Source organism: Sphingomonas liriopis, assembly GCF_024211255.1.
GTDB classification, from domain to species: domain Bacteria; phylum Pseudomonadota; class Alphaproteobacteria; order Sphingomonadales; family Sphingomonadaceae; genus Sphingomonas; species Sphingomonas liriopis.
On the sequence record NZ_JAMLDY010000021.1, the window covers coordinates 1 to 57,671 of the forward strand.

The 57,671-nt window shown below is 64.6% G+C and carries 48 protein-coding genes, 8 pseudogenes and 1 riboswitch (1 of these 57 running past the window's edge); of the genes and pseudogenes, 33 read left to right on the top strand and 23 right to left on the bottom strand.

Annotated elements, in window-relative coordinates:
- Both M9979_RS14805 and M9979_RS14810 read left to right on the top strand, forming a co-directional pair.
- Window positions 1-110 (top strand): annotated as a pseudogene (locus tag M9979_RS14805) (IS5/IS1182 family transposase); the annotation flags it as partial.
- Window positions 111-280: 170 nt separating this feature from the next.
- Window positions 281-1,261, top strand: a complete 981-nt coding sequence (locus tag M9979_RS14810) for a site-specific integrase (protein WP_254290183.1) — start codon at window positions 281-283, stop codon at window positions 1,259-1,261.
- A 30-nt stretch (window positions 1,262-1,291) separates the two neighbouring features.
- Here M9979_RS14810 and M9979_RS14815 read toward each other — a convergent pair whose 3' ends face one another.
- Window positions 1,292-1,780 (bottom strand): hypothetical protein, encoded by a 489-nt coding sequence (locus tag M9979_RS14815; RefSeq protein WP_254290137.1) that lies wholly within the window; start codon window positions 1,778-1,780, stop codon window positions 1,292-1,294.
- 109 nt (window positions 1,781-1,889) lie between these two features.
- Here M9979_RS14815 and M9979_RS14820 point away from each other — a divergent pair, with 109 nt between their 5' ends.
- From M9979_RS14820 to M9979_RS14855, 8 genes are all read left to right on the top strand, one after another.
- Window positions 1,890-3,887: an HAD family hydrolase gene (locus M9979_RS14820; RefSeq protein WP_254290138.1), complete on the top strand. Its 1,998-nt coding sequence runs from the start codon at window positions 1,890-1,892 to the stop codon at window positions 3,885-3,887.
- Complete coding sequence (locus M9979_RS14825) at window positions 3,884-5,017, top strand: glycosyltransferase (protein ID WP_254290139.1); 1,134 nt, start codon at window positions 3,884-3,886, stop codon at window positions 5,015-5,017. The genes M9979_RS14820 and M9979_RS14825 overlap by 4 nt, the downstream gene beginning before the upstream one ends.
- Window positions 5,018-5,252: 235 nt before the next feature.
- Window positions 5,253-6,155: a glycosyltransferase family 2 protein gene (locus tag M9979_RS14830; protein ID WP_254290140.1), complete on the top strand. Its 903-nt coding sequence runs from the start codon at window positions 5,253-5,255 to the stop codon at window positions 6,153-6,155.
- The gene (locus M9979_RS14835) at window positions 6,152-7,222 is read left to right on the top strand and encodes a glycosyltransferase (protein ID WP_254290141.1); all 1,071 of its coding nucleotides are present in this window, start codon (window positions 6,152-6,154) and stop codon (window positions 7,220-7,222) included. The genes M9979_RS14830 and M9979_RS14835 overlap by 4 nt, the downstream gene beginning before the upstream one ends.
- Before the next feature lie 163 nt (window positions 7,223-7,385).
- Entirely contained in the window at window positions 7,386-8,285 is a 900-nt protein-coding gene (locus M9979_RS14840; RefSeq protein ID WP_254290142.1) for a polysaccharide pyruvyl transferase family protein, read from the top strand.
- A complete protein-coding gene (locus M9979_RS14845; protein ID WP_254290143.1) occupies window positions 8,207-9,199 on the top strand; it encodes a glycosyltransferase family 2 protein in 993 nt (330 codons plus the stop codon). The genes M9979_RS14840 and M9979_RS14845 overlap by 79 nt, the downstream gene beginning before the upstream one ends.
- Window positions 9,200-9,223: 24 nt before the next feature.
- Window positions 9,224-10,966, top strand: coding sequence for a hypothetical protein (locus M9979_RS14850; protein WP_254290144.1), 1,743 nt, complete (start codon window positions 9,224-9,226; stop codon window positions 10,964-10,966).
- A gap of 63 nt (window positions 10,967-11,029) precedes the next feature.
- Window positions 11,030-11,455 (top strand): hypothetical protein, encoded by a 426-nt coding sequence (locus M9979_RS14855; protein ID WP_254290145.1) that lies wholly within the window; start codon window positions 11,030-11,032, stop codon window positions 11,453-11,455.
- A gap of 16 nt (window positions 11,456-11,471) precedes the next feature.
- Here the strand turns inward: M9979_RS14855 and M9979_RS14860 are convergent, their stop codons facing one another.
- Window positions 11,472-11,720, bottom strand: a complete 249-nt coding sequence (locus tag M9979_RS14860; RefSeq protein ID WP_254290146.1) for a hypothetical protein — start codon at window positions 11,718-11,720, stop codon at window positions 11,472-11,474.
- A gap of 94 nt (window positions 11,721-11,814) precedes the next feature.
- Window positions 11,815-12,039, bottom strand: coding sequence for a hypothetical protein (locus M9979_RS14865; RefSeq protein WP_254290147.1), 225 nt, complete (start codon window positions 12,037-12,039; stop codon window positions 11,815-11,817).
- Window positions 12,040-12,166: 127 nt separating this feature from the next.
- Here M9979_RS14865 and M9979_RS14870 point away from each other — a divergent pair, with 127 nt between their 5' ends.
- The 4 genes from M9979_RS14870 to M9979_RS14885 all read left to right on the top strand — a co-directional run bounded on the left by M9979_RS14870 (window position 12,167) and on the right by M9979_RS14885 (window position 18,936).
- Window positions 12,167-14,971 carry a TonB-dependent receptor gene (locus tag M9979_RS14870; RefSeq protein WP_254290148.1) on the top strand — a complete coding sequence of 935 codons (2,805 nt, stop codon included), beginning with the start codon at window positions 12,167-12,169 and terminating at the stop codon, window positions 14,969-14,971.
- On the top strand, window positions 14,968-15,999 hold the full coding sequence (locus M9979_RS14875; protein WP_254290149.1) for a phytase: 1,032 nt from the start codon (window positions 14,968-14,970) through the stop codon (window positions 15,997-15,999). Before M9979_RS14870 ends, M9979_RS14875 begins: the two co-directional genes overlap by 4 nt.
- Before the next feature lie 523 nt (window positions 16,000-16,522).
- A complete protein-coding gene (locus M9979_RS14880) occupies window positions 16,523-17,359 on the top strand; it encodes a replication initiator protein A (RefSeq protein WP_254290150.1) in 837 nt (278 codons plus the stop codon).
- Between the two features lie 737 nt (window positions 17,360-18,096).
- A complete protein-coding gene (locus M9979_RS14885) occupies window positions 18,097-18,936 on the top strand; it encodes a helix-turn-helix domain-containing protein (protein WP_254290151.1) in 840 nt (279 codons plus the stop codon).
- Window positions 18,937-19,143: 207 nt separating this feature from the next.
- Here M9979_RS14885 and M9979_RS14890 read toward each other — a convergent pair whose 3' ends face one another.
- The 5 genes from M9979_RS14890 to M9979_RS14910 all read right to left on the bottom strand — a co-directional run bounded on the left by M9979_RS14890 (window position 19,144) and on the right by M9979_RS14910 (window position 24,417).
- Window positions 19,144-19,845 (bottom strand): HEPN domain-containing protein, encoded by a 702-nt coding sequence (locus tag M9979_RS14890; protein WP_254290152.1) that lies wholly within the window; start codon window positions 19,843-19,845, stop codon window positions 19,144-19,146.
- Window positions 19,846-20,276: 431 nt separating this feature from the next.
- Window positions 20,277-21,206, bottom strand: a complete 930-nt coding sequence (gene rfbA, locus M9979_RS14895) for a glucose-1-phosphate thymidylyltransferase RfbA (protein WP_254290153.1) — start codon at window positions 21,204-21,206, stop codon at window positions 20,277-20,279.
- Between the two features lie 35 nt (window positions 21,207-21,241).
- Entirely contained in the window at window positions 21,242-21,799 is a 558-nt protein-coding gene (locus M9979_RS14900; protein ID WP_254290154.1) for an NUDIX domain-containing protein, read from the bottom strand.
- Window positions 21,800-21,850: 51 nt separating this feature from the next.
- Window positions 21,851-22,918 (bottom strand): dTDP-glucose 4,6-dehydratase, encoded by a 1,068-nt coding sequence (rfbB, locus tag M9979_RS14905; RefSeq protein ID WP_254290155.1) that lies wholly within the window; start codon window positions 22,916-22,918, stop codon window positions 21,851-21,853.
- Window positions 22,919-22,992: 74 nt separating this feature from the next.
- Window positions 22,993-24,417 carry an L-serine ammonia-lyase gene (locus tag M9979_RS14910; protein ID WP_254290156.1) on the bottom strand — a complete coding sequence of 475 codons (1,425 nt, stop codon included), beginning with the start codon at window positions 24,415-24,417 and terminating at the stop codon, window positions 22,993-22,995.
- 119 nt (window positions 24,418-24,536) lie between these two features.
- Window positions 24,537-24,625, bottom strand: a riboswitch (glycine riboswitch).
- Window positions 24,626-25,007: 382 nt separating this feature from the next.
- Between M9979_RS14910 and M9979_RS17375 the strand changes: the two are divergent.
- From M9979_RS17375 to galE, 10 genes and pseudogenes are all read left to right on the top strand, one after another.
- Window positions 25,008-25,505: pseudogene (locus tag M9979_RS17375) on the top strand (replication initiator protein A).
- A 374-nt stretch (window positions 25,506-25,879) separates the two neighbouring features.
- On the top strand, window positions 25,880-26,341 hold the full coding sequence (locus tag M9979_RS14920; protein ID WP_254290157.1) for a helix-turn-helix domain-containing protein: 462 nt from the start codon (window positions 25,880-25,882) through the stop codon (window positions 26,339-26,341).
- Window positions 26,342-26,497: 156 nt separating this feature from the next.
- Window positions 26,498-26,833 carry a transposase gene (locus M9979_RS17275; protein WP_277998594.1) on the top strand — a complete coding sequence of 112 codons (336 nt, stop codon included), beginning with the start codon at window positions 26,498-26,500 and terminating at the stop codon, window positions 26,831-26,833.
- Entirely contained in the window at window positions 26,830-27,177 is a 348-nt protein-coding gene (gene tnpB / locus M9979_RS14930) for an IS66 family insertion sequence element accessory protein TnpB (protein ID WP_254290158.1), read from the top strand. Before M9979_RS17275 ends, tnpB begins: the two co-directional genes overlap by 4 nt.
- 60 nt (window positions 27,178-27,237) lie before the next feature.
- A pseudogene (gene tnpC / locus M9979_RS14935) lies at window positions 27,238-28,828 on the top strand (IS66 family transposase).
- A gap of 35 nt (window positions 28,829-28,863) precedes the next feature.
- Complete coding sequence (locus tag M9979_RS14940) at window positions 28,864-29,145, top strand: hypothetical protein (RefSeq protein WP_254290159.1); 282 nt, start codon at window positions 28,864-28,866, stop codon at window positions 29,143-29,145.
- Window positions 29,146-29,324: 179 nt separating this feature from the next.
- Window positions 29,325-29,987 (top strand): ParA family partition ATPase, encoded by a 663-nt coding sequence (gene parA, locus M9979_RS14945; protein WP_254290160.1) that lies wholly within the window; start codon window positions 29,325-29,327, stop codon window positions 29,985-29,987.
- Window positions 29,984-30,250, top strand: a complete 267-nt coding sequence (locus M9979_RS14950; protein ID WP_254290161.1) for a ribbon-helix-helix domain-containing protein — start codon at window positions 29,984-29,986, stop codon at window positions 30,248-30,250. Before parA ends, M9979_RS14950 begins: the two co-directional genes overlap by 4 nt.
- Window positions 30,251-30,312: 62 nt before the next feature.
- Entirely contained in the window at window positions 30,313-31,182 is an 870-nt protein-coding gene (gene galU, locus M9979_RS14955) for a UTP--glucose-1-phosphate uridylyltransferase GalU (protein WP_254290162.1), read from the top strand.
- Window positions 31,183-31,208: 26 nt separating this feature from the next.
- Window positions 31,209-32,209, top strand: a pseudogene (gene galE, locus M9979_RS14960) (UDP-glucose 4-epimerase GalE).
- 451 nt (window positions 32,210-32,660) lie between these two features.
- Here the strand turns inward: galE and M9979_RS17445 are convergent.
- The 6 genes and pseudogenes from M9979_RS17445 to gmd all read right to left on the bottom strand — a co-directional run.
- Window positions 32,661-33,239: pseudogene (locus M9979_RS17445) on the bottom strand (DDE-type integrase/transposase/recombinase); the annotation flags it as partial.
- A gap of 30 nt (window positions 33,240-33,269) precedes the next feature.
- Window positions 33,270-33,458: pseudogene (locus M9979_RS14970) on the bottom strand (IS3 family transposase); the annotation flags it as partial.
- Window positions 33,459-33,594: 136 nt separating this feature from the next.
- Window positions 33,595-34,194: pseudogene (locus tag M9979_RS14975) on the bottom strand (IS3 family transposase); the annotation flags it as partial.
- Window positions 34,195-34,273: 79 nt separating this feature from the next.
- Window positions 34,274-35,263 carry a hypothetical protein gene (locus tag M9979_RS14980; protein ID WP_254290184.1) on the bottom strand — a complete coding sequence of 330 codons (990 nt, stop codon included), beginning with the start codon at window positions 35,261-35,263 and terminating at the stop codon, window positions 34,274-34,276.
- Complete coding sequence (locus M9979_RS14985; RefSeq protein ID WP_254290163.1) at window positions 35,229-36,254, bottom strand: STELLO glycosyltransferase family protein; 1,026 nt, start codon at window positions 36,252-36,254, stop codon at window positions 35,229-35,231. The genes M9979_RS14980 and M9979_RS14985 overlap by 35 nt, the downstream gene beginning before the upstream one ends.
- 105 nt (window positions 36,255-36,359) lie before the next feature.
- Complete coding sequence (gene gmd, locus M9979_RS14990) at window positions 36,360-37,424, bottom strand: GDP-mannose 4,6-dehydratase (RefSeq protein WP_254290164.1); 1,065 nt, start codon at window positions 37,422-37,424, stop codon at window positions 36,360-36,362.
- A gap of 180 nt (window positions 37,425-37,604) precedes the next feature.
- On the opposite strand from gmd, the gene M9979_RS14995 reads away from it, so the two are divergent.
- The gene (locus tag M9979_RS14995; RefSeq protein ID WP_254290165.1) at window positions 37,605-38,675 is read left to right on the top strand and encodes a glycosyltransferase; all 1,071 of its coding nucleotides are present in this window, start codon (window positions 37,605-37,607) and stop codon (window positions 38,673-38,675) included.
- A complete protein-coding gene (locus tag M9979_RS15000; protein WP_254290166.1) occupies window positions 38,672-39,247 on the top strand; it encodes an LbetaH domain-containing protein in 576 nt (191 codons plus the stop codon). The genes M9979_RS14995 and M9979_RS15000 overlap by 4 nt, the downstream gene beginning before the upstream one ends.
- 61 nt (window positions 39,248-39,308) lie before the next feature.
- Here the strand turns inward: M9979_RS15000 and M9979_RS15005 are convergent, their stop codons facing one another.
- From M9979_RS15005 to M9979_RS15020, 4 genes are all read right to left on the bottom strand, one after another.
- Window positions 39,309-40,550 carry a hypothetical protein gene (locus tag M9979_RS15005; RefSeq protein WP_254290167.1) on the bottom strand — a complete coding sequence of 414 codons (1,242 nt, stop codon included), beginning with the start codon at window positions 40,548-40,550 and terminating at the stop codon, window positions 39,309-39,311.
- A 4-nt stretch (window positions 40,551-40,554) separates the two neighbouring features.
- Window positions 40,555-41,403, bottom strand: coding sequence for a class I SAM-dependent methyltransferase (locus M9979_RS15010; RefSeq protein WP_254290168.1), 849 nt, complete (start codon window positions 41,401-41,403; stop codon window positions 40,555-40,557).
- Window positions 41,400-42,260, bottom strand: a complete 861-nt coding sequence (locus M9979_RS15015; RefSeq protein ID WP_254290169.1) for a glycosyltransferase family 8 protein — start codon at window positions 42,258-42,260, stop codon at window positions 41,400-41,402. The genes M9979_RS15010 and M9979_RS15015 overlap by 4 nt, the downstream gene beginning before the upstream one ends.
- A gap of 301 nt (window positions 42,261-42,561) precedes the next feature.
- A complete protein-coding gene (locus M9979_RS15020; RefSeq protein WP_254290170.1) occupies window positions 42,562-43,698 on the bottom strand; it encodes a glycosyltransferase in 1,137 nt (378 codons plus the stop codon).
- Between the two features lie 325 nt (window positions 43,699-44,023).
- Between M9979_RS15020 and fcl the strand changes: the two genes are divergently transcribed.
- The 7 genes and pseudogenes from fcl (at window position 44,024) to M9979_RS15050 (ending at window position 51,351) form a co-directional block, all read left to right on the top strand.
- Window positions 44,024-44,959 (top strand): GDP-L-fucose synthase, encoded by a 936-nt coding sequence (fcl, locus tag M9979_RS15025; RefSeq protein WP_254290171.1) that lies wholly within the window; start codon window positions 44,024-44,026, stop codon window positions 44,957-44,959.
- A 117-nt stretch (window positions 44,960-45,076) separates the two neighbouring features.
- A complete protein-coding gene (locus tag M9979_RS15030) occupies window positions 45,077-46,663 on the top strand; it encodes an O-antigen polymerase (protein ID WP_254290172.1) in 1,587 nt (528 codons plus the stop codon).
- A 221-nt stretch (window positions 46,664-46,884) separates the two neighbouring features.
- Entirely contained in the window at window positions 46,885-47,367 is a 483-nt protein-coding gene (locus M9979_RS15035; protein ID WP_254290173.1) for a glycosyltransferase, read from the top strand.
- Window positions 47,255-47,620: pseudogene (locus tag M9979_RS17450) on the top strand (glycosyltransferase); the annotation flags it as partial. The gene M9979_RS15035 and the pseudogene M9979_RS17450, both read left to right, overlap by 113 nt.
- A 388-nt stretch (window positions 47,621-48,008) precedes the next feature.
- Complete coding sequence (locus tag M9979_RS15040; protein WP_254290174.1) at window positions 48,009-49,532, top strand: endo-1,3-alpha-glucanase family glycosylhydrolase; 1,524 nt, start codon at window positions 48,009-48,011, stop codon at window positions 49,530-49,532.
- A gap of 122 nt (window positions 49,533-49,654) precedes the next feature.
- Window positions 49,655-50,059 carry a hypothetical protein gene (locus M9979_RS15045; protein WP_254290175.1) on the top strand — a complete coding sequence of 135 codons (405 nt, stop codon included), beginning with the start codon at window positions 49,655-49,657 and terminating at the stop codon, window positions 50,057-50,059.
- A gap of 83 nt (window positions 50,060-50,142) precedes the next feature.
- The gene (locus M9979_RS15050; protein ID WP_254290176.1) at window positions 50,143-51,351 is read left to right on the top strand and encodes a WcaI family glycosyltransferase; all 1,209 of its coding nucleotides are present in this window, start codon (window positions 50,143-50,145) and stop codon (window positions 51,349-51,351) included.
- A gap of 5 nt (window positions 51,352-51,356) precedes the next feature.
- On the opposite strand, the gene M9979_RS15055 is transcribed toward M9979_RS15050, so the two are convergent.
- From M9979_RS15055 to M9979_RS15075, 5 genes are all read right to left on the bottom strand, one after another.
- On the bottom strand, window positions 51,357-52,757 hold the full coding sequence (locus M9979_RS15055; RefSeq protein ID WP_254290177.1) for a sugar transferase: 1,401 nt from the start codon (window positions 52,755-52,757) through the stop codon (window positions 51,357-51,359).
- A 339-nt stretch (window positions 52,758-53,096) separates the two neighbouring features.
- A complete protein-coding gene (locus M9979_RS15060; RefSeq protein ID WP_254290178.1) occupies window positions 53,097-54,272 on the bottom strand; it encodes a hypothetical protein in 1,176 nt (391 codons plus the stop codon).
- Between the two features lie 51 nt (window positions 54,273-54,323).
- Entirely contained in the window at window positions 54,324-56,540 is a 2,217-nt protein-coding gene (locus M9979_RS15065; RefSeq protein WP_254290179.1) for a GumC family protein, read from the bottom strand.
- Between the two features lie 9 nt (window positions 56,541-56,549).
- The gene (locus M9979_RS15070; protein WP_254290180.1) at window positions 56,550-57,263 is read right to left on the bottom strand and encodes a polysaccharide biosynthesis/export family protein; all 714 of its coding nucleotides are present in this window, start codon (window positions 57,261-57,263) and stop codon (window positions 56,550-56,552) included.
- Between the two features lie 41 nt (window positions 57,264-57,304).
- A protein-coding gene (locus M9979_RS15075) for an O-antigen ligase family protein (protein WP_254290181.1) crosses the window boundary here: on the bottom strand, window positions 57,305-57,671 show its 3' portion. Its footprint extends 959 nt past the window's final position; only the last 367 of its 1,326 coding nucleotides appear in the window; the start codon falls outside the window, past its right edge; it ends in the stop codon at window positions 57,305-57,307.

Sequence of the window (57,671 nt, forward strand, 5' to 3'; positions counted from 1 at the left end):
TGTTCTGTCGCCTGAAGGACTGGAGACGCATCGCCACCCGCTTCGACCGTAACATCAAGACCTTCATGGCTGCCATCGCCTTCGCAGCAGCCGTCATCTGGTGGTTATGAGTCCGGACCCTAGGGACACCGACAGCCGGTTTTGAAACCACCCGGTATCATCTGTCCGATAAATATGATTCCCGGACACAGGACTGGTGCCATGGAATTGAGCGTGCCACACCGGCTTGGTGACCCGTTTCCTCGCCTCCCCGTCGCCCAACGATCCGGCCGATCTGCTGATTGAACCCGTTTTCCTGCCGGTCGCAACCGAGCAGCCCGCACTCCCCGCGATCCTCGACGCCAAGATCGAGCGCGCGGCGGCTTATGCCAGGGCGGCGCGGTCGGCCGCGACGCGGCGGGCGTATGAGTCCGACTGGGCGATCTTCACCGCGTGGTGCGCCGCGCACCAGCTCGGTGCGCTGCCGGCGACGCCGGACGTCGTGGCAGTGTTCGCGAGCGATCAGGCGACGGCGGGGCGCAATCCGGCGACGATCGGGCGGCGCGTGGCGGCGATCGGGCATCATCACCGCGCCGCGGGCTATCCGGCGCCGACCGCTCTGCCGACCGCGGGACGCCTTGCCGAGGTGCTCGCCGGGATCCGTGCCGAACATGGCGGTGCGAAGCGGCGCAAGGCGCCCGCCGACGCCGCGGCGTTGCGCAACATGTTGGCGGCGATTCCCGGCGACGGCCTGCGCGCGGTGCGCGACCGGGCGATCCTGGCGATTGGGATGGCGGCCGCGCTGCGCCGGTCGGAGATCGTCGCGCTCACCGTCAATCATGTCGGGATCGTGCCCGAGGGGCTGCGGCTGACGATCGCGCGGTCGAAGACCGACCAGGCGGGAGAGGGGGCGGTGATCGCGATCCCCGAAGGCTCGCGGATCCGGCCCAAGGCGCTGCTGCTCGACTGGATGGCGGCGGCCGGGCATCGCGAGGGGCCGCTGTTCCGCCGGCTGTCGCGTGCCGATGCGCTGACCCCGGCCGCGATGTCGGATCGGGCGATCGCGCGGCTGGTGCAGCAGCATGCCGCTGCGGCGGGCTATGACCCGACGCAGTTCGCCGGCCATTCGCTGCGTGCGGGGTTCCTCACCGAGGGCGCGGCGCAGGGGGCGACGATCTTCAAGCTGCAGGAGGTCAGCCGGCACAAGTCGGTGCAGGTGTTGTCCGATTATGTCCGCAACGCCGAGCTGTTCAAGGATCACGCGGGACAGCGTTTCCTGTAGACGTGTCGCCCCGCATACACGTGGACGTCACTACATGTAGACAATTCGACGTGTCGTCACCTCGGCCAGCCGCCGGCGCGTGACCGGCGGGTCTTCGTACAGGTCGCGGATGGCGCGTCGGCGGAAGGCGTTCCACCAGCGTTGCCAGCGGTGTTCGGCGGCATCGTGGAGCATGTGGCAGCGCTGGCACAGAGCGGCGAGGTTGGCGGGCGCGTTGTTGCCGGGATCGTGGTCGAGGTGCGCGCAGGCGAGCACGACATAGGTGGTGCGCACGTCGGCGAGCAACGCGGCATCGCGGACGGCGACGCGCCGGCCATGGTGCGAGCGCCAGATCCGTGCCTCGCCATCCCACCAGCGCCCGTCGCCGAGATGCGCGATCCGCCGACGGTGCGGCCGGCGGCAGCGTTCGCAGCGGGCGCCGGCGCGGACGAAGCGGATCGCGTGCGACAGCTGCGTCCAGTCGATCGGGTAAAGCCAGCGGTTCTCGGCGCGGATCGGCATCCCGATTCTATGAATCATCGGCGATTCGCTGCAAAGCGCTTTTTTCCGGGCACCGGGAAACGCACTAACCGCCCGAAACCAAATCGGATCAGGAAACGTTGCGGCCTTACAATAACTTGGGGGTCCTTTGTTTATCCTGCATCTCGCCCTCGGCGGGTGTCTCAAGGCGCCGCCCGTCGATTACGGGATCACCGCGGACACCGGCGGGCATATCGCCTATATCCTCGACGCGGCGCGGGCGCAGGGCGCCTGCGCGGGGGTCAGCCACGTCTCGATCGTCACGCGCGCGTTCGACGATCCGCGGCTCGGCGCGGCGCATGGCGGGCCTCGCGAGCGGGTCGATGCGCGGGTCGCGATCGACCGCATCGCCACCCCCTGCCGCGCCTATCTGGAAAAGGACGCGCTGGCGGCGGAATTGCCCGCCTTTACGGAAGGATTCTGCGCGCACCTCGCCGCGCTGCCGCGCCTGCCCGACGTCATCCACGCGCATTTCGCCGATGCCGCCGCGGTCGCGCGCGTCGCGCAGGCGCGGTTCGGCATCCCCTTCGTCTACACGCCGCACGCGCTGGGGATCGACAAGCGTGCGCAGGGGCTCGGCTGCGACGAGGGCCGGATCCGCGCCGAGCGCGCGGCGATCGCCGGCGCCGCGGCGATCATCGTGTCGACGCATGACGAGGCGGAGCGGCAGATCGGCGGCTATGGCGTCGCGGTCGCCGGGCGCATCCACTGCCTGCCCCCCGGCGTGCCGCAGCGCGTGGACCCCGACGGGGCGGCGACGCTGGCGAACCGCTTGGGCGACTGGTTCGACCGGCCGGAGCTGCCGATCCTGCTCGCCGTGGCGCGGCCGGTCGCCAAGAAGAACCTCGCCGCGCTGGTCCGCGCCTACGCCGGCGATGCCGCGTTGCAGGCGCGCGCCAATCTGGTCGTCCTCGCCGGGTGCCACGACCATGCTGCGGGCGAGGAACGCGAGGTGCTCGCCGAACTGGCCGCGCTCGCCGCGGACCCGGCGCTGGCGGCGCGCGTCGCGCTGCCGCCGCGGCACGATGCGGCGGACGTCGCCGCGCTCTACGATCGCGCTGCGCAGGGCGGGGTGTTCGTCAACCCGGCGCTGCACGAACCGTTCGGCCTGACGCTGATCGAGGCGGCCGCGGCGGGCGTGCCGGTGGTCGCGACCGCCAATGGCGGGCCGGCCGAGATCGTCGCGACGCTGCGCCACGGCATGCTCGTCGATCCGCGCGACGAGGGCGGAATCGCGCGCGCCTGCCGCGACATCGTCGGCGATTCGCGACGCCATGCCGCGCTGTCCGCCGCGGGACGAGCGCGCGTGGGTGCCTATTGCTGGGAGCGTTATGCCGCCGCCTCGGTCGCGGTCTATCGCGATGCCGCCGCGCCGCGGCTGCTCGCCTGCGACATCGACAATACGCTGACCGGATGCCGGGCGGGCGCGGCGGCCTTCGCGGCGTGGCGCAGCGCATCGCCGCTCGGCTTCGTCGTCGCGACCGGACGGGGGATCGAGGCGGCGCGTGCGATCCTGTCGCGCTGGCAGCTGCCCGAGCCCGATGCGTTCATCGTCGATGTCGGCACGCGGCTGTGGCTGGCCGATGACACCGGTGGCTGGCGCGAATGCGCCGATTATGCGCGGACGCTCGACCGCGACTGGGATCGCGAGGCGGTCGCGCGCGCGCTGGCGCCGCTCGGGGTGACGCCGCAGCCGGCGGAGACCGCCGGGCCGCACAAGCTCAGTTTCTTCGGCGACGACGCCGATGCCGCGCGGATCCGCGCGACGCTCGCCGCGGCGGGGCTGCGGGCGCGGGTGATCTTCTCGCACGGGCGGCTGATCGACGTGCTCGCGCCCGCCGGCGGCAAGGCCGCCGCCATCGCCGCTTATGCCGCGCGCGCCGGCTGGTCGCTCGGCCAGTGCATCGCCGCGGGCGACAGCGGCAACGACGTCGACATGCTCGACGCCTGCGGCCATGCGATCGTCGTCGGCAATGCCAGCGACGAGCTCGCCGATCTGTGCCCGCGGCCCGGGCTGCACCGGGTCGATGCGCATCATGCGGCGGGCGTGCTGGAGGGGCTGGAGCGGCTCGGCCTCGTCCCCGTGGCGCTGGCGGAGGCGGCATGAGGCCGTTCGGCTATTTCGTCCATCACCAGGGCCGCGGCCATGCCGAACGCTGCGCGGCGATCGCCTGGGCGTTGCCGCCGGCCCGGCCGCTGACCTTGTTCTGCGCGCGCGACGATATCTTCCCGCCGCTGCCCGGCCATGTCGCGATTCTGCGCATCCCCTCGCTGTTCGAGCCGACCGGCGACGAGGCGGGGTCGATGGACTGGGTGCCGACGCCCGAGACGCTGCATTGCGCGCCCTTGGGCTGGCCGGGTATCCGGCGGGCGATGGCGACGATCGCCGGCTGGTTCGACGCGGCCGATCCGGCGCTGATGATCTGCGACGTGTCGGCCGAGATCGCGCAGCTGGCGCGGATCTGTTCGGTGCCGCACGTCAAGGTGCTGCAGCACGGCGACCGCGGCGATCCCGGGCATCGCGCGGCGTACGATGGCGCGGCGGGGCTGCTCGCCCCCTTCCATGCCGGTCTCGCCCAGCCCGAATGGGATGCGGGGATGCTTGGCCGCACCTGTTTCGCCGGCGGGCTCGGCGTCGATACGCGCGTGCCCGAGCGCGAGGTCGCGCGGCAGCGGATCGGCGTCGCCCCGGACGAGGAGATGGTCCTCGTCGTCGCGGGCGGGGGTGGCGGCGGCTTCGCGGCTGCACCGCTCGGCGTCGGTGCGCGCGCGACGCCGGCCGCGCGCTGGATCACGATCGGGCCGGTGCAGCGCGACTGGCACGCGACCGAGCCCGCCAATCTGGAACACCGCGGCTGGGTCGAGGATGCCGCCGACCATATCGCCGCGGCGGATCTGGTGATCGCCTCGACCGGCAATACGACGTGCCAGCAGGTTCTGAGCGCGGGGCGGCCGTGGCTGGCGGTACCCGAATGGCGCTATTTCGACGAACAGCACCGCAAGGCGCAGGCGCTCGCCGCGGCGGGCGTCGCCTGCGTGCGGCCGCACCTGCCCTCGTCGGCGGGCGGGTGGATCGAGGCGCTGGCCGAGACGCGCGCGGGCCATCGGCCGGAGGCGCAGCGCGCGATGATCGACGACGCGCCGGCGGAGAAGGCGGCGGCATGGCTGGAGGCGCTGAGCGACCGGTTGTGGACGCCGCGGGGCGTGGTGCCGGTGGTGGAGGGGCATTCCCTATGACCCACACCCCCCGTCACCCCGGACTTGGGTCCCATCAAAGTATTACTTTGATGGGGTCCCTTGTTCCGGGGTCCACTCCGCGGCGAGGCGCAGGGCTGGAGGCGCGAACGTACGCTCGCGGCCCTGTGGACCCCGGAACAAGTCCGGGGTGACGAAGCCCTTGTGGTAACGTCGCGCCCTTTGACGACCAGCCAGCCTTTTCCCCCCAAGCCCCCTCCCCCGCAGGAACCCCATCATGACCGTATCCGTCGTCACGCTCGCTAGGGGGCGGCCAGACCATCTCGTCAATCTGGTCCGCGGTCTCGCGCGTCAGAGCCTGCCGCCCGCCGAGCTGATCGTCGCGGTGATGCAGGAGGAGGCGTACGACCTGCCCCCCGCCCCCTTCCCGATCCGCCAGATGCACGTTGTCGCCGACGCGCTGCCGCTGGCCGCGGCGCGCAACGCGGCCGCGCGCGCGGCGGTGGGTGAGGCGCTCGTCTTCCTCGACATGGACTGTATCCCGACGCCGGAGCTGGTCGCCGATTATGCCGGCTTCCTCGCCGACACCGACGCGCTGCTGATGGGCGAGGTGCTGTACCTGCCCGGCGGGGCGACCGAGGGCGACTGGTCGACCGACCGCTTCGCTGCCATCGCCGTGCAGCATTCCGACCGGCGCGGGCCCCCGCCGCAGGGGGTGGAGATCTGCAACGACTATCGCTGCTTCTGGTCGCTCAATTTCGCGATGCGGCGGTCGACCTTCCTCGATATCGGCGGGTTCGACGAACGCTATGTCGGCTATGGCGGCGAGGATACCGATTTCGGCAAGACGCTCGACCAGGCGGGCGTGCCGATCGCCTGGGTCAAGGGCGCGCGCGCCTATCACCAATATCACCCGCACCACATGCCGCCGGTCCACCATCTCGACAGCGTCGTGCGCAACGCGCAGCTGTTCGAGGCGAAATGGGGGTATCGGACGATGGGCCACTGGCTCTACGCGTTCCGCCTGATGGGGCTGGTCGACGATGCCGCGGGGCGGCCGGTGCGCATCCTGCGCCGCCCGGGTCCCGACGACCTCGCGCTCACCGGGCAGCAGAGCCACCAGCCCTATGCCAATACCGCCAGCGTCATCCGCGTGCTCGAGGCGCGGGTGGCGGCGTGAGGATCGCGATCCTGGGGCACGTCCGCCAGCGGATCGCCCAGCCCTTCGCCGGGGGGATGGAGGCGCATTGCTGGCAGCTGACCGCGGGATTGCAGGCGCGCGGGCATGACGTGACCTTGTTCGCCGCGGGCGACAGCGATCCGCGCTTCCGCATCGATCCGGTCGTGCCCGAGCATTATGAGCGCGTCTTTCCCTGGGCCGAGCATCGCGGCAGCGCGCCGCTGATCGCGCATCTCGACGCGGGCTATGCCGCCGCCTGCGACCGGATCGCGGCCGGCGGGTTCGACGTGGTGCACAACAACAGCCTGCACCGCTTCCCGATCGAGCCGCGGCGCACCGCGGTGACGCCGACCGTCACCTCGCTGCACGTGCCCCCCTATGACGCGCTGCACTGGTTCGTGCGCGCGAGCGCGACACCGGGGCATCGCCTTACCGTCACCTCGGCACCGCAGCTTGCCGCCTGGTGGCCGGAAGGGGCGCCGGCCGAGGCATCGGTGCTGCACAACGGCATCGACCCCGCCGCCTGGCCCTTCGTACGCCAAGGCGACGGCAGCGCGGTCTGGTGCGGACGGGTGACGCCCAACAAGGGGACGCATTGCGCGGTGCAGGCGGCGCGGGCCGCGGGCGTGCCGCTTACCCTGTTCGGGCCGATCGAGGACCCGGATTACTGGGCGGCCGAGGTCGAACCCTTGCTCGGCCCCGACGTGCGCTACGGCGGGCATCTCGCCGGCGACGCGCTGGCGGCCGAACTGGGCCGGGCGTCGGTGTTCCTGTTCACGCCATGCTGGGACGAGCCGTTCGGGCTGGTCGCGGCGGAGGCGATGGCGTGCGGCCTGCCCGTCGCCGCCTTCGATGCGGGCGCGGCGCGCGAGGTGATCGGCGAGGCCGGCGCCTTCGCCCCCGCCGGCGACGTCGCGGGTCTGGCGGAGGCAATTCGAGTGGCGCTCTCCCTCCCCCGCGCGGCATCGCGGCAACGCGTCGAGCGCCTGTTCACCCGCGACCGATGGCTCGACCGCTGCGAGGCGCTGTACCGCGACGCGAGCGACGCGCGCGCGCTGGCGGCGTGATGGGCCGCGCCCGCTCGACCACTCTACATACACTTCCCCGGCGAAGGCCGGGGCCCAGTGGGGTGAAGCTTCGTCATGACGTACGACGGCCATCGCAACTGGGCCACGGCCTCCGCCGGGGCGGCGACGAGGGTGACGCCATGATCCCTGCGATCCCCGCCGCATGACCAACCTCGCCGCACTCGCCGCCCCGTATCGCGCGCATGTCGCGCCGGGGCAGGCCTATGCGCTGGTCGATTTTCCCGATCACGCCAATGTCGGCGACAGCGCGATCTGGCTGGGCGAGCTCGCGATCCTGCGCGCGCTGACCGGATGTGGACCCGTCTACGTGTCGACATGGCATGATTTCGACTTGGATGCGTTTCGCCGCGCCTGCCCGACCGGCCCGCTGTTCCTGCATGGCGGCGGCAATCTCGGCGACATCTGGCCGCATCACCAGCGTTTCCGCGAGGCCGTGCTGGCGGAGGTGCGCGACCGGCCGGTGGTGCAGCTGCCGCAATCGATCCACTTCCGCGACCCCGCGCGCGCGGCGCGCTTCGCGGCGCTGGTGGCGGATCATCCCGACTTTACGCTCTACGTGCGCGATGCGCGCAGCCTCGCGCTTGCGAACCGGTTCGCTTGCCCCACCCATCTCGTCCCCGATTCCGCGATGGCGCTGGGGCCGCAGCCGCGGGGAGAGCCCGAGGTCCCGCTGCTGATGCTGCTGCGCAGCGACGACGAGCGCCGCGATCATGGCGGCCCCCCGCCCGCGCAGGCGCGCGTCGTCGACTGGCTGGAGGACGATGCCGGCATGCCCGCCGGCACCACGCCCGCGGCGCGCGAGGCACAGGCGCGCGCGAGGGTGGCACGCGGTCTGCGACTGCTGGGGCAGGGCGAGGTGGTGGTCACCGACCGGCTGCACGGCTCGATCCTCGCCGGGCTGCTGGCTATCCCGCACGTCGTCCTCGACAATGACTATGGCAAGATCGCCGCTTATCTGGCGGCATGGCCCTCTCCCGCCCTGACCGCGACGACGATGGCGCAGGCGGTGGAACTGGCCGGGCGGCTGCTGCCCGCACGGTGAAGCCGGACGTCACCCTGCTCGTCTGCACGCGCGACCGTGCCGCGTCGCTGGCGGCGACGCTCGCCTCGATATCGCGCGCGATCGACGCCGCGCCGGATTGCACGGTCGAGGTGGTGCTGGTCGACAATGGCTCGACCGACGATACGCCGCGACTGCTGGCGGAATGGCACGCCACGCAGCCCTTCCCCGTCCATCTGCTGCACGAGGCGCGGCCCGGCCTCGCCCGTGCGCGCAACCGCGGCCTTGCAAAGGCAAGCGGGCGGATCGTTGCGATGACCGACGACGATTGCGTGCTGCACCCGGACTATGTCGCCGCGCTGGTCCGCGCGTTCGGCGAGGTCGCGGCGCCGGCGATCATCGGCGGCCGCATCCTGCTCGGCGATCCCGCCGACCTGCCCGTCACCGTGAAGCTCGAGGATCATCCGATGGTCGCGGCGCCGGGCGCCTTTCCCGGCGGCTTCGTGATGGGCGCCAACCTCGCCTTCACCGCCGACGTGCCTGCCCTTGTCGGCCGCTTCGACGAACGCTTCGGCGCCGGCGCGCCGTTCGTCGCGGCGGAGGATACCGATTTCCTGTTCCGCGCGCAGGGCCTCGGCATCGCGTTGCGCTACGATCCGCGCTTCGTCGTCGACCACCACCACGGCCGCCGCGACCCGGCGGAGGAAACTGCGCTGCTCGCCGGCTACGGCTTCGGCGACGGCGCGCTCTACGCCAAGCACCGGCGCGACCCCCGCATCCTTCGCGCGATCCTGCGCGACCTCGCCGACCTGCGCCGCGACCTGACCGATCCCGTCACCACCCACACCGGCATCCGCGCCTTCTACACGTTCCGCCTGCGTCACAAGATCAGGGGGATGCTGGGCTATTGGCGGCATAGGGCACGACGGCCCAAGGGATGGTTAGTGCGTTTTTAACCGGCCGCGGGCACCTATGGGGGCATGGGGAGCGAAACCATCATGCGGACGGCGGGCCGGCGGGTGCCGAAAGCAGCGACGACCGATCCGTGGCGCTATCTGATCGGGCGTTTCGGTCTGTTGCAGATCGCCGCGGCGCTGGTGATGACGATCGCTTATGCGCCGGCCGGGCCGGTGCGCTTGTCGCTCTATTATTTCCTCGATCAGGACCGCTATCTGCTGCTGTTTGGGGGCGGCGTTCTGTTGCTCCTCGCCTATTGGCCCTTGCCTGGCCGGCCGCTGCCCGGCGTGTCGCGGACGCGTGCGGTCCAACTGAGCGCGATCGCCGCGATCGTCGCCTATCTCGGCACTTTCTTCGTCCTGCATCGCATTGCGCTGTCGGGGGACGAACAGTCGGCGAATTTCGCGATGCATTATTTCGCCAAAGGGCAGATTGCCTGGGCGGTGCCGGACGGCATGCACGATCTAGTGCCGGCGATGACGCCGGTCTACACGTTCATCCGAGGTGATGGTGCCTATCTGACTTCGGCCTATCTGCCGGTTTCCGCCGCGATCCGCGCACTCGCCGAGGCGCTGGGCGATGGCTGGCTGGCGGGACCGCTGCTGTTGTTCGTCGGTGCGACCGCGATCTGGCGGGCCGCGCGGATCATGTGGCCGGATCGCGGTTATGCGGCGACGGTCGCGCTCGTGCTGGTGCTGAGCGCGCCGCAGGTGCTGATGAACGCCATGTCGCCGTTCGCGACCACCGCGCACTTCTCGCTGAACGCGTTATGGCTCGTGTGCTTCCTGCGCGGCGGCCGCGTCGGACACGGCGCGGCGCTGCTGATCGGACTGGCGGCGACCGGTCTGCATCAATGGCATTTCCACATCATGTTCGTCAGCGGCTTCATCGTCTGGCTGTGGCTCGACCGACGCCGGCCGCTAGCGCTGCTCTATGCGGCAGCCTGCTGCGCCTATCTGCTCGTGTGGCAGGTGGGGTATGGCGCGCTGATGGATGCCCTGCTGGGCGCGGTGCAGACTGACGGCAAACCGCATTCGACGCTGATCGAGATACTGATCGGGCGCCTTCATCGACTGGACCAGCTCGAGCCGGCGGAAAGCCTGTCGCGCTTCGCAGCATGGCAGGTGATGCTGTTGCTGCCGCTGGCATTGGCGGGGGCGACCGGCCTGCGCGATCCGGACGGGCGCTGGTCGCCGCTGCTGGGGTGCGCGCTGGCATGCGCTCTGGGGCTGCTGGCGTTGACCTTTCAGGATCGCGGTTTCGGTTATCGCTACCTCCACGGCCTGATCCCCGCCTTCGGCCTGCTCGCCGCGCGCGGCTGGCTGGTGCTGGAGGAGCAAAGGGGCAAACCGCTGCCCGCCGCGGCGCTGTGGACGGCCGCGCTGCTGACGCTGGCGGTCGGCCTGCCCTTCGCGATGTGGCGGTCGGTCGTCTATGCCGCACCGTTCGAGGCCGCCTATCGTGCGGTGCGTTCGGCGCCGGCGGATTACGTGCTGATCGACACCCGGCAGGTCGCCTATCTGAAGGATATCGTCAGGATCGACGATGCCGCGCCGACACCCGTGCTGCTCGATCTCGGCTATGTCCCCGCGGCGACGCTCACTCGGCTGTGTACACGCAGCCGTGTCATGCTGTTCGACCGGCATCAGGCGAAGGCGTTGCATATGACGTTGCTGCGGCGGCCGACGGAGGAGAATGCGACCACGATCGCGGCGCGGCGTGCGCAGCTGCACAGGTTGGGATGCGCTATGCCGGTTCCGGTCTAGCGGATGTCCTATTGGGCCATGGTTCAGCTATCGGGCGTTATCGACGGGACCATGGAGGCCCGTATGACCCGCCTGATCTTTGCCATCGTTGCCCTCGCCTTCGCCGGCACCGGAGCCCTTGCCAGCATCGACCCCTCGCCCAAACCAGGCGGCGTCTATCGGCTGAAGCCCGGCATCTACGTCGCGCAAGGGGCGAGCTGTCGCGATCCGGCGAATGCGGTGATCCGGCAGTATGACGGGCGCGGGATCAGCGGGGCGCACAGCCGGGCCTGCCGTGCCAAGATCCTGTCGCGACGCGGCAACCGCTTCGTCGTCGATCAGTCGTGCATCGATGCCGGCACCGGCCCCGCACCGCGCTCGACCGAGCGGCAGACGGTGACGGTTCGCGATGCGCTGACCTTCACGCAAGCCACGCGCGGCGCCCCGACGACCTATCTATATTGCCCGATCGACCAGCTGCCCGCAGGGCTACGCAGCGCATTGCGCTGACGCAGCCCTTCTAGGATCAGCGGCAGACGCGCACGCGGCGCTGATGGCGGATCACGGTGCGGCAGCGGTCGTGCCGGTCGCGCCCGAAATGGCGGCCGCGATCGTGGCGCGCGTCGCGGTAGCCGCGATGATCGCGGGCGTCGCGATGGTCGCGCTGTTCGTAGCGGCCGCGGTCATGGTCGCGGCGCTGCGCGTCCGCGCTGCCGGCGGTGGCGACGGTCGCGGCGATCATGCCGACGGCCGCGAGGATCGTGCTCAATTTCATGGATCATCCTTTCGCGCTCCGGGGCGGCGCGCGACAGGCATTACGCAGCCGACACGACATCGTTCCTGACCGATCGACGCGGCGTCGTCGCGCCCTACCGCGGCGTCAGCTCGACCAGCGCGCCGCCATCGCCGTCGCGTAGCAAGGAGCATACGCCGGCTTGGCGCGTCACGGCTTGCGCGGGCGCCGCGACGTGTGGCGTCGCGCCGGTGGCACGTCCCCCGGTGTCCTCGATCGGCGCAATAGCCTCGTCGACCTTCGCCAGCGCCGCCTCGGCATATTGCGATGTGAATATATTCAGGCACGAATAGGCCGACATCGGTACTCGACGCCTGTCACGAAACCGTCACCGCAACCCCATGCCCGTGTAACAAACCCCCGCCACGGGACCCCTCGAACGACCGGTGCGGTACGTGCCGGCGTCATCACGCTCGAGGGGGAGCATCATGCACGCCATCCGTTTCGGCATCCGCGCATCCGCGGGTGTCTCGCTCATCGCCCTCGCGCTGGCGGGTACGCCGGCGTTCGCCGCGGCCGATCCGGTTAGCGACGCCGCCTCCCCCGCCGCGGCCGCGGCGCCGGGTGCGAGCGTGTCGGGGCGCGTCTATGATGCGACCGGGGTCGCGCTGCCCGGCGCGCGCGTCGTCGTGGAGGGGACGGGCGCCGAGGCGACCACCAACCTGCAGGGCGAATTCACCGTCGCCGCGCCCGATGCGGTGGGCGACGTGACGCTGCTGATCGACTATCTCGGCCGTCTGCCGGCAACGCGTACCGTCACCGCTGCGGAGCGTGGCCGCGCGGTGTCCTTCACCCTCCCCGCCGCGGGTGCATCGGAGGGCGATATCGTCGTCGTCGGTGCCTCGCTGCTCGACAATACCGCGCGCGCGCTCAACCAGCAGCGCACCGCCGACAACACGATCACCGTCATCTCGGCGGACGCGATCGGCCGCTTCCCCGATCCCAACATCGCCGAGGCGCTGCAGCGCGCGCCCGGCGTCGGCATCGAGCGCGACCAGGGCGAGGGCCGCTACATCAACGTCCGCGGCGCGCCGTCCGAATTCTCGGCGGTGTCGGTCGACGGCATCCAGATCCCCTCGGTCGATCCCACCACGCGCGCGGTCGATCTCGACACGCTGCCATCCGACATCGTCGCCAATATCGAGGTGACCAAGTCGCTGCTCCCCAGCCAGGATGCGGACTCGATCTCGGGCGCGGTCAATATCGCGACGCGCTCGGCGTTCGACCGCAAGGGCTTCGCGCTGACCGGCATGGCGGGCGCCAGCTACAACCAGTTCGGCAAGGGCAGCGACTATCGCGGCTCGGCCGCGGTCAGCGACACGTTCGGACCCGACCGCCAGTTCGGGCTGCTGCTGTCGGGGAGCTATTCGAAGACGCATCGCCGCCCCGACAACGTCGAGAACACCTGGAGCCAGACGCCTGCGGGCCTGCGCGTCACCGAAACCCTGTTCAAGGATTACGACACCAAGCGCCAGCGCATCGCCGGCACCGGTGCGTTCGAATGGCGTCCGTCCGACGCGACGCACGCCTGGGTGCGCGGCACCTATGCGCGGTTCGAGGACGACGAATTCCGCGACCGCATCGGCATCCTGTGGAGCGAGGGCACGCTACAGGCGGGTTCGACCGACCGCGCCGCGACCTATGCCAATACCCGCATCGAGAAGCAGGTGCGCCATCGCAAGCAGATCAACGAAATCTGGTCGGCGACCGGCGGGCTCGAACAGCGGCTGGGCGAAGGCACGATCCGCCTCGACGCCGCGTATAGCGAGAGCTCGCAGACCTATCCGCGCCGCGACGAGCTGCTGTTCCGTTCGAGCCTGCGGCCGACGCTGTCGTATGATTTCGCCGACGCCAATTTGCCCGCCTATTCGCTGTTCACCAGCAAGGAGCATCTGCAGACCGGCACCTACGCGTTCCGCGAGAACACCTATCGGTCGAACACGACCAAGAACGACGAGCTGACGCTCGCGGTGCGCAGCGACGTGCCGTTCGACGACACGCTGACGCTGTCGGCGGGCGGCAAGTATCGCGAGCGCCACATCAACGCTGACGAGGAGCGCTTCCGCGACCGCCGTACCAGCGCGGCGCCGAGCCAGACGCTGACCGGGCTGCTGTCCGATCAGGAATCGCGCAACTTCGACTATGCGCTCGGCAACCGCTTCGACACCGGGCTCGCCGACGCCTATTTCGACGCGACCAAGGCGACCTCGGAACGCCGCCTGCCGCAGTCGCTGACCGCCGATTACACCGCCGAGGAAAAGATCCTCGGCATGTTCGGCATGGCGAAATACGTGAAGGAGGGCACGACGCTGATCGCCGGCCTGCGCGTCGAGACGACCAATTTCCTGAGCCAGGCGCCATCGGTCTCGCGCACCGGCGCGATCACCACCGCGCAGGGCAAGAGCGGCTATGTCGAATTCTTCCCCAATCTGACGCTGCGCCAGGCGTTCACCCCGAACCTGATCCTGCGCGCCGCTTTGTCCCGCGCGATCAATCGCCCCAATTTCCCGCAGATCGCGCCGCGCGTGCTCGAGACGACCGAGGGCAACACCGTGCGCGTCGAATTCGGCAATCCGGGGCTCGACCCGACGCTGTCGAACAATGCCGATGCGGGGCTCGAATATTACATCCGGCCGCTGGGGCTGATCGCGGTCAATGGTTTCTACAAGGACCTGACCGACTATCGCTACACGGTGAACAGCACCGGCACGTATCAGGGGCTGGCGGCGATCCTCAGCCGCCCGGTCAACGCGCGCCGCGGCGAATTGTACGGCGTCGAGGTCAACTGGCAGCAGCAGCTTAGCTTCCTGCCCGGCCTGCTCGGCGGCTTCGGCGTGTTCGCCAACTACACCTACACCCAGGGGCATGCGACGTTCGACGGCACCTATGGCGGGCGCAGCCGCTTCGCGCTGCCCGGCCAGTCGAAGCATATGTGGAACGCCAGCGTCTTCTACGAGCGCGGGCCGGTGAACCTGCGCGTCGCCTATACCAAGCGGTCGGACTATCTCGACGAGATCAACGCCGACAATCCCGCGCTGGACCTGTACTGGGAGGGCCGCGGCCAGCTCGACGTCACCGGCAGCGTCCAGCTGATGAAGGGCATCAACCTGTTCGCCGAGGGCAAGAACCTGACCAACACCGCCGGCGTCCGCTATTTCGGGACGCGCTATCGCACGTACGAATATGAGAAGTTCGGCTACACGATCTTCGGTGGTGTGCGGGTGAAACTGTGAGGCGCACCCTCCCCTTCCTGCTGCTCGCCGGCTGCGCGCCGGTGGCATCGGGGGGCCCGGTCGCGGCGCCGCTGACCGAGGCGCCGCAGGTCGCGGCCACCGCGGAGACCGATCCCGTCGACACCGCGCACGATGCCGCGGACGACCCCGCGATCTGGCGCAACCCGGCCGACCCGGCGAAGAGCCTCGTCATCGGCACCGACAAGAAGGCGGGCATCCACGTCTACGACCTCGCCGGCAAGCGCGTGTCGTTCACCCCCGCCGCGCGGCTCAACAACGTCGATCTGCGCGAGACGCAGGGACGTGTGATTGCGGTGGCGAGCGATCGCGCCGACGTGGCCCAGGCACATGTCTCGCTGTTCACGCTCGACACGTCGACACGTCGACTGGTGCCGATGGGCCGCTATCCGGCCGGCCCCGGCGAGGCGTACGGCATGTGCCTGTGGACGCGCGCGAAGGACAAGGCGCTGTTCGGCTTCGTCGTCCTGAAGGACGGCCGCATCGACCAGGTCAGCATCGACGTATCGGGCCCCTCCCCGCGCGTGACGACGGTGCGCAGCATGAAGCTCGGCACGCAGGCCGAAGGCTGCGTCGTCGACGACCGCACCGGCACGCTCTACGTCGCCGAGGAGGACGTCGGCCTGTGGCGCTTCGCCGCAGACCCCGCCGCGCCCGCCACGGCGACGCCGATCGCCAAGGTCGACGGCAAGACGCTGGTCGCCGACGCCGAAGGCCTCGCGCTCGCGCCGAAGGGCCGCACCGGCGGCTACCTCGTCGTCTCGAGCCAGGGCGACAACGCCTACACGCTCTACCGCCTGCCCGCGGTCACCTACGCCGGCCGCTTCCGCATCGGCGGAGGCAATATCGACGGCACGAGCGACACTGACGGCATCGAGCTGGCGCTGGGCGATTTCGGCCCGGATTACCCCAAAGGCCTGTTTGTGGCGCAAGACGGCGACAACGCCCCCGACACGCAGAACTTCAAATATGCGAGTTGGGCAAAGGTGTTGGCAGCGCTCGAATTATAGGACTGTCGACATGCCGCATGTCGACAGTCCGGCGATTGCACGGCGCATTTGATGAATGCGGGGCGGACAAGCCGTAAATATCCTGCACGGTCTCAGGAAACGCTTCCGTAGGGAGGCGGAGTGCAAGTGGCCTGTACGACGGCCACCGCGCGAACGGGAGTATCAATCTCGCCCTTCTCGGGGGGCGTGTGCCGTCGTCCGCAGCCTAAATCGGTTTTCCGCGTCAAAGCACGAATGCCGGGAGGCCGCCTGGCGGCGGACGAGGATCCCGGCCCGTTTTCCGCGTTAAAGCAGGAGCGGTGCAAGGATTGGCTGCGCAAACGGACCAAGAGTCGCCATCTGCGGGCAAAATCGCCAGGGTGCCTGCTAATCCTCGTGCTTTCACGCGGATAATCCGCTGGCGGACGCGCGATGGCTGGACAAGCCGCATCGTTCCCCACAATCTGATGGTCCGCTCGAATGCAACGTGGGCATGTCCAGAACCTCGATCAAACAAGACGACCTCTTTCCGCTGGACAGTCCCTTGTACGGGGATGTTCAGGGCGAACGCACGGTTGCCGAATTCCCCTTCTTCTCGCTGTCGAAGAAAGCGCAGATGACGCCGATGGTCTTCGAGAGCGGCGATGCCCGTATCGAGATCAATCCCAGCAAGACCGGCGTGGCGACGATCTACGACAAGGAAATCCTGCTCTATATTGCCAGCCTGATGGCGGATCGCATGGAGGCGGGCGACGTCGTCGATCGGGTCTGGAGCTTCACCGCCAACGATCTCTTCCGCGTTACCGGCACCAATGCGTCGGCGCGCTCCTATAGTTCGCTGAAGGCGTCGCTCAACCGGCTGCAGGGCACGCAGATCATCACCAACATCGAAACGGGCGGCGAAGGATCGGACAGCGCCTTTTCGTGGCTGCTGAAGGCCGACATCAAATATGTGAAGCTTCCCAACGGCGAACGCCGGGTCAAGCGGATCGAGGTGATGGTGTGCGACTGGCTGCACCGCGCCATCCTGACCGATCGCCGCATCGCCGCCTATCACCTCGACTTCTTCAAGCTCGCGCCGATCGAACGCCGATTGTACGAGCTCGCCAAGTTCAACTGTGGCGATAGCGGCGGTTTCGAGGTCGATCTGGACGTGCTGGCCCAACGCGTCGGCTGCGCCTCGGACAAGCGCGGCCTCGAATATTTCAAGAAGCAGCTGCGGGATGTCGCCGAGCAGGATTCGCTGCCCGAATATGTCGTGACGCTGGCCGAAGAGAAGATCCCCTCGCCGCGCGGGGGGCGTCCCCGGATCAAGACCGTCGTCGCGCTCCGGGCGCGGCAGGACGCACCGGATCAGGCGGCGCTCCCCAGCCCTCACTGACCCAGGGGGTTTTCCGTGCGAAAGCACGAGAAACACCACCTCGTGTGCCGTGCTATCGCCAGTTGCGCGACCGGGGGCCGTCTGCCGGCCGGCATCGGTCAGATCGCCCCCCGATCCCGACCGGCGAGCGGGCATGCCGGAGGTTTTCCGTGCGATGACACGAATCTTCGTCGGGTTTGCCCGGTAAACACACGATTCACATCGCTTGAGGGGAATCCGCCGGTCGGCAATCGTGGCCTGCCCGAATCGGGAACCGATATGCCGTCGCCCGCAGATGCGGACGGGGACGATCGGTAGCGGTTCGGGTTCGCCCTATGGTGCGGAAAACCAGGATCCGGATCGACGGCGTTCCCACACCGGGCCGATGCCGACGCCGGCATCCGTTTTCCGCAGCGGTCGCGGAGAGCGGCCAGGGGCGATGGAGGTACAAACGGGGACGGTCATGATCGGATAAAGAAAACCCGGCTCGAAAGCCGGGCATTCAGTTAGCTGTACTCTGGCACACGCCGGCAAGCGTGCACGATCGTCCACAACGATCCGTCAGATAGCCGTTTTCGGCAGCTTCCGCAAGAATGCGCGTTTCGCGCCACGGCTCTTCTTTGCCCGTTCGAACGATCCCAGATCGGGGACGAAGGATGGCGGCGATAACGGTTGGGGCGGCCTCGCTCCAGGCGCTGGGGGCCTTGCGCCCGGGGCGGAAGGCACGGTCGGGGGCGAGGCATCGCACCGGCGCGCCGGTGCTGCGCGACAGCGTCGAGGCGGGGACGTTCGAGGAGGTCTTCTTCGCGACCCCGGCCAAGGGGGAAACCGACACCATCCTGCGCGCCGCGCGCCGCGCGCTTGACGCTGGCCGACGGTTGCGGCGCGATGCGCGCGCCGAGGGGCGGTCGCTGACGGGGCTAGAGGGGCAGCTGGCGGCCCTGACGAGCGGCGCGGTCCGCGTCCTCGAGGAGATCCTGACGCTGGCCCGGCTCAACGCCGGGCGCGTCTACCCGAGCTACGACTATCTCGCCGAGGCGACGAGCCTCGGCCGTGCGACCATCGCGCGCGCGCTGCACGTCCTCGACGCGATCGGCTTCATCGTCCGGCAACGCCGGTTCAAGCGCGTCGAGGCGCAGGGCCCCGGGCCACGCTACGAGCAGACGTCGAACGTCTATCGAGCCCACCTTCCCAATCGCATCCTGCGCTATCTGCCGCGCTGGATGCGCCCGGCGCCGCTCCCCGACGATATGCTGCAGCGCGAGGCCGACCGGGTCGAGGATACGCGGGCGATGCTGGCGGGTCTGGACTGTCGTGACCTTGCCCATGCCGTGATCGTGGACGGCCCGCTTGCGAAGATACTCGCCAAGCTGGGGGCTGCCGTGGACGATCGTGAGCGCGAGTATCATGACGATCCGCAACCGCTCACAAATTCATATGATCCCGGCTTCAAAAGAGTTGGCCTAGCCGGCCAACACCCACACCTAACAGCGAGTCTGGGCGAAAGGACAGAAAACCATCAGCACCATGCCAAGACTCATGGACAGGAGTGCCGGCTACGCCGTCACATGCTCCCAACAGGAGCACGCGGTTTCTGATGGATGAAGATTACGGCCTTCGCCGTGGTTGACCGGTCGGGATCGGGCTGCGGACATAGGCCAATGTTTGTTCTGCCGTGATCGAAGCGTGTTCGGGGTCGAACCAAATGGTGCCGCTCGCCATTACCGTTATGTGCACCGGATCGCGGTATATCTGCCCGGCCGTTCGACGCGACGCCCTAATCGGTGATGTCGGCCAGATGCGTTTCACAGACGTCGGCGACCAGCTGTTGCAGGATCCCGACACGCTCGACCAGCAGGCGAGTTCCTCGTCGGTAATCTTGTAGTGCGGCGAATAGCGCGCATCGACATAGGCGCGCCGCAGCAGTTCGAACGATCGTTGCGCGAACCGGTGTCGCGCGGCCACGCGGTGATCAGTGAAGGGACCAGACGCTCGGCCTGCGATCGCAGGAACAACAGCTTGTGCGACTTGGGGCTGTAGAGGGTCAGGACCAGCAATGTGCAGTGATACAAGCGCTCGGTGGCTTGATGCAGGAGGAATGCTGCCTCCTTTACTATTCCTGCATGTTGAGCCTGTTTGGCCAGAATGCCGAAATTGTCTGCCCCAGGCAGCCACTCGTTAAGATACCCCTGCGCTTCGGCCTTGGCATCGGCCGCCAACAACGGTTTGAGGTGATCGGACGGGTGATCCGGTGCTTCGTACAGTGCGATGCCGTCGCGCACGATGTCGACGAAGAACGGCCGCCCTCGCTTCAGTTTGCCGTTCACGTCCGACAGGCTGTGGACGATCAGGTTGACCGGCGTCCTAATGCGCTGCGCGATCTCGAACTCGCGAAGCAGATGATCTTCTGCGCCCGCCCAATAGCTGGTCGTGTCGGCCGGCTCGTCGTGGTTGACGACCACCAGAATCTCATAGTCGGAATAATAGCCGCCGACCGGATCGACCACCCAGTCGCCGCGGGCGTAGGAGCCGAACAGGATGACCTTGCAGATCCGCCCCGCCTTGCGATGCGGCGCGTTCCGTCCCGCCAGCGCAATCCCGAACTCGTCGAAGAGGATGCGTACGACCCAGTTCGTGGCGTTTGATGAGCGGCAGATGGTCGAGGCCGGTACGCATCGGCATGGCCTGCGATGCTAGCCGATCGCTGGCGCTGGCGCATCCGATGTTTGATTCCGCGCACCGGCGTATCGAGACCAGATCGCGATACGCCGCCACACTCCACCGCCGACGCACGTTCCGCGCCACATCGATCGCGAAGAGCTCGATGGGGATAAGAGGCAGCGTCTCCATGCCGCCGATGCTACGGCGATACGCGCCACGTGTCCGACGGATTTCCTGAATCAATGCGAGCTGTGTGATTCAGCGAGTGAATCAGCGCTTACCCCCTGCGCCTATCCCCCGCCCGCCGCTCGCCGAACGGTAGCGGCGCTGGTGCGTCCTCGATCGCGGTCAGGATCGCGCGGCCGTAAGCCGTCTTGACGAGTGCCTTCCCCCGCGCCTCGGCCATATCGCGGGTGATGAAGCCTTGCAGATAGGCGATCTCTTCCAGGCAGGCGATCTGGATGCCCTGGCGGTGCTGGATGGTGCGGACGAACTCGGCCGCTTCGAGCAGGCTGTCGTGCGTGCCGGTGTCGAGCCAGGCGAAGCCGCGGCCCATCGGTTCGACGTGGAGCGCCCCCGCTTCCATGTAGCGGCGGGCGAGATCGGTGATCTCGAGTTCGCCGCGGTCCGATGGGATCAGCGCGGCAGCATGGTCGCACACGTCGGCGTCGAAGACGTAGAGACCGGTGATCGCATGGTTCGAGCGTGGGCGTTCGGGTTTCTCCTCGATCGATACTGCGCGGGCATCGCTATCGAAGGCGATGACGCCGTAACGCTCGGGGTCGTCGACACGATAGGAAAAGATCGTCGCCCCCTCCCCTGCCTGTACCCGCCCGACCGCGCGGCGCAGCATTGGGCCCAGGCCATTGCCGAAGAAGATGTTGTCGCCCAGCACCAGCGCGACCGGCTCCCCCGCAATCCAGTCCCGCCCGATCGTGAACGCCTGCGGCAGGCCTTCGGGACGGGGCTGTTGGGCATAGGCGATCTGCAGGCCGAGCGCGGATCCGTCGCCGAACAGGATGCGGTAATGCGGCAGGTATTCGGGGCTGGAGATGATGAGGATCTCGCGGATGCCGGCGAGCATCAGCGCCGACAGCGGATAATAGATCATCGGCTTGTCGTAGACCGGCAACAGCTGCTTGTTGACGACGAGCGTCGCCGGATGGAGCCGCGTGCCCGTGCCGCCGGCGAGGATGATGCCCTTCATGTTGCAGGACATAGCAGCAAGCGCTGAAGAAGTGGTTAGAACAGATCGGGCCGGCGTAACCGTAACGCTTGGAGCAGCATGAACAACTTGGCGTCGGCCATCCGGCCGCTCGTCGCATCGGCCCAAAGGGTCGCCAACGCCTCCTCCCGCGCGTCGATGGTTTCGAGTTCGTCGACCATCCCGCCGCCTGTTCCGATGCGGTCCTCGAGACGGTACTCGGCAAGGAACAGGTGCACGCGCTCGGTGGTGGACGACGGGGTCATCCAGACCTGAGCGACCGGCTCGAGATGGTGCAGGCGCAGGCCGGTTTCCTCGAATGCCTCGCGATAGGCGGTGTCAGCCGGGGCCTCGCTCTCGGTAGCGCCGGCGATCGCCTCGGTAAAGGATGCTTGGCCAAGGTACAGCACAGCATCTCGCGTCTGGCGAACCGTCATGGCGACGCGGCGATCGGGGTCATAGGCAAGGACCGTCGTACCCGAGACATGATCGACAATCGCCCGCTCGCATTCGATTCCACCGAGGCGCAGGCGCAGCATGATGAGGCTGAGCCAGCCTTTGTAGAGCGGGCGACTGGCGAGGACGGTATCAGTCATGTCGCATCGGCTAAGCGGCGGACGACAAGCTTGCAATCCTAAAGCAAGGCGTCAGGCGGTCCTAACGCCGTCAAGTCCCCGCCGCATGTCCGCGCCCTGCTCGGCGACGATCGGGCGCCACCAGGCTTCGTTGTCGAGATACCAGCGTACCGTCGTCTGCAGCCCGCTCTTGAAGCTTTCGCGCGGGGTCCAGCCGAGTTCGTCGCGAATGCGCGTGGCATCGATCGCATAGCGCAGGTCATGGCCGGGTCGGTCGGTCACGAAGCCGATCTGCGTCGCATAGGAGCGACCGTCGTCACGGGGGCGCAGTCGGTCGAGCGTTGCGCAGAGCGTTTCCACAACATCGATGTTGTGGCGTTCGGCATTGCCGCCGATATTGTAGCGCCGCCCAGGCTGCCCGCGCTCAAACACGGCCTGCAGCGCGCGGACGTGATCGTCGACAAACAACCAGTCGCGAACGTTCTCGCCACGGCCATAGACGGGCAGCGTCTCGCCAGCGAGCGCCTTGACGATTATCAGCGGGATCATTTTCTCGGGGAAGTGGTAGGGCCCGTAATTGTTCGAACAGTTGGTGACGAGCACCGGCAGGCCGTAGGTATGGCCCCAGGCGCTGACCAGATGGTCGGACGCCGCCTTGCTCGCCGAATAGGGCGAGCGCGGATCGTAGGGCGTATCCTCGGTAAACAGGCCGGTCGGGCCGAGGCTGCCGAATACCTCGTCGGTCGAGATGTGGTGAAAACGGAAAGAGGCGCGGGGGTCTGGGGGCAGATTTTCCCAATAGTCGCGAACTGCCGATAGCACGGTGAGGGTGCCGACGACGTTGGTGTCGATGAATGCGGCGGGCCCGTCGATCGAGCGGTCGACATGACTTTCCGCAGCGAGATGCGTGACGACGTCGGGCCGAAAATCCTTTAGCGCGGTCGCAACTGCCGTTCCGTCGCGAATGTCGCCGCGCACGAAGCGGTAGCGCGGGTCGTTGGCGATCGGGGCGAGCGCTGTCAGCGTGCCAGCATAGGTCAGCGCGTCATAGACGAGCACCTCGTGTCCGGTTTCGCGGATCAGGTGGCGGACAAGCGCCGAACCGATAAAGCCGGCCCCGCCGGTGACGAAGATACGCATGAGCTGGTCTTAGCGTCCGAAGGTTAATCCATCACTGTCAGCTACGATGCTCTACGTGTCGGAATGTAGACACGTCAACATTCCACCACGTTGACCGCCAGCCCGCCAAGGCTGGTTTCCTTGTACTGCGAGCGCATGTCCTCGCCCGTTTGCCGCATCGTCTCGATCACCGCGTCCAGGCTCACGACATGGCTGCCGTCGCCGCGCAACGCCAGATAGGCAGCGTTGATCGCCTTCACCGCGCCCATCGTGTTGCGCTCGATGCAGGGGATCTGCACCAGCCCGCCGATCGGATCGCAGGTGAGGCCGAGGTTATGCTCCATGCCGATCTCCGCGGCATTCTCGATCTGGCCGTTGCTGCCGCCGAGCACCGCCGCGAGCGCGCCTGCCGCCATCGAGCAAGCGACGCCGACTTCACCCTGGCAGCCCATTTCGGCGGCCGAGATCGACGCGCGCTTCTTGTACAGCATGCCGATCGCCGCGGCGGTCAGCAGGAAGGTACGCGCCCCTTCCCGCCGCGTGTCCTCGTCGCGCGCGATCAGCGTTTCGTAGAAGCGCAGTACGGCGGGCAGCACGCCCGCGGCGCCGTTGGTCGGCGCGGTGACGACGCGGCCGCCCGCGGCATTCTCCTCGTTCACCGCAAGCGCCCACAGGCTGACCCATTCGAACACCTCGGCGGGGTTGCTGCCGGGCGTATCGCCGGTCAGCCCCTGCTCGATCGCGCGCGCACGGCGCCGGACCTTCAGGCCGCCGGGCAGGATGCCGTCCTGAGCGATACCCCGGTCGATGGAGGCGTGCATCGCGGTACGCACCGCGTCGAGAAAAGCGTCGGTTTCGGAGGCTTCGCGCCATGCGGTCTCGTTGGCGCGGACGATATCGGCGATCGACAGGCCGTTCTCGTCGCCCAGCACCAGCAGTCCGGCGCCCGAACTGAAAGGGTGGCGCACCGCGACGTTGCTCGCCGACGCGGGCGCACCTTTGCGCAGGATCGCGCCCCCGCCGATCGAGAAATAGGTCTCAGTGTAGATCCCGCCATCGGCGAGGCGCGCGGTGAAGGTCATGCCGTTGGGGTGTTCGGGCAGGAATTCGCGCGGGTGGAAGACGATGTCGGTGGCTTCGAAATCGACTAGGTGCATGCCGGCAAGCGGCAAGCGGCTTTGCACGGCGATATCGGCAAGGATGCGCGGTGCCGCATCGGGATCGAGCCGCTCAGGCTCCCAGCCGGCAAGGCCCAGGATCGCCGCAGTATCGGTCGCATGGCCGCGGCCGGTCAGCGCGAGGCTGCCGTACAGGTCGCAGGTGACGTGGGTAGGGGCGGTCCTCCCTGCCCCGCTTTGCCCCACGGCCCGCTGCGCGAAGTCGAACGCCGCGCGCATCGGCCCGACGGTGTGCGAGCTCGACGGCCCGATGCCGATCGTGAACAGCTCGGCGACGCTAATCGGCCGGTGCAGCCCGCGGTCGAGGGCGGCGGGTAGAGGTGTAGACGTGTCGACGTGCATGCATGTCCTCATCGCCGGACATATCCGGCCGTGCGCATGCCCCATCTGTCGCTTGTGCCTGAGATCGCTATCCCGTCGGCGGACGCGGGGCTGCCCTTACGCCTCTCTCCAGATATCCTCGCATCGCCATGGTCCTTCTGCCTGAGAGTTTCCGGGGCGGTTGCTCCTTCGGCGCCGGACGTTACCCGGTCTCTCCCATGTCGATGCCCACGGCTATCGGCCGGGGCAGGGGAGGGGTCAAGGGTGTGTGCAACGCATGCCCTGCCGACATGTCGACAGATCGGCCTGTCGGTGTACGCAACGGGCGACAATGCGGCGTGCCGACAAGCCCATTTCCTACTCGAAAGCACGAACTGTGGGTCCCTCACCCCCATTCTCCCTCGTGAAAGCCGCTGGCGGCTCCAAATCCTCGTGCTTTCGAGTAGGAAATGACCATGGCCCGTACCCCTGTTTCGAACCGCCCCTCCACGTCCGCCGGCAGCGTCGTCGTGCGCGACCTGTTTACGCTCGACAGCCCGCTGGACGGCTAGATCCGCGGCGAGCGCTCGCTGATGGCGTTTTCGTTCTTCGCGCTGTCGAAGAACGCCTGGATGAGACCGCTGACCTACGATCATGCGACCGTCTCGATCGAGGTGCGCCCCTCGGCGAGCGGCGTCGCGACGATCTACGACTAGGAGATCGTGCTCTACATCGCCAGCCTGGAGGCGGGCGGGAGCGTCGACCAGGATTTCGTCTTTACCGCGCACGACCTGTTCAGCGTGACGGGCTCCAACCACAGCGCGCGCTCCTACGGCCGGCTGTCGGAGGCGCTGGAGCGGCTGCAGGGCACGCAGATCAAGACCAATATCGAGGCGGGCGGCGCGGGCGAGGAAGGCTTCTTCTCGTGGCTGTCCGAGGCGAAGCTGCATTACACCAAGACCAAGACCAAGGGCGGCGAGCGGCGGCTGAAGGCGGTCAAGGTAAGCCTGTGCGACTGGCTGTACCGCGCAATCCTGCTCGATCGCCACGTCCTTGATTATGCCGCCGCCTATTTCCAGCTCGGGCCGATCGAACGGCGCATCTACGAAGTCGCACGCTCGACCTGCTAGGCAGGCGGCACGCTCGACATCGATTTGGCGATCTTCCGCTTGCAGATCGGCTATCAGAGCCCGCTGTCGAACTTCAAGGCAGCGCTGAAAACAGATTGTCGCAACCGACGGCATCCCCGATTACCGCCTGGAATTGGTCGAGGATACCGAGCCCGCCGCGGCAGGTGAGGGCGCACCGCGCCGTGGCCGTCGTGCATCGCAGGCCTGCGTGCTGATCACACCGCGCAAGGCCGCGCTGGGGCAGGGGGCGGGGCAGGGTGGGCCCCTGCGGCACGGGTCGGAGGAACCCGTCACAAATCACCGCGCAAATCGGGATCGGCGCCGGAAGCTTGATCGAAACCGCGTGTACGCAATTGTTACTCAAAAGCACGAAGATGAGCCTCACCGCCGGCGCGGTGCGCATGTTTGAGGAAATTTGCACGCTCGCCCGGCTCAATCGCGGCCGCGTCTTCCCGAGCTACGACTGGCTTGCCGAGGCGACGGGCTTGGCGTGCGCGACGATCGCGTGTGCGCTCGTGCTGCTGGAAAACGCCGGCTTCCTGCTCCGCCAGCGCCGCTTCGCGCGCGATGGCGCACAGGATGGGGGGCAGGGGAGGCCACGCTATCGCCAGACCTCCAACGCTTATCGCGTATTGCTGCCCGCGTCTGCGCGCGCCTATCTGCCGCGCTGGTTGCGGCCTGCGCCGCTGCCCGACAACCATATCCACGCGAGGTCGACCGGCGTACGGACGATGCGGCGATGCTCGCGACGCTTAGCTGCCGCGAACTGGCGGAGGTTCAGGTGGGTAGCGCGCTTGGTCGTGTGCTCGCCCGGCTGGGGGCACGGATCGATGTGACGCGCGGGTCTCAAAACAATCCGCAACCGCTTAGAGATTCTATATGATCCTTGATTCGTACCCCTTCGGTGAAGGCCGCATTGCCTGGAGCTGATGGGATCTGGAGGTAGCACTGGTGCAAGCGCCGGTGTTTGCACTGGTGTTAGCGACGGTGCGATGGCCCAAGTGACGGTAATTACGGGCGCGGAGAGGCGCCGGATGTGGACGGCGGAGCAGAAACGCGTGCTGGTCTTGGCGTCGTGCGAGCCGGGGGCGAGCGTTGCCGAGATCGCGCGACGGGCGGATTTGCGGGCGGGCCAGATCTATCGGTGGTGGCAGGAGATGAGCCGCCCGGTGTCCGGCTTCGCCGCTGTGACATTGACGCCGGAACCACCGGACAGACCCGGGACATGTGACGCGGTAGTGGTGGAGTTCGGCGGTGCGGTGGTCCGCATCGCGGCGGGGGCGTCGCCGGTGCTGGTGACGGCGGTTATCGGCGCGCTGGCGCGATGATCGCCATTCCGGGCGGTGCGCGGATCTGGATGGCGACCGGGCACACCGACATGCGTCGCGGGATGCATGGTCTGGCGCTGCAGGTTCAGCAGGGACTGCACCGCGACCCGCATGCCGGCGACCTCTACCTCTTCCGGGGCCGGCGCGGCGATCTGGTGAAGATTCTGTGGCACAATGGCGTTGGCCTGTTGCTGTACGCCAAGCGGCTCGACCGCGGCCGGTTCATCTGGCCTGCGGCGAGCGACGGTGTGGTGGCTATCACGCCATCGCAGATGGCGTGCCTGCTGGAGGTGATAGACTGGCGCAATCCCCGTATGACGTGGCGCCCCTCCGCGGTAGAATAATCCGCCGGAAACGGCAGAAAAGCGTGGGTTATATACCGCTATTCTGCTATCCTGCCGGGCATGGCAGCGGTGCCTTCCGATGATATCGCGACCTTGCGCGCAGCCCTTGCCCGGGCCGAGGCGGAGGCCGCCTGGACCAAGGCGGTCAACACCGATCTGGCGGCTTGCGTCGCGCTGCTGGAGTTGCAGAACGAGAAGATGCGCCGGGCACTGTTCGGCCAAAGTGCCGAGCGCGGACGCCTGCTCATCGAGCAGCTCGAACTCGGATTCGAAGAACTGGAGGCGACTGCCGGCGAAGACGAGGCGCTGGCCGCAACGGCGGCAGCTGGCATCGGCGTCGTGGCATTCACCAGAGCGCGCCCGTCACGCAAGCCGCTGCCTGCTCATCTGCCGCGCGAGCGCGTCGTGGCCGCTCCTGCCCATTGTCCCTGCTGCGGGTCCGACCGGCTGTCGAAACTGGGCGAGGACGTGACCGAGACGCTGGAAGGTGGTGCAGACGGTGCGCGAACGCTTCGCATGCCGGGCTTGCGAGACGGTGGCCCAACCGCCCGCGCCGTTCCACGTCACGCCACGCGGCCTGTTCGGACCGCAGTTCCTCGCGCAGCTGCTGTTCGAGAAGTTCGGCCAACACCAGCCGCTAAACCGACAGGCCGAGCGCTATGCTCGCGAGGGCGTGGACATCAGCCTGTCGACGCTGGCCGACCAAGTCGGCGCCTGCGCCGCGGCCCTGGCGCCGCTGCATCGCCTCATCGCAGGCCATGTGCTCGGGGCCGGGCGTCTGCACGGCGACGACACCACGGTGCCGGTGCTCGCCAAAGGCAAGACCGATACCGGACGGCTGTGGACCTATGTCCGCGACGACCGCCCGCATGGCGGGCTGGTGCCACCGGCCGCGCTGTTCCATTATTCGCGCGACCGACGCGCCGAACATCCGGTCCGGCATCTGGAAGGATATGCCGGCATCCTGCAGGCCGACGCCTATGCCGGCTACAATGCGCTGTTCCGCGGCGACCGGCTGCCTGCGCCGATGATCCGGGCACTGTGCTGGGCGCATGCGCGTCGCAAGTTCTTCGAGTTGGCCGATGTTGGCGGACAGGCGCGGCGTCGGCGCGGGAGCCCGGTCATCTCGCCCATTGCTGTCGAGGCGGTACAGCGGATCGACGCGCTGTTCGACATCGATCGCGCCATCCTCAGCAAGCCTGCGGCCGAGCGGCAGGCCGCGCGTCAGGAACTGAGCCTGCCGCTGGTGACCGACCTCGGCACATGGCTGCGTGGTCAACGCGCCGCCATGGCGCGCCACAACCCGGTCGCGGCCGCGTGCGACTATCTGCTCAAGGACTGGCCGGCCTTCACCACCTTCCTGAATGACGGGCACATTTGCTTGACGAACAATTCCGCAGAACGTGCCCTGCGTGGCGTGGCCCTTGGCAGGAAAGCATGGCTCTTCGCGGGTTCCGACCGGGGCGGTGACCGCGCGGCGTTCATGTACAGTCTCATCGTCACTGCAAAGCTCAATGGCATCGACCCGCAGGCTTGGCTTGCCGACGTGCTCGCCCGCATCGCCGACATGCCCCAGGCCCGGCTTGGTGAACTGCTCCCCTGGAACTGGCAGCTGACTGGCGCCACGCCGGCACTTGCCCAGGCCGCCTGATGGCGAGTCCTACCTTCGCCTGAACCGCACGCTTCGTGGCCGAACAACTCGGCGTCGAGGAAGATCTCGTCGAGGAGATCGCCTGTATGGCGATGAAACCTGAAGACGGACGCATCTCCATCATCGACAGCAATGACGACGCTCCATCCGTCACCGCCTTCACCCGCGACGGTATCGGCTACCTAGGAAGATCCTCGGCCACCCGGCGTCCTGCTACCACAGGCCCAGCGTGCGGTCATGACCGGATGGGTACCTTGATTCTCAAGAGTTGGCCTAGGCGGCCAACACATTTGCCTGACGGCAAGCCACACATTTGAAGGCACAACCCGACCTTCAGGCATCCAATCAATCACAGGAGTGCTGGCTACGCCGTCACATGCTTCCTAAAAGGAGCAAGCGATTGCCGGAGGATGCCCTCACGACGGGTAGGAATTGTGCGCGCGCAGACATGTCGAGCACTTGCTACGTCGCCATGTCGACATGTAGGAATGGGATCATGCCAGTCATCGCGATCATCAGTCAGAAGGGGGGGGCGGGAAAGACGACGCTCGCCATCCACCTCGCAGCCGCCGCGCAGGATGCCGGTCGGGTCGCGCTCATCGTCGATACCGACCCGCAGGCGACCGCCAGCCAATGGGCGGCATGGCGCAGCGACGCACCGCCCGAGGTGATCGACAGCCCGCCTCCGCGCCTCGCCGCCAAGGTCGAGGCGGCTCGCGCGCAGGGTGCCGAGCTGATCGTTATCGACACGCCTCCGCACGCCGACAGCGCCGCCCGTGCGGCGGTCGAGGTCGCCGACCTGGTGCTGATCCCGTGCCGACCGAGCGCCTTCGACCTCTCGGCGATCCAGACCACCGCGAAGCTCGTCCAGCTGCTCAAGAAACCCGCCTATGTCGTCTTCACTGCCGGCAGTCCGAACGCCCCCCGCGTTTATCATGAAGCCGGCGAGCTGGTGGAAAGCTTCGGCACGCCGCCCTGTCCAATCCAGATCCCCGACCGTGCCGCCTATCGTCACGCCAGCGGCGAAGGCCGGACCGTCATGGAATACGAACCCGGCGGCAAGGCGGCCGACGACATCCGCCAGATCTACACGTGGACATGTCGACAGGTCGGCCTGCCTGTTCCCCGCAAATCATCGCCCAAGAAAGCCGCCGCATGAGCCGCAAACCCAGCTTCGCCAATTTGCGCAGCGCCTCGCCTGCGGCGGTCGCGGAAACCCCCATCGCTGCACCAATTACCGGCCAACCGACGACCCCCGCCAGCCGCCAGGGCCGCAAACAGATCGCCGGCTTCTTCAGCCCCGAAATGTCCTTCGCCATGCACACGCTGGCCCGCCGCCAGGGCCGCAGCCTCCAGGCGCTGATGGCCGAAGCGTTCAACGACGTACTGCGCAAACATGGCGAAAGCCCCATCGGGGATTAAGACCAGAATGGTTGTGATGATCGCGAGAATTGCCTAACCCGGCTGATCAGTGAGGGGATGGCATGACGATTAAGCGTATACGCAAAGCAGTATTCCCCGTGGCGGGCCTTGGCACGCGGTTCCTCCCCGCCACCAAAGCGATGCCGAAGGAGATGCTGACAGTTGTCGACAAACCACTGATCCAATATGCGGTGGACGAGGCGCTGGAGGCGGGGATCGAGCAAATCATCTTCGTGACCGGCCGCGGCAAGCAAGCGCTCGAAGACCATTTCGACATCGCCTATGAGCTCGAAGACACGATGCGGTCTCGGGGTAAGAGCCTTGAGATTGTTAACGGCACCCGGATGAAGCCGGGTAGTCCCGTGTATATCCGGCAGCAGCAGCCGCTGGGTCTTGGCCATGCCGTGTGGTGCGCGCGGGAGATCATCGGCGACGAGCCCTTCGCGGTTTTGCTACCCGACGAGCTGATGGTGGGCACGCCCGGCTTCGTTGCGCAGATGGTCGCAGCCTACGAGAAGGTCGGCGGCAATATCGTGGGCGCGCTTGAGGTCGCCGACAGCGAAACGGACAAATACGGCATCATCTCGCCCGGCAAGATCGATGGGCGTCTGACCGAAGTCACTGCGTTGGTAGAAAAGCCTAGCAAAGACACTGCACCATCCAACCTGATGATCCCGGGCCGCTACATACTTCAGCCTGAAGTGATGCACGTCCTTGATCGGCAGGAGAAGGGAGCTGGCGGCGAAATCCAGTTGACCGACGCGCTGGCGCAGCTGATCGGGAAGCAGCCGTTTCACGGATTTACCTTCAACGGTGCCCGTTACGACTGCGGGGACAAAGCAGGCTATATCCAAGCGAACCTGGCCCTTGCGCTTGTCCGGCCCGACATCGGCCCAGTGGTGCGCAGTTTCGCGAAAGCGCTACTGCGTTAGAATTTGCGAAGAGATTGGGTATTTCCATGTCGATCGACGGCAAGGTAATGGTGACCGGCGGGGCGGGCTATATCGGCAGCCATGCGGTGTTGGCGCTGTGCGATGCCGGCTATGACGTCATCGTCGTCGACAATCTCGTCACCGGCTCGACTGGGCGGTCGATCCCCGCGCCACGCTGGTGCAGGCGAATATCGAGGATGATGCCACCGTCCGCGCTACTATCCGCGACCACGCCGTACGCGCGATCATGCACTTCGCCGGATCGGTGGTGGTGCCGGAATCGGTCAGCGACTCGCTCAAATATTATCGCAGCAACACCGCCGCCACCCGGGCGCTCCTCGAAAGCGCGGTCGTCGAGGGCGTCCCGCACTTCATCTTCTCCTCGACCGCCGCGACCTACAGCACCCCCGTCAAGGTGCCGGTGGTCGAAACCGACCCGACCGTCCCGATCAACCCTTATGGCATGTCGAAGCTGATGACCGAGGCGATGATACGCGACGTCGCCGCGGCGCACCCGATCAACTATTGCGCGCTCCGATACTTTAACGTCGCCGGTGCCGATCCGCAGGGTCGCTCGGGCCAGTCCACCGTCGGCGCCACGCACCTCATCAAGATCGCGGTGGAGGCGGCGACCGGCAAGCGCGACGCGGTATCGGTCTTCGGCACCGATTTTGATACGCCCGACGGCACCGGCGTGCGCGACTATATCCACGTGCACGACCTCGCCGCCGCGCACGTAGCGGCGCTTGAACTGCTCGTTGCCGAACTGACCAAGAGTCACACGCTCAACGCCGGCTACAATCGCGGCTTCTCAGTCAACGAGGTGCTCGACGCGGTCGATCGCGTCACCAACCTGACGATCCAGCGCCGGCACGAGAGACGCCGCGCCGGCGACCCCGCCGCGCTCGTCGCCGACAACAGCGCGATCTTGGCCACCCTGCCATGGCGCCCGCAGCGCGACGATCTGGATACGATCGTCAGGGACGCGCTTGCTTGGGAGCGCGTTCTCGCCGAACGCGCTCGATAAGCAGCTAAATTGTCGGAATGGCTCTAAGCCTTGGCTGGCTTGCGCTCCCTGAGGTCATCGCAGTATCTTTTCGAGGATACATTTAAGGCCGCTATGGATCACGGCTATGCTGCGGCCTCTGATAAGTTGCAGGGCGTGCCAATGATCGCGCGCATGTCGTCGCCATGTTGGGCGTGGACCGCCACAGAGGCTATGTATGTCTGTCGCCTCCTCGCGACGGAGTGCAGTTGCATTGCGGCTGGAATGATTTATTAACTTTCACGGCTCGCAGCGGTGTGCTTGGTCTCATGACGCGTCTTGCGGGAGTAGCGATGAGATTGCCGATATATCTCGCCGTCGCGATACGCCGACCAATGTGGCTTCCGGCTTGCTTCATTTCGGAAGCACTGTCACACGTTCCTCCCTCGAGGATCGCCGGAAACGCTTGGCCCGGATGATGACATTCATCCGCCTAGATGTTTGGTCCCGACGATTGATGGTGCGGGTTTGATATAAAGCGTTCCGGCTCATCCGTCCAAGCCTTGCAGATGGCTTCGTAGGGTGTGAGACCGCGCAGAGTTTTGAGCCGGCGGGCGAAGTTGTAGGCGGCGACGAAGTCGGTCAGGTGCTGGGGCAGCTGATCGTGATTTTCGTAGTGGTAGCGTTTGACGGTCGCTTCCTTGATGGTGCGGTTCATTTGCTCGACCTGCCGTTGGTCGACGGGTGAGGCGGTGCTCGATGTCGAGGTCGGCGCATGCCGACTCAAAGGCGTGGCAGCGGAACGGCAGCTTCTACGCCCGCATCTCCTTGATGTCTTCGCGCGTCCAGCCGTCGCCAGTCGGGTCGGTGAAGTGCGTGCCGTTGTTGGTGAGCACGATGTGGATCCGGTGCGGCACGGCAGCGGCCAATGCCGCAGGAAGTCGCCGGCGACGTGACGGGTCGCCTTCTCGTGCAGCTCGACGAACGCAAACTTGGAGGTTCGGTCGATCGCAACCAGCAGGTAAAGCTTGCCCTGCTCGGTTCGCACCTCGGCCAGATCAACGTGGAAGTGATCTTCCCCCGGTTCGGCGGACACCTTGGATTAGCCGATCATGCGTTGCTCGGCTTGTTCGGGCGTAAGATACCCGATGGCCGAGTGCATGCGGTGCCGGTTGTAGTAGCCCTCGATGTATCCGAACAGCGCCTGCCTCGCCTCGGCCCGCGTCGCCCATCGGCACTGATGAACGAGTTCGACCTTGAGGGTGTGGAAGAAGCTCTCCATCGGGGCATTGATGCTCCTATGTTGGTCAAGATTCTTTCGCACCTGTCGTGGTCGGCTGCTTGACAGCTCAGAGATGCTGGTAGATTTCGCGAGCGATGTAGCGTTTGAGGCATCTGCGGATCTCGCGAGGTGATTTGCCTTCAGCGATTCGGCGCTGGTCGTTGCCGCTGGGCTGCCATCATCAGCGCGACGAGCGGCGGCTCGGTCCGCATATGGTCGCGCATTGCCCAACCGACGATCTTGCGGGTCGCTAAGTCGAGGACGGCCGCGAGATATAGCCAGCCCTCCCCGGTGGCGATGTAGGTGATGTCCGCGAGCCAGACCCGGTTTGGCGCAGATGCCGTGAAGCGCTGCGCTAGCAGGTTCGGGGCGATCGGCAGGTAGTGGCGGCTGTCAGTGGTGCACGGCCGGAACCGGCGCCCGGCCAGCGCGCGGATGCGATGCCGGCGCAAGAGGCGCTCGACGCGGCCACGGCTGCACCAATGGCCTTCCGCGCGCAGCGCGGCATGCATTCTGGGCGATCCGTAGCGGCCCTGGTGCCGCTGCTGGATCCTGCGCACGTCATCCAGCTACACCAGGTTGGCCGTCGTCCGTGCGCTTGGCAGGCGGTCGCGCCAGCCGTAATAGCCGCGTGCCATGACACGCCGAGCATGCGGCACATGACGTTCACCGGCCAGGTGGACGAATGCTGCTCGATAAAGGCGAACTTCACCGCGGCATCTCCGCAAAGATGCCGACGGCTTTGTGGAGCGTGCGGCGAAGGGCCAGACGAAGTAATTCCTCCGGAACGCCCTCATTCCTGACGAGGGTGTTCCATCGCTACTTTAGTGCCACTGGCTGAGCTTCACCGGGTGCGCATAAAGCCAGTCATGTGGAAATTCCCGTGCCAGACGCGCGGGATTCTTGCCAAGGCTATCGGCGAATTGTTCCGCGTCCTGACCATTCCAGAATTCGACACCGCGCAATTCGCCGGCACGCGGCGGTGGGGTCATGAAGAAGTGTCCGAGGGGTAGTTCGGTACGCAGATCGTCGACTGCCAATGCCAGCGCAGTCGGTACCGCCACTTCCGCAAAGACGTTCATCGCCGCGAAGACGCCGCAATAATGGACGAAATGATCGAGCGCTTCTGCCGGGACGACGAAGAAGTCCGCATAGCCCGCCAGGATGGGATAGTCGCTGCGCCGCCCGGTGACGCCCAGCCCCATGGCATGCGTCCACAGGCTGCGCCGCGCACCGCCGATCAGGCCGAACCACAATTCGTCGACCGATCGCGGGACAGGCGCCACGAACCGAAGGCCCATCGCCTCGAAGCGGGCCTGCGCTTCCGATGCCGGCGGTAATTCGCTGCGCCAGTCGAAGCCCCTGCCGAATTTCCGGATGCACATCGCCGCCTCACCCGCCCAGGGCCAGCGATAGCGGACCGTGTCGGCCGGTGTGAGCGATTTGATGAAGCCCGAACCGCGCCCCAGGTCGAGCGCGGTCAACAGGCTGGTTTCGTCGAACCGCGGATTGACGATCAGATCGTCGGCGATGAAGGCATAATGGGTAATGCCCTCATCACGTTCGAGGCGCCCGCCCGCCTGCGCCACATGGCCGCTGAAGCGCCAGCTGGATTCATGGACCGCGATGACCCTCGGATCGGGGGATGTTCCGAACGGCATGATGAACTGGCGGTGCCTGAAGCGATCGCCGTACATTTCATCCAGCTTGGCGACGTTCTTCTCGTATTTGTGATTGAAGACGAAGACTGCAGCTGCGCGACAGGACGCCATCACTCGGTTATTCCCCGCTTGCCAGATCGTCGAGCCAGGCATCGAGCAGCGCGATTTCCTCTTGGCCCACGAAGCCTTCCTTCGCCAGCGCCGCATAGCAAAGGCGCATATCCGCCGGGATCCGGTCGACGCCGCCTGCCAGCGGCAGTTCCTTCAGAAGCTCCGCGATCCTGCGATTGCCTAGATAGCCGCTGATCTCGTCTTCGAAATCGCGCATGAGATTATGGTCGTTCCGATCCTGAACGACCGTCGCCTCCCGGAACAGCACCGTCCAGCCATTGGCCCACGCGATGCGCTGCGCCACGAAGCTGCGCCAGATGTCGGTCATGCGGAACGAGCAATAGGCCGGCAGGTAAAGCAGCGGGAACGCTTCGCGGAAAAAGATCGTGTTCTGGCTGTTGAACGGACACCAGGCATCGTTGCCGAGCGCAACGCGCAGATCGCCATCGAAGCTGAACGGCAAGGGCAGCAAAAGGCGATAGATGGCGTCGACGTCCGGATTTTCGTCGGCCAGCCCCTGCTGGATCGGCGCATAGCCGGCGACAGGTTCGGGCAGCCCGGGCAGCGGGTCGTTGACGGCGTCAAGTGGAAGGCCGCGTGGCCAGATCAGCTTGTCCGAATAATAGCGGTACAGATTGACCCACCCCGTACCGCTGAGCGTCGCGACCGGCAGATGCGGATCGAGCGGGTGGTAGAAGGCTTCGGACGGCATGTTGTCGTCGTCGGTCTCGACGATGAAATCGGCGCCGCTGCGCCATGCCAGCAGATAGCCGATGTTCTTGCGGGCATAATGCCGGGTCGGACAGGTTACGGCGAACCGCGAATTAAGCGCCAGCTGCTGGTCGACGCTGAGATAGGTGCATCCATCGAGCGCGAAATCGGCCGGGCTCTTGGTATCGCCGATGACGTAGAAATCATATCCCAGTCGGGTCGTATCCTCAGCGATGCGGCGCATCACCCCGTTCGGCGCCGCGATCGACGTCATCACGACGGCCGCTTTCCGGCTACCCGTACTGTCCTGCGAAATCGTCATCAAATCTCCTGTGCGCCATCAGCGCATTCTGCGTAAGCTTGCCACCCGTATGGCGGCGTTCCCGCCGCCAGTTCGCAGCAATAGGTTCCTTTGGTCAGGTCCGCCTTATGCACCTTTTCCGATCGGTGCGGAGACCATGATCTTGAGATCCGCCTCGACCATCTCACGGGCCAGGTCGCGCGGGCTGGTTTCATGGCGCCAGCCCAGCTTTGCCTGGGCCTTGGCCGGATCGCCGATGAGTAGTTCGACCTCCGTCGGGCGGAAATAGCGGGGATCGACCTCGACCAGGCAGTGCCCGGTTTCTTGGCAATAGCCCTTCTCGTTCTCCCCTTCGCCTTCCCAGCGCAGGTGGATGCCGACATCCTCGAACGCCCATTCGACAAAGGTGCGCACCGGCGTCGTCTCACCGGTGGCGAGCACGTAATCGTCGGGCGTGTCCTGCTGGAGCATCAGCCACATGCCGCGGACATATTCGCGCGCATGGCCCCAGTCGCGCTTGGCATCGAGGTTGCCGAGCCAGAGCTTGTCTTGGCGGCCCAGGCTGATCGCAGCGGCGGCGCGGGTGATCTTGCGCGTGACGAACGTCTCGCCGCGCAGCGGGCTTTCGTGATTGAACAGGATACCGTTCGACGCGTGCATGCCATATGCCTCGCGATAGTTCACGACGATCCAATAGGCATAGAGCTTGGCGGCGGCATAGGGACTGCGCGGATAGAAGGGGGTGGTTTCGCGCTGCGGCACTTCCTGCACGAGACCGTAGAGTTCCGACGTCGACGCCTGATAGAAGCGCGTCGTCTTTTCGCGGCCGAGGATACGGATCGCTTCCAGTAGCCGGAGCGTGCCGATGCCATCGGCATTAGCGGTATATTCCGGCGTTTCGAAGCTTACCGCCACATGGCTCTGCGCAGCGAGATTGTAGATCTCGTCGGGCTGCGTCTCCTGAACAAGCCGGATGAGGTTGGTCGAATCCGTGAGATCGCCGTAATGCAACGAGAAACGCGCATCGTCGACGTGCGGGTCCTCGTAGATATCCTCGATCCGGCCCGTATTGAAAGACGAGGAGCGCCGCTTAACACCATGAACACGGTAACCTTTTTCGAGTAGAAGCTGCGCAAGATACGCGCCGTCCTGGCCGGTCACGCCGGTGATGAGTGCAGTTTTACCGTTCACGTTGCCTTGTCCCCGATCTGAATGTAAGCGTGCCTAGTCTGGGCAGGCAGGTGAGGCAAGAGCACCCCTGTACCTACTCCTCCCCGAACATTGTAAAATGCGGCAAAGGACGCGGTCTTGTACGAGCGACGGATGCGGATCGGACTATTGTCCCCTTGGGCGTCGCGTTCCGGAGGCGGAGTGTTCGAGGCGATCGTGGCGCAGGCGCAGATGCTCGCGGACGCAGATGCCGAGCCGATCGTGTTCGCGCTGCACGACGAATATTGCGACGCCGATCGCCATCGTTTCGGCACCATCTCGGTCCATACCGGCCATGTGGTGGGACCGCGGCAGGTGGGATGGAGCCCCGACCTTGGACGCATGCTGGCCGCCGCCGACCTCGACCTGTTACATCTCCACGGCGTATGGACGGCGACGTCCCATCTGGGCGCCGCATGGGCCCGCAGGACGGACAAGCCCTATGTTATCTCGCCGCACGGCATGCTGGACCCCTGGATTACCGGCCGCGGCCGGACCAAGAAATGGATCGCCAGACGCCTGTACGAGCGGCGCAGCTGGGCGAGGGCAACGATGTTCCACGCATTGACGGATGCGGAGGCCGCCGACATCGCCCGGGAAACCGGGCGCGATGCCGTCACCGTCATTCCGAACCCCGTGGACTTCGATGCAGCCCCGGCCCCGGCGGCATCAGGTCCGCAGCCGATCGTGTATCTCGGCCGCATCCATTCGAAAAAGAATATTGATTCCCTGATCGACGGGTGGCGGTTGCTGGTCGACCGGCGCGGCATGGCGACGCCGCCCCTGACCATCGCAGGATGGGGGGACGATCATGATGTCGCAGCGCTCGGTGCGCGTATCGCCGCCGTGGGGGATGCCCGGCTTTCCTTCGTCGGTCCGGTGTATGGTGCCGACAAGCAGCGGCTAATCGCAGGTGCCGTCGCGCTTGCGCTGCCGTCCCATAGCGAGGGATTGCCGATGGTGATCCTCGAAAGCTGGGCCGCCGGCGTCCCCACGGCGATGTCGACCCATTGCCACCTGTCCGAAGGGTTCGGTGCCGGTGCCGCGGTCGATAGCGGAACGGAGCCCGGGACGATCGCCGCGGCCCTGTCCACCCTGATCGACGAAGATGCGACGGCCCGCGCGGCCCGCTCTGCCGCGGCCCGTCGCCTGGTCGCCGAACGCTTCGTCGTTCCGGTAATCCGCACCGCATGGTTTTCCGCCTATCGGCGGCTGATCGAGCGACGCATATGACAGCTCCCCTTGAGGCCCATCGCGCGGGCGGCCCCAGTTTTTCGATCGCCAACCGGGCGCATCGCGTCCTTTGGGGCGTCGCATGGCTGATGCTGGCACGCTGGACGCCCCCCCCGATGCATCGGTGGCGCGCCGCGTTGCTGCGCACGTTCGGGGCAAAGGTGGGACGGCGCGCGCGCGTCTATGGCAGTACGCGTGTCTGGTTGCCGCGGAACCTGTCTATCGGCGATCAATCGGTCCTCGGCCCGCGCGTGCGCTGCTATAATCAGGGGCATATCACCATCGGAGACCGGGTGACGGTGTCGCAGGACGCTTCGCTTTGCGCGAGCAGTCACGACGTTTCCGATCCGCATTTCCAGCTGGTGTTGCGCCCCATTACGATCGACGACGATGCCTGGATCGCGGCGGAGGCGTTCGTCGGCCCAGCCGTGAAGGTTGGGGCCGGGGCATTGCTCGGTGCGCGCGGGGTCGCCATGCGCGATCTCGAACCATGGACGATCTATACCGGCAATCCGGCGACGGCGCTCAGGAAACGACGCTTCCGCACGACCGGACGTCCCGCCGGGGGCTGATCGCGAGCAGGCGGAGGGGATGCGGTCGCGGTTTGTGCCCTTCCGACGCAGTCGGACCGGGTCAGTTCGCGACGCGCTTGACGACGACCGTCCGGTACATGAGCATCAATGCCAGCACCGTATGTACGGCAAGCCCGACGATCATGGCGGACGATACGGTGATCGACGTCAGGCGAACTCCCGCCACGAGCATCAGGAGTATCAGCACGTCACAGATCGCCACCATGGCGGCGACTGCGAGGGCATCGCACAGCATCAGGGTCAGCTGTCCGCATATTGCTGCCGTGGTCCATAGCATGATGATGAACGCCCATGGCCGGACGATCGGCAGGCCCGCAATGTCGATTCCGATCCAGACACGCACCGCCCATGGCAGGATCTGTACCAGCAGGTAGCCGCCGACCGGGATGCAGACGATCACGACGGCGACACATGCTCGTGCCATGACCCGGCCGGCATTCGGGTTGGGCGCGCGCATGTTGAACACCAGCCATGGCAGAAAGGGGACCAGAAGCGCGACCGCCAGATTGGCGCCGATGGTCGCCAGGCGGAAAAGCGGCGCTTCGGCGGTGGAGATGCTCGGTAGCGACGGCCAGAAGGTGGAGATCGTCGGCAGGGTCACGAGGATTGCCGATGCGACGGACACGAGAAACAGCGGCACCCCCGCCCGCAGCGACCGGCCAATACCGCTTCCCCCCGAGACGAGCAGTCCGCGAAATGTCGGATCGCGAAGCCGCGCGCCGAAGGACAGCATCGAGGCGAGGGCCGGTGCGCAATAGGTGATGATCGAAACGATCGTGAGATCGTAATGGCCGGTAGCGCGCAGGATCAGAAATGCCGTCGCCATCACGACGAAGGACAGCGCAAGACAGGAATTGACCACCCACGCCCGTTCGGTGGCGAACCATGTCTGGTCCGCTACGGAACAGACGAGCCCGGCTAGTATGATCCATGTCGTTGGAATGATGAAACCCAAGCCGGTCATCGGCGCGACGAGCAGGACCGCGACGCCAACGACCAACGCGATGGCCGCGGTCAGGCGGACATACAACCCGATCTCCTGGGTGCCGGCAATGGACCCGTTCGCCACATGATTGTGCATGGCGGTCCGCAGGACGAGCGCACCCATTCCGGCCTGTACCAAGCCCAGGGGAGCCAGATATCCGAACACGAGCAGGAGTTGTCTCGTCTGCTCGGCCGTGATGGTTCGTGCCGCCACGCCCACGATTAGCAATGTATAGACGAAGCCTCCGATCTTCAGAACAGCGCTGAAGATCGTGTTGAGGGCAGCCGAACGCAGCATCGGATTACGATTTGGGCCGGAAGACCAGCCATGTCTGCCGATATTTTCGACCTTCGGAGCAAATGAGCCATTGGTCATCTTCGGTCAAGTCGGAGATCTCTTCGATCTGTAGCGGCGAGCGTGCTCCGGTGGTGAAGGATTGCACATCGAAGATCGGTGCCGCGCGGTCGCGCAATATCTTTTCTACCTGATGTTCGTCCATATCCTCGTGATCGTGGATTTCGACAACGATGACCGCCTGCGACAGCAGTTTCAGGGCGTCGTCGTTCAGAACGAAGACCTCGGCACCTTCGATGTCGCACAGTACCATGCAACGGTCGAACGATTCCACCGACAGTGAGGTCAACGATCCGGCATCCGCCGCGCTATGGATCTCCAGATCGTCCTGTACGCCGTTCAATTCAGCGAGCGCCTTGATCGACGCGCGTGCCTTGGGATTCATTTCGAAGGCGATGCTGCGCTTTGCCAGCCCGGCCTTGAGAACGCCGACCGCATAATAGCCGTCGGCGGCTCCGATATCGATGAAGACTGGCCGTGTACGCAGCGCGTCGGCGACCGTCTCGACGACTTCCTTTTCATACAGCCCGAGCAACATGCCGGCGCGGTCGCCCGCTCCCCAGGTGGCATCAAGGCGGATATTCAGGCCGGCGAAGGGGCCGCGGCGGACGACGCCGCCCAGCCTGTTGAACAGCCGTTTCGACAGAATGATCCGGCGCCGTCCAAGTCCGCCGGTTATGCCCAGATGCGCCTGAACGAACTCGACCGCCTTCTCCATCGCCCGTGACCAGCCATCCTGGGCGGCAATGCGCCGAAAGCGGCTCAAATACCCTTCGTTCTGTCTTTGCATCATCATTTTCCAAGTAGGTTTGCAATTTTACGGGTGGTGCGCTGCAGGATCCAGCCCGCCTCGTAACGCTGTAGGAGCGGGTATCGAAGGGCACGCATTTCCTGCGCATATTCGGCGCTGAAACGATGGCGGCTGCCCAGCATCCACGGCTTGCGCGATCCGGTCGCGTGCAGGATATGCCCCTGCTGTCTGTCGAGCGGCGCATGGTCGTTGGACATGTAGTTGAACCGTGTCGGCAGCGCCGTCCAGCGATCGCGAAAGGCCAGGTTCAGCGCATCCTGGTCCAGAAATCCGGAGGATTGGTGTATCCGCCGCATAATGGTGCGGCTTTCGCGCATCCGTTCGGCAATTTCCTTACCGAACGTATCGTGGTTGAAGATCATCACGCCGGAATTGAAATAGGAAGTGATATCGGGGTCGATCGCTCTGATCGATGTGCCAACCTGGTCGTGGGGACGTGCCGAGAGCGGTTTGTCGGTCGGCAGCGAAAGACCGATATCGTCGATCGAGGTGTGGATGATCGTGTCGATATCAACGTAAAGAGCATTGCCTGTCAGGTTGCTCATATCGAAATAGTATAGCCGGAAACAGATTTCCGGCTTGAAATGATCGGTGAACTGCAGCGTTTCGCATTCGCGCAGTGCCGCATCGCTCATCGGAAGCGTCTTTACGGTCATCGCGTCCCGCGCCTGGCGGAACATCCCGTTCAGCAAGCGGTCGAACGCGGCGACATGGTCGCGCCGCATCAAGACTTCTACCTCGACCGGCACCTGCGCGGTGCGCGTAAGCGAACCGAGAGTGCATACCATCCCCCGCCAGTAACTAGGTTCATACGACATGAACACACGACGAATCTGGCTCATAGAAGGACGGTCATTTCATCAATCGCAGTCGCAGTCACGAAACCGGCTGGACGCGCATCACCGCAGCAAGGACATCGCGCCATCGGCTTCGCAAAAGAACCTTGCCGGGGAGGCCGGGCCATAGACGGTAATCGCAAGAGTGACCAGACCCATCACCATATGCGTTCACAATCAGGCCGAAGCGATTGCCGATGCTTCGTGGCCGCGTGCGAGTGTCCCGATTTCGCGACGAAGGCGGGGTGCGGATTTTGCCGGGCCGGGATCGGGCAGATCCGGCATGGTTTGCCCGAAAAGGTGCGGCTCAATCTGTCGCGAACGGCAGGTGCGGCAGCACGCCGCTCACGAATTCGCCGACATCGCCCAAAGGGGCGAGCGCAGCCGACTGCGCCGTCATCCGTTGCCACGTCGACGGTTCCGATCCGATGGCCATCATGGCGCGTGCCCAGCCATCGTGATCGGTCGGCGCGTGGATGAAGGCATTCCCGTTCTCGACCGCGAGCAGGTCGATCGCCCCTACATTCGTGGCGAGGATGACCGGTAGCGCAAAGGCGAGCGCCTCGTTGACGACCAAGCCCCATTGTTCCTCGATACTCGGCAACAGCAGGCAGACCGCGTTCGCCAGATGCAGTGCGACCTCGGCCTGGCCAACGAACCCCGTGAAGTCGACCCAGTCGAGCAGGCCCAGTTCCGCCGCCGTCGCACGCAATTCGCCTTCCAGCGGTCCTCCGCCGCACAATATCAGACGCCGTCGCGACGTCGGATCGATCCGGCGGAACCTGGCATAGGCATGGAGCAGGAAGGCTAGGTTCTTCTTGGGAACATAGCGCGCGACCGCCACGAACGGGCGTGCGGGCCAGGGTTGCGGCGTGGTGCCGGCGGCAAGTGCCCGAATGCGATCGAGCGAGACGGTGTCGTAGCCGGTCGTGATCGGACGTCGCTGCAATCCCAGAAACCGCAGATAGTCGGCCGAACGTCCGCCGGCGGCAAAGCCGCCGCTATAGGGGAACATTAGAAGCCTTTTCATGGCTTCCAGTGCGGCACGGCGTGGCTTGTCGTCATATTTGGAATCCAGCATGACGACAGCGCGTCGGCCGCATGCGCGTGCGGCAAGCGCGGCAAGGAAATGCGACGGCCGTTCGTAACCGGAAAAGAACACCGCCCGGACGTCCGGGCGGGTGACGGCATGTACTAATGCGCGAGCGACATCGGCAACGGGCAGGGTTTCGGTGGGCTTGCTGCCGAACAGCGTGTGTTTTTCAAAGTGGCGCCCGTTGCCGGTCACATCCCAGGCGTAGGTCAGGCTGACGGCGGACAGTTCGATCCCCACCACCCGCGCCCGTCCGGCCAAAGCCTTGCCCACCGCCTCGCATCGATCCATGTGATAGGGACCGAACTGATCCCAGACGAACAATACCCGCGGCAGCGTTTCGCAACTCATCAGCAAGATCTACCGTTTCAGGAGGTGAATTCGATCGGTCCCGGCGATCGGGTCCGGTGCGCGGACGATGCCGTCGCCCGGTGGCGACCGCGGGGTCGATGTCCGGAACGACTACCGGCTACGGCATGGTGCGTGCGACGCCCTCTCCCTGCTTCTTTGCGATCACAATAGGGGTAAACGCAGCGATCGCCAAGCGCCGGCCGACGGTTCCGACCCATAGGGTGCCGGCGACTCATGGCTGGTCACGTTCGCATCACCGGTTTAAGGGCTCGCGCTACGTGCCGGCTTCCGGCTCCCCTGCGCATCCACAACCAGATCGGTGATCATGTTCGACCTCAAAGAAAAGCGGGTTTTCGTCGCGGGCCATCGCGGCATGGTGGGATCCGCGATCGTGCGTCGCCTGGCGTCAGAAGGGTGCGAGGTGCTGACGGCGACGCGTGCGGAACTGGATTTGAAAGACCAGCGCGCCGTACGGGACTGGTTCGCCGCGCAGCGACTGGATGCGGTATTCCTTGCCGCGGCCAAGGTCGGTGGAATCCTCGCGAACGACAGCTTCCCGGCGGACTTCCTCTACGACAATCTGATGATCGAAGCGAACGTCATCGAGGCGGCGCACCGGGCCGACGTCGCCAAGCTGCTGTTCCTCGGATCGAGTTGCATCTATCCCAAGTTCGCCGCGCAGCCGATCGTGGAAGATGCGTTGCTGACCGGCCCGCTCGAGCCGACGAATGAATGGTACGCGATCGCCAAGATCGCCGGCATTAAGCTCGCTCAGGCCTATCGCCGGCAGCACGGACGCGACTTCATCTCAGCGATGCCCACCAACCTCTATGGGCCGGGGGACAATTTCGATCTCCAGTCCAGCCATGTTCTGCCGGCGCTGATCCGCAAGACGCACGAAGCCAAGATGGCGGGTGCTGACAGCATAATGATCTGGGGTACCGGCACGCCGCGGCGCGAGTTCCTGCATGTCGACGACCTCGCCGATGCCTGCGTTTTCCTGATGAAGACCTATTCGGGCGACAGTCACATCAATATCGGCTTCGGCGACGACGTGACGATCCGCGAACTGGCCGAAGCGGTGAAGACCGCGATCGGGTTCGACGGGGCGGTGATCTGCGATACCTCCAAGCCGGATGGCACGCCGCGCAAACTCATGGACAGCAGCCGCCTGGCGGAGGTGGGCTGGCGTCCGCGTACGCCGCTCGATCAGGGCATCGCCAGCGTCTATCGCTGGTTCCTCGATACCGCTCAGGGCTGACGATCGGGGCCAGCGGTTCTGCATGGAAGGCGCGCAGGGCCGGTGACCGGGCAGCCTCGGTTCAGTTGCCTTGGGGCAGATTCCGATACGATGCCGCATCCGGATATACTGCGGTTCATGGCCGCGGCGGGAGCCGTCTGCCCTCGTTCGTACCATCTTGCAGGTGCGTTCCGCACGGTTGACGGTGGGCATCCCGTCGATGCTTCCTCTGTGGCGCGGCCACGGCCGCTGGATCGACAAGCCGTAGCGTTCGTGGATATCAACGGCGTTGCCCGCTGCGCGTGGCCGGCTTACAGCCGGCGCATGAGCAGACAGTTCAGTACGGCGGTTTGGACGCTGGGCGCAGCAATCCTCGTTTTGCTGATAGCAAATGGATCGCCCACCGCCGGATGGGCCGGCGATGCGTCGATGCTCCTGCTCGCGGCGACATTCATCGCGTCGATGATCGCCATGGCGTTCGCCTCGACCAATCATCGGATGCAATTGTCGCTGCAGTTGATGACGATCTATTTTTCGATCTATCTGGTGCTGCCGGGATACAACCACGCTTCGATCAATCTGTTTCCCTTTTTCGGATTCTCTTATTCCCCCGAAGTTCGAACAAGCGCTGCCGTCATCGTCATGCTGTTCATGATCGCGGTGGCGGTTGGCTACATCGTTATGCCGCCGGCGCGCGCGCACGGCCGCCCTGGGGTTGTTGCACATTCGACAGGACGGGTGATCCAGGATAACGGCCTCCTCGGTGTCGTCCTGACGATCGTTTCCCTGATATCGATGGCAGCCTTTGTGAAAGCGATCGGTCTGTCGGCGGCTTTGGGTACACGTGAAACCCTCGACGCCGCCACCAGCGACAACGTCGCCGCTGGATTTGCCGTGGCGGTGCCGCGTGCCGTGACGTTCCTGCCGCTCATCTATGGCACCCTGCTCGTAAAATTTAGCAAGAGTAAGCGTTTGGGAGTATTACTGCTACTGATCAACACACCAATATTTTTGGTAGTGAACTTTCCCCTTTCCTTGCCGCGAAGTCAGGTTTTTGGTATAATAATCCTGTTCTTGCTGCTCATTGTCAATTTCAAGAAAGTTTCCGCCCGAAGCGTCCTGAGCAGTGCGTATGTGTTCGGCGCCTTGATCGCCATGCCTGTGCTGAACCATTTCAGCCGCCGCGGCGGTACGCTTGCGGACCTTAATTTGCGCCAAGTGACATCATCATATTTCGAGTCGGGTGATTTCGACGGTTATCAGTCCGTTGCAAATTCCGTTGTGTATGTAGATTTGTATCACCATACTGCTGGCGTCCAGCTGTTGTCGGCGATCCTGTTTTTTGTGCCGCGCTCGATATGGCCCGGAAAGGGCGAACCGACCGGGCAGCTGACGTCGGAAGCGGTAGGGTATACCTTTACCAACATCTCGCAGCCGCTTCCCAGCGAGTTCTATGTCGATTTTGGCTGGGCGGGTGTGATCATCGGCGGATTATTGCTCGGAATGGTGTTCAGCCGACTGGATCGGTGGATCGATCGTGGCTGGGTCACCGATCATCGTACCAGGCTGGCCGCAGGATGGCTGATGGGTTTCGGGCTCACCGTGTTTCGCGGTACGCTGCTCGGCGTGTTGCCGCCGTTCGTGATCGTGGCTCTTGGCCTGTGGGTGATAGCGCGCTGGGGAATGCAGCCTATCCGGCAAATGGAACGAGAGGATCTCGGATAAGCGGAAGCTGCGCGTTGCCATTATATATTACATGTGGCCCCACTACCGTCGGCCGTTGATGTAGACGCTGGAACAATCGGACGCCTTCGAGTTCACGTTCTACGGTAGCGGTAAGTCTTTCCAAGGCATCGAGCATGTCGATACCGTATTGGTACGCCATTTCATAACAGCACCGCTGCTATATTTTCGGGGAAAGATGTGGCAGCCGACCGGTATCAGGGTTGCGGCATCGGGGGGTTTACGATGCGATCATCTACCTTGGTGATCCCAACGTAATTTCCACCTGGATCGGTGCCGCTCTGGCGCAGCTCCGGAAAACACCGGTCGTTTTCTGGGGGCATGGCTGGAAGCGCCCGGAAGCCATGGTGAAAAAGACGCTTCGCAGGATGTTCTATAGTCTTGCGGATCATTTTTTCGTTTATGCCTCGCGCAGCAAACGCCTTGGCGTGATGAATGGCGCGTCGCCGGAGCGGATCACGGTCGTCTACAACAGTCTCGATCTGGATGTGGCGGACGATGTCGTTAGGCGGATCGAGGCCAAGGGGTTGAACGATACGCGACCAGGCACTGTTCGTCCACCAGGATCGCCCGTTGCTGATATGTTCGGCACGGATCACGCGTTTATGCCGGTTCGACCTGCTGCTGGATGCCGCGGCATTGCTGGCGAAGCGCCGGAGGGCGGTGAATATACTGCTCGTGGGTAACGGACCGGAACGGCAGGCGTTGGAAGATCAGGCTCACTCGCTGGGCGTGGACGTCCATTTCTATGGATCATGCTATGATGAGAATATCACAGGGCAGATGATATACTGGGCGGACTGGACGGTTTCTCCGGGAAAGGTCGGGCTGACCGCGGTTCATAGCCTGATGTATGGTACGCCTGTCATCACGCATGGCGATCTGGACTGGCAAATGCCGGAGGCGGATGCGATTGGTCCCGGGCGTACCGGTGTCTTTTTCGTCCGCAACGATGGGGCAAGCCTGGCCGATACGATCATGGAATGGCTGGATACCGCCGATCGCGACAGGGTGCGTGCCGCTTGCCGTCATATTGTCCATGAGAAATGGAACTCGTTGTCCATGAGAAATGGAACTCGCAGATCCAGACCGAGATTATCGAACAGGCGCTGCTCAAGATCCTGCAAAAGGACAAGGATATGGTGAGGGATCGCTGATCGCGAGAGGTGTCCGGCATGGACAAGGCGCCTTGGTGGCCCGGGGCGTTGGTCATCGTTGGGGAAGAACGCCGATGCAATCAGGTCGGGAAACGATCGGGCAGCAAAATGGTCAACCCTTGCAATCGGCCCGCCGTGATCGACTGTCGGGTTGTTGGAGACAGGTATAGATGAATATCCTTGCGAAAACTGGCTGGCCGGCTTGGCTGTTGTCGATATCCATGTCGATGACCCTGGCGTCATCGGCGATCTGCAGTGCATCCGATCCGCGCACGGACTGGCAAGGCCTTGCGACGGCCGCACGCGATGTCGTCGCGCAGGAGTCGCCCGCCGCCGCATTCCCGTTCAGAACGGCAAAGACGGGTGAAGGAAAGGCGCTGGTGATCGCGCATTACTTTCCATTTTTTCCCTTGTCTTACGAAGGGCTGCCTCCCGACAAGGATTATTACGCCACGCAATATCTGACGGCGTCGGGCGAAAACGGTAAATATGCGCGGCAGGGCGGGTTTTTGCGGGAGCGTCCACTTCCTGCGCCGTTCCGGTCGACGCCGCGATTTCACGACACCAACTTTGCCGTCGACGTGGCGCGCGCCGCCCGCATCGGCATTGATGGTTTTGGCGTCAATCTTCTCAACTTCACTGATACGATGTTCCTGCCGACCGCGCGCAAGCTCCTTGATGCGGCGCACGCATCGGGTACCGGATTCAAGGTTTTTCCCGAACCGGACATGAGCGTAGTTGCCGGGCTGTCGCCCGCTGGACTGGCCGACGCGCTCATGCCGTTCGCGACGCATCCGGCGGCATTGCGGGTTGACGGAAAATTGTTGGTGATGCCGATCGCCGCGGAAAGATATCCCGTCGCTTTCTGGCGGCAATTGACCACGATCATGGGCGAACGGGGGCACCCGATCGCGTTGATGCCGTGCTACTACGATCCGGCGACCGCTACGATGGCAAAGTTGCGCGATGTGAGCTGGGGCATGACGTTCTGGGGAACGCGGGGACCAGCGGCAGGCGATAATGCCAGGGAAGTGATCACCGGTGTCGAAAAGCTGAAATATTCCAACTGGATGATTCCGGTATCGCCACAAGATTCTCGTCCGAAGGATTTGGCGGCGTTTGAGGCGGGAAATTCACGATCCTACAGGAATCAGTGGGATGTCGCGATCGACCTGGGTGCCAAACAGGTCCAGATCGTCACATGGAACGACTATTCGGAAACGTCCGAAATCTCGCCGTCCAGCTTTTCCCAATTCGCATTCTACGATCTAACGGCCTATTATATAGCCTGGATCAAAGCGCGACAGGCTCCTGCCCTGATGCGTGACGCATTCTATTTCATCCAGCGGCGGCAAATATTTCGGCCGGACGCGGCGGCTCCGGGAGCGCGTTGGACACGGACAGGGGATGCGCCATGGACCAACGATATCGAAGTGGTAGCCTTGCTCACGAAACCGGGCGAGATGGTCCTGCAATCGGGCGATGCCGTCGTTCGGAAAGTCGTAGGTTCGGGGTTGCAGACCATTCGCGTCCCGGCCATCCCGGGCACGGCGGTCGTCACCCTGTACCGCGACCGGCGCGTGGTGCAGCAGTTGAAAAGCCCCATCTCGATCGATCCGCGACCCGGTCTGCGCGATCCGACCTATGGCGGTAGTTCGTCTTTGCGTTTACCGACGGATACTCCGGGCGCGTAATGGCTGTCATTGCCGACGGAGATTTGGGAGGACCGGACAGCGGCCCAGTCGGTGATGGACGGCGGCCAGTCTTCAGGCGTAATTGCCGAACGACGCGTACCGATCGGAATGGAATTGTTCGAATGAGTCTTGGCCAAGCCGTACGTACCGGGGCGGTTATCGCCGCTGCGCTGTTCCCGTCGGGTGCGGCGAGCGCTCAAACCCGATCCACGCGGGATACTGCCACCGCATATGGCGCCCGTCTGACCGCCGACGCGACGCCGGCCGCGGCCAACCGGCACCGGGTTAACAACCGCCTCAACAACCGGATCAACAACCGCCTCAGTCTGCGGATCGAGCGATATACGCCAACGACGCTGGCGGACCCCAATGCCGCATATACGGTGTCGCGCGATGATGGTACGCGCAACAACCCGACAGCGACGGCGGGTGGCACATCTTTGCAGCGTACGAACCGCCCCGCCCAAGGCAGGTCAAGCGTTCCGATCGCGCCGGAGGACAATTTGCAGAACAGCACCGAACGGTAACGAGCATCGTACCTCCACGCTGAAACAGTTTGAAAACCTGCCTTTACGCATACAGTCGCCAATTGGATTAAGCACCCCGCTTTATGGCCAAGATAATCCTTTGCTGCATGAATTATCGCCCTGAAATCATATCAACGGGTAAATACACCTTCGAACTCTGCGAGTATCTTGCCGGCAGGGGGCATGATGTGGAGGTGATTACTACCGCACCGCATTATCCGGGGTGGAAGACGTTTTCTGGATATAGCGCATGGAGATATTCTTCGGAGCGTCTGCATGGTGTAAAGGTCTGGCGTATTCCGATGTACCTCAACGAAGCCGCCGCTGGATTGGCGCGCTTGCTCATGCCGTTGAGCTGGTCGATCATGGCGACGCCAGTCCTTCTGTGGCGGGCGTTATGGAAAAAACCGGCGATTATCATCGCGGTGCAACCGACGATCACAAATGCACCATCGGTGGTCTTGGCTTCCTTCCTGTGTGGAGCGCGGCCTATCCAGCATGTTCAGGATCTGGAAATCGATACCGCGCTGGCTGTCGGGCACGTCCGGGCAGGCAAGGGCGTCATTCGTTTCGTGTTCGCCGTCGAACGATGGATTATGCGCCGGTTCGACAGGGTCATCACGATCTCGTCGCAGATGCGGTCTCGTCTGATTGCGAAAGGATTGGCGCCGGATCGGATTAAGATCGTGCGAAACTGGGTCGATACTGAGTTGGTGTATCCGTTGGCTAGGCCCAGTTCCTATCGGGAGGAACTGGGCATTTCCCCCGAGACGTTCGTAGTACAATATTCGGGGCAGATGGGACGCAAGCAGGCGTTGAATGTCATCATCCGAGCGGCCGAACAGATGCTCGGGGACGCGCGCTTTCTCTTTCTGCTCGCTGGGAACGGGCCGATGCGTCCGGAGCTGGAAGCGGCCGCCACGCGGCTGCCGAACATCCGCTTGCTGCCATTGCAGCCGACCGAGCGACTGGGGGAATTTCTGAACCTAGCGGACTGCCATATCCTTCCGCAGGAACAAGGCGTAAGTGAACTCGTCCTGCCATCCAAGCTGGGTGGCATGCTCGCCAGTGGCAAGCGCATCCTGATTACGGCGGACGAGGACAGCGAACTTGCCGATTTCCTCGGCGGTGCCGCCATATTCACCCCACCGGGCGATGTCGATGCGGTCATGCGGGCGCTGCAAGATATGATCGATACGCCGGATACTAGTGCATCGTTGCGCATCGAGCGCACGCAGGCGCTCGATGCGTCGACGCTACTCCCCGCGTTCGAACGCGCGCTTGGGATTTAAGCGGGTCAGAATGCGTTTTGGTGAAAGATGACGCGGAATGTCAGGAACAGGATTTTGAGATCGCGCCAAAACGACCATGACTGAAGATATTCAATGTCCGAACTGAGCCGGTTGAGCAGATCATCCTCAAACTCGGTATTCCCGCGATAACCCCTGATCTGTGCCAGTCCGGTCAGGCCCGGTTTGGCCGCATGTCGGCTCCAGTAACGCTGATCGACTTCCCAATAGAGTTTGGACGCGGCGCGCGCACCTGTCGCATGCGGGCGGGGCCCGACCAGGCTCATCCGGCCAGTCAGGACCTGGATAAGCTGGGGCAGTTCGTCGATGCTCGTCTTGCGGAGGAACTTCCCGATGCGGGTCACGCGATCGTCGTTGCGCGCAGTAAGCCGGTCGGCGTTCTTGTCGCATGCTTCCGTCCGCATACTGCGGAACTTGTAGATATTGAACAGGCGATTGCCCCGTCCGATCCGCGCCTGCTTAAACAAGACCGGTCCTGGACTGTCAATTTTGATGAGCACGGTAACTACGACCATCAAGGGTGCGAGCAGTATCAATGCCAGAGTTGCAACGACGAGGTCGAACAGTCGCTTCACTGCCCGATTGGGCAGGCTGAGCGGTCCGATCGCCACGATGACCGATGGTGCATTCCGATCCGGCCCCAAGCCAATGGGAGACAATGGCCGAAGCTCATCGACGATGATTTCCGCCTGGATGTGCGCCCCTTGCAGGGCCTGCGTCCAGCTTGCCCGACGTTCCGCGGGACATGCGACGACGACCCGGTCAGCCAGCATTAACGAACTTGCCAGTCGATCGTAGGTGAGCGGATCATGTACGTCGGGATCGAAAAAGGACTCCGCCATGATGACGATGGAGAAATCTCCCGGAGGAACCGCTTCGTTTCCATCGCGTATCAAAATTGCGTTGAACGGATTCCCGCCGATCAGTCGAGATAACCTGGGTACGATAAAGTAGCGCCCTATGGCTAGGCAGAACAATGTCGCTGCCGAACCTACCGATATCGTCAGTCGAGGGAAGAAATCGGCACTCTTCAGATAGAATGCGATCAGAATAAGCAGTCCAACCGAGGCAACGAGCGAACGACAGCTTTTGACGATCGCAGTAAACGGATTGCTGAGCGCATAGGAGTGAAAGGCATGGTTGCCCATCGCGATCACGGCATAGGTGGGAATCAGGGCGGTCGTGAAGATTACCCAGCCATAGCCACTTGCGCCGCAGACGATCGCTGCAAGGGTGAAGACGAGGCCGATGATCAGGATGTCGCTGCTGCTCAGCAACAGGATGGCCCGATTGTGCAGCGTGCTGCTACGCGTGCGCCACTGTGTACTCGCGCCATCGGACTTTTTTGGTCCGGTCGGCGGAAGATCCCTTGGCTCCAGTTCCATCATTCCTGAATGTACCGACGTATGCAACATAGTTGGGGAAGCTCACAGGACAGGCTTTTGGATCACGAGGCAATCCAGAATTGCGCCTAAGGTCTATTGCATAATAGTACAACCGGTCACTCCAATTTACCGCCGATGGGCGAGACGAAGGCCGGGCACCATCTCGCGCCAGACGCCCAAGCCGCATGCGCGACGAGTTTGTTGCATGAGCCTTGCCATACCCGCGTGGCGGGGAAGACTGGACGCCGACGACAAGCCGCCGATATCGCGGGTAACCCGGTCAGCGGCGCACGCCCCGCCATCGCCGGCAGATGACGGCGGGTGAGATGGTCAAGGAACAGATCACGGAAGCGGTATCAATTCCATCCTGTTGATTTGCCCACTGGATCCACCGACCGAGTCCGACGGTCGGGCGACGAGATTCAGCGTCTGCCTGGGACAGGCTAATGGGACCGTTACCGTACCGGAAAACACGCCATTGTCAGCCGCAGAATCGGGAAGGGGGACGCGCCCCAGCTCCTTGCCATTCTGACACGCAAGGCTCCAATAAGGTCTGGCATCGTTAGGCTGATCGATGCCGCTCGTATGGCCGGTCAGCCGGTATGTCCCGGGCGGCAGCAACTGATCCTGGCGCAGCAATACGCCTCCGATACTCGGCGATACGGAAAAATCAAACACGCCGGTGGACATGCTGGATGCGATGCCATTGTCGTTGCTTGGCACCCAATCGAACTGGGAAGGTGTTTCGCCGGCACCCGAGAACCGCGGATCGCGTGATCGCTCGCGTACCGCGCCGGGACGGATCAGGGCATAATAGTTCCAGGCGCTGTCGTTCTTGCCGGCGCCTAGCAACACATCGACGACCCGGTTCTGCGCGGTCGCTGCAACGGGAACCCGGGCACGTTGCAGCGCCATGAACAACGACGCCATCGCAACGGGATCGCTATCCTTATCCCCGGCGACATAATCGATAAAATTGTCGCGCCAGATCGGGTTTTTGGCGAGAGTCTGCACTAGTGCCGGACGGATGCCGTCATCCGCGCTGGCCTGACGGAGCACCGGATAGAGAAGCTCCTTCATTTTCGGCATGGTGCGTAGGGCAATGTCATGCTGCCGCAGCGCATCAGCAACGTCGTCGCGCCGCACCGCGTCTTCGATCGCCCATAATTGCGTGCGCTGGTCGCGGCGCGTGAGCAACTGCGCATAGTGGAACAGTCGTCGCGCCGCAGCTATGTCGCCGCGCGCTTCCGCATTCACGCCCAATGCCGTGATGGCCGGCACGGCCATCGGGTCCTGCAACAGCGCGCGGCGGGCCAGTCGTTCGCCACGCGCGCGCTTGGACGCATCCGCGATGTCCGTGGTCGCTGTCGCAATCGCCGCCCTGCCGGACAGTCGACCATCATAAGGCGCAAGGCGATATGCCAGTAGCGGATTGCTGGTCGCCTGCGCGCAGGCCAGCGCGAAAGTTACGCCGAAATAGCCAATGCTCGCGACAATGGCTGCCAGCACCCCGCGCACGGCCCATTCCTGCCCGGATCGCGCTGCAATGGGTCGGGAAGCGGACATGGCCTAGGTATTGGCCTTGTCGGCACGACCATAGCCATAGCCATATTCATAACCATATCCCGAATTGGCCTTATGAGCTTCGAACTTGGTCAGAACACCACCGAACACATGGACGTTCGCATTGGCCAGGCGGCTGAGTGCGGTCTTCACCAGCGTCGCCCGGATACCACGCGATTCAATAGCATAGATGACGCCTTCGACCTTACTCGCGATCAACGGCGCATCGGCCAGCCCCATGACTGGGGGCGAATCCACCACGACATGATCGTATTCCTCGAGTAATCGGTTGAGCAGCACGCCCAACCGGTCGCCGGTCAACAGTTCGGCCGCATTTGGCGGGATGGGACCCGCCGACATGGCGGTGAAGCCGAGGTCGCTCATCGGGAATGTCAGCGAGGGAATGTCGTTTTCCCCGGCCAGGAAATTGCTGAGCCCGCGATTATGGTCGACGCCGCCCAGATGGTGGACGGACGGCGAGCGCATGTCTCCATCGACCAGGATCACTCGGCGCTGTGCCCGGGCAAGCATAGTGGCGAGCGACAATGCGGTAGTCGATTTGCCTTCCCCAGGACGAGTGGAGGTGACGGCGAACGAACGCGGGATCCCATGCGCGGTGGTGAAACCGAGATTGGTCTGCACCGCGAGATACGCATCGACCATATCGGATTTGCGGTCGAGCAGCACGTCGCGCGGGTTGAGGCCGTCACCCACCTTCGGCACCGATCCGAGGAGCGGAAGGTCGAACTGGTGTTCGATCTCCGCCGGATCGGCGATCGCTTCGTCCATCTGTTCGAGGCAGAAGGCAACGAGAACCCCGAGGCCAAGGCCTGCCAGCAAGGCGATTGCAAGGTTGAGCAACAGACGGGGGCGCGACGGCTTTTGCGGTACGTCGGCGGTATCCACTACCGAGATGTTGTTGATGCCGACCCCGCCGGCGACGCCGATCTCCTTGTAGCGCTGGAGCAGTCCATCATAGAGTGCTCGGTTCGTATCTACTTCTTGCTGATAGATATTATACTGGATGGAACGTCGGCGCAGGTCGAGATAGCTGGATTTCAACTGGTCTACACGCGCCTTGAGGGCATTTTCGCGCGCTTGCGCTTCGCGGTAATCGGCGAGCTGGGACCCGCTGACTCGGCTTTCCTCGCGTGCGATCGACCGGTCGAGTTGATCGATCTGTGCCTTCAGCGCACGTGCCGCCGGATATTCCGGCTCGAACTGCACCATGAGCTTTTGATAGTTAGCGGCAAGTTCGGCGCGCTGCTGCCGAAGTGCACTGATGGCCGAATTTCGCAATGCTTCCGTCGACGCACCCGCACGACCGGCCTGCTGATAGCGGGCCTCGGCCTGAATGCGTTCCGTGATCGCCTGCGAGAGTGCCGCATTGAGCGTGGCGAGGTCGTCGGCAACAATCGAGCGTTCGGACGTCGCCGGGCCGTTGGTACTGCCGCTCTGTGTCGGCAGGTTTATGATCTGCTGCTGCGATGCGTAGTTGACGAGTTGGCGCTGCGATTCATCAAGCCGTTCCTTGGCTTGGCCAAGTTGCCGCTGAAGAAGATTGCGACCGTAGGATGTCGCCTGACTTTTCCGTTCGAGGTTGGTCTGAATATATGCATCGGCCCATGAATTGGCTACGCGCGCAGAAAAGGTCGCATTCGGGCTGGTGAAAAATATGTCCACTAGGCGCGACAATCGTGCCGGCGAGATATCAACATTGTTGCGCAGCAATTCTCCCGCGATACGCAGCCGTGCAGCCCGCCCCGCCGCGGTATAGCGATTGTTGATCCGCGCAAACGCCTTCTCACCATCCTTTCCGACGCCGAACATTTCGAAGAAACGCGGATCGTCGGTCAGTTGCAACTGGGTGGCGACCCGTTCGCTAAGGCTGCGCGATTTCAACAGCCCATACTGGGTCTGGTAGAATTCCTGGTCTACCTGGCTGTTGTTGCGCTCAACGCCCTGAAAGCTGGTGACCTGATTTCCCTCGCGCGATATTTCTATCTGCGCGGTCGCCGTATATTGCGGCGTCATCAGCAGCGTAATGATTAGGCCGGTGATGGCGCAGGCGGCGACGACCCCCAGGATGACCCATCGCCACCGGTTGGCGATACGCCAATACTGACGGATCAGTGGCGTCTCGCTTGCCTGTGATCCGGCTATCCCGGGGAACGCATCCTTCGGACCGTGAGCGGCGCCCATATTCGATTTGGCCAAGTTCATGAGACGCCCTTAATTCAAGATGGCGATCAGCGGGGCAGCGAGTAGCGGCGACACGGATACGAAGTCGCGGAACAGGCGCCGTTGCGGTGAATCGCCGACGATGATGACGTCGTTGGCATAGACAGGCGGATCATTATAGGCGCCGCGGCGTATGGCGTCGATATTGTACAGGCCTGCCATTCTACGCGTACCTACGGTGCGCAGGATCACGATATCGTCCTGTTTGGCAAATTCGGAAAGGCCCTTGGCCGATGCCACGACGCGCATGAGCGTCATCTGATTGGTGACGGGATACAGACCTGGTTCGACGACCTGGCCATCGATCGTGACCACCTGGCTGACCGAACTCTTGATGTTGACCGTCACTTTCGGATTGCGAACGTGGCTTGCCTGCAACGCAGCGGCGATCGCCTCTCCCAACTCGCTGGCGGTCTTGCCGCGCGCGTCGATCGTGCCGGCCAGTGGCATCGCGATGCGACCACTGGCGTCGACCTGTATCTCCCGTTCGAGTTCGGGGATCCCGAAAACATCGACCTCGATGGTATCGAGCGGACCGATGAGAGAGGGGCGGTCGGCGGCAGTCAGATCGTCACGTCCCGGTGCGGGGAGCACGTCGGTTTCCACGACCGTCAAATCGCTGCTAGAACGGATCCTGTCAGGAGCACCACAGGCAGTAACCGCGAGGACGAGCGCAAGGCTCGAAACGGCAAAGATCTTGCGCATATTGTCTGATTTCCAACGCATCGGCGAGCAGTTTCGACCACCTATATCGAGCGTTCTGCTTGTGGTAAACTCGAAGGGCGGCGAGTTGTCCATCCCCACGCAAGTAGAGCGGCGGCGAGGGCCGTCGTGGCTGACATCAGCGGCGCACGGGCAGGATAATCGACCAAGCTGGCCACGAACACCAGCGCCAGGACGGCAGATCCGAAGCGGGCGCGTACGATCTGTCCTGCCGCAGGATCGTGTTCGCGCAACGAGCGCCACACGACCACGCTGGCATGCAGCCACCAGAATAGCGCCAGCAACAGAACCAGCAGTCCCGGCAATCCTCCCTCCAGCACCGCCGCCAGCACATCGTTATGTGCCTGGTTAAAATAGGTCGGTTTCAACAGTTCGAACGGTTCGTAGCGA

What these genes read in the sequence shown, in the direction of transcription:
- M9979_RS14815 (WP_254290137.1), bottom strand. Translation starts at nt 1,780, where the DNA reads ATGATTCATAGAATCGGGATGCCGATCCGCGCCGAGAACCGCTGGCTT.
- M9979_RS14825 (WP_254290139.1), top strand. Translation starts at nt 3,884, where the DNA reads ATGAGGCCGTTCGGCTATTTCGTCCATCACCAGGGCCGCGGCCATGCC.
- M9979_RS14830 (WP_254290140.1), top strand. Translation starts at nt 5,253, where the DNA reads ATGACCGTATCCGTCGTCACGCTCGCTAGGGGGCGGCCAGACCATCTC.
- M9979_RS14840 (WP_254290142.1), top strand. Translation starts at nt 7,386, where the DNA reads ATGACCAACCTCGCCGCACTCGCCGCCCCGTATCGCGCGCATGTCGCG.
- M9979_RS14845 (WP_254290143.1), top strand. Translation starts at nt 8,207, where the DNA reads ATGGCCCTCTCCCGCCCTGACCGCGACGACGATGGCGCAGGCGGTGGA.
- M9979_RS14850 (WP_254290144.1), top strand. Translation starts at nt 9,224, where the DNA reads ATGGGGAGCGAAACCATCATGCGGACGGCGGGCCGGCGGGTGCCGAAA.
- M9979_RS14855 (WP_254290145.1), top strand. Translation starts at nt 11,030, where the DNA reads ATGACCCGCCTGATCTTTGCCATCGTTGCCCTCGCCTTCGCCGGCACC.
- M9979_RS14860 (WP_254290146.1), bottom strand. Translation starts at nt 11,720, where the DNA reads ATGAAATTGAGCACGATCCTCGCGGCCGTCGGCATGATCGCCGCGACC.
- M9979_RS14865 (WP_254290147.1), bottom strand. Translation starts at nt 12,039, where the DNA reads ATGTCGGCCTATTCGTGCCTGAATATATTCACATCGCAATATGCCGAG.
- M9979_RS14870 (WP_254290148.1), top strand. Translation starts at nt 12,167, where the DNA reads ATGCACGCCATCCGTTTCGGCATCCGCGCATCCGCGGGTGTCTCGCTC.
- rfbA (WP_254290153.1), bottom strand. Translation starts at nt 21,206, where the DNA reads ATGAAGGGCATCATCCTCGCCGGCGGCACGGGCACGCGGCTCCATCCG.
- M9979_RS14900 (WP_254290154.1), bottom strand. Translation starts at nt 21,799, where the DNA reads ATGACTGATACCGTCCTCGCCAGTCGCCCGCTCTACAAAGGCTGGCTC.
- rfbB (WP_254290155.1), bottom strand. Translation starts at nt 22,918, where the DNA reads ATGCGTATCTTCGTCACCGGCGGGGCCGGCTTTATCGGTTCGGCGCTT.
- M9979_RS14910 (WP_254290156.1), bottom strand. Translation starts at nt 24,417, where the DNA reads ATGCACGTCGACACGTCTACACCTCTACCCGCCGCCCTCGACCGCGGG.
- M9979_RS14920 (WP_254290157.1), top strand. Translation starts at nt 25,880, where the DNA reads ATGAGCCTCACCGCCGGCGCGGTGCGCATGTTTGAGGAAATTTGCACG.
- M9979_RS17275 (WP_277998594.1), top strand. Translation starts at nt 26,498, where the DNA reads ATGGCCCAAGTGACGGTAATTACGGGCGCGGAGAGGCGCCGGATGTGG.
- tnpB (WP_254290158.1), top strand. Translation starts at nt 26,830, where the DNA reads ATGATCGCCATTCCGGGCGGTGCGCGGATCTGGATGGCGACCGGGCAC.
- parA (WP_254290160.1), top strand. Translation starts at nt 29,325, where the DNA reads ATGCCAGTCATCGCGATCATCAGTCAGAAGGGGGGGGCGGGAAAGACG.
- M9979_RS14950 (WP_254290161.1), top strand. Translation starts at nt 29,984, where the DNA reads ATGAGCCGCAAACCCAGCTTCGCCAATTTGCGCAGCGCCTCGCCTGCG.
- galU (WP_254290162.1), top strand. Translation starts at nt 30,313, where the DNA reads ATGACGATTAAGCGTATACGCAAAGCAGTATTCCCCGTGGCGGGCCTT.
- M9979_RS14980 (WP_254290184.1), bottom strand. Translation starts at nt 35,263, where the DNA reads ATGCCTGGCTCGACGATCTGGCAAGCGGGGAATAACCGAGTGATGGCG.
- M9979_RS14985 (WP_254290163.1), bottom strand. Translation starts at nt 36,254, where the DNA reads ATGACGATTTCGCAGGACAGTACGGGTAGCCGGAAAGCGGCCGTCGTG.
- M9979_RS15000 (WP_254290166.1), top strand. Translation starts at nt 38,672, where the DNA reads ATGACAGCTCCCCTTGAGGCCCATCGCGCGGGCGGCCCCAGTTTTTCG.
- M9979_RS15005 (WP_254290167.1), bottom strand. Translation starts at nt 40,550, where the DNA reads ATGCTGCGTTCGGCTGCCCTCAACACGATCTTCAGCGCTGTTCTGAAG.
- M9979_RS15010 (WP_254290168.1), bottom strand. Translation starts at nt 41,403, where the DNA reads ATGATGATGCAAAGACAGAACGAAGGGTATTTGAGCCGCTTTCGGCGC.
- M9979_RS15015 (WP_254290169.1), bottom strand. Translation starts at nt 42,260, where the DNA reads ATGAGCCAGATTCGTCGTGTGTTCATGTCGTATGAACCTAGTTACTGG.
- M9979_RS15020 (WP_254290170.1), bottom strand. Translation starts at nt 43,698, where the DNA reads ATGAGTTGCGAAACGCTGCCGCGGGTATTGTTCGTCTGGGATCAGTTC.
- fcl (WP_254290171.1), top strand. Translation starts at nt 44,024, where the DNA reads ATGTTCGACCTCAAAGAAAAGCGGGTTTTCGTCGCGGGCCATCGCGGC.
- M9979_RS15030 (WP_254290172.1), top strand. Translation starts at nt 45,077, where the DNA reads ATGGCCGCGGCGGGAGCCGTCTGCCCTCGTTCGTACCATCTTGCAGGT.
- M9979_RS15040 (WP_254290174.1), top strand. Translation starts at nt 48,009, where the DNA reads ATGAATATCCTTGCGAAAACTGGCTGGCCGGCTTGGCTGTTGTCGATA.
- M9979_RS15045 (WP_254290175.1), top strand. Translation starts at nt 49,655, where the DNA reads ATGAGTCTTGGCCAAGCCGTACGTACCGGGGCGGTTATCGCCGCTGCG.
- M9979_RS15050 (WP_254290176.1), top strand. Translation starts at nt 50,143, where the DNA reads ATGGCCAAGATAATCCTTTGCTGCATGAATTATCGCCCTGAAATCATA.
- M9979_RS15055 (WP_254290177.1), bottom strand. Translation starts at nt 52,757, where the DNA reads ATGATGGAACTGGAGCCAAGGGATCTTCCGCCGACCGGACCAAAAAAG.
- M9979_RS15065 (WP_254290179.1), bottom strand. Translation starts at nt 56,540, where the DNA reads ATGAACTTGGCCAAATCGAATATGGGCGCCGCTCACGGTCCGAAGGAT.
- M9979_RS15070 (WP_254290180.1), bottom strand. Translation starts at nt 57,263, where the DNA reads ATGCGCAAGATCTTTGCCGTTTCGAGCCTTGCGCTCGTCCTCGCGGTT.